53 protein-coding genes, 2 tRNA genes and 1 other annotated feature (1 of these 56 only partly in view) are annotated in these 52,912 nt (G+C 61.7%); of the genes, 3 read left to right on the top strand and 52 right to left on the bottom strand.

Going from position 1 to position 52,912, the window contains the following annotated elements; all coding sequences use genetic code 11:
- Positions 1-1,093: the 5' portion of a glycine cleavage system aminomethyltransferase GcvT gene (gcvT, locus tag J3481_RS06375; RefSeq protein ID WP_236011329.1), read on the bottom strand. The gene continues 11 nt to the left of window position 1, outside the view; only the first 1,093 of its 1,104 coding nucleotides appear in the window; the start codon lies at positions 1,091-1,093; its stop codon lies beyond the left edge, outside the window.
- Positions 1,094-1,177: 84 nt separating this feature from the next.
- Between gcvT and J3481_RS06380 the strand changes: the two genes are divergently transcribed.
- Together J3481_RS06380 and J3481_RS06385 are read left to right on the top strand one after the other, a co-directional pair.
- The gene (locus tag J3481_RS06380; RefSeq protein WP_236011301.1) at positions 1,178-2,902 is read left to right on the top strand and encodes a DEAD/DEAH box helicase; all 1,725 of its coding nucleotides are present in this window, start codon (positions 1,178-1,180) and stop codon (positions 2,900-2,902) included.
- A complete protein-coding gene (locus J3481_RS06385; protein WP_206831022.1) occupies positions 2,899-3,798 on the top strand; it encodes a YqhG family protein in 900 nt (299 codons plus the stop codon). Before J3481_RS06380 ends, J3481_RS06385 begins: the two co-directional genes overlap by 4 nt.
- Positions 3,799-3,802: 4 nt before the next feature.
- Here J3481_RS06385 and zapE read toward each other — a convergent pair whose 3' ends face one another.
- The 29 genes from zapE to J3481_RS06530 all read right to left on the bottom strand — a co-directional run bounded on the left by zapE (position 3,803) and on the right by J3481_RS06530 (position 30,527).
- A complete protein-coding gene (gene zapE, locus J3481_RS06390) occupies positions 3,803-4,723 on the bottom strand; it encodes an AFG1/ZapE family ATPase (protein ID WP_206831023.1) in 921 nt (306 codons plus the stop codon).
- A 15-nt stretch (positions 4,724-4,738) separates the two neighbouring features.
- Positions 4,739-5,281 carry a shikimate kinase gene (locus J3481_RS06395; protein ID WP_328702051.1) on the bottom strand — a complete coding sequence of 181 codons (543 nt, stop codon included), beginning with the start codon at positions 5,279-5,281 and terminating at the stop codon, positions 4,739-4,741.
- Positions 5,282-5,680: 399 nt separating this feature from the next.
- Entirely contained in the window at positions 5,681-6,040 is a 360-nt protein-coding gene (locus J3481_RS06400; RefSeq protein WP_236011302.1) for a hypothetical protein, read from the bottom strand.
- Between the two features lie 49 nt (positions 6,041-6,089).
- On the bottom strand, positions 6,090-6,437 hold the full coding sequence (locus tag J3481_RS06405; protein WP_236011304.1) for a hypothetical protein: 348 nt from the start codon (positions 6,435-6,437) through the stop codon (positions 6,090-6,092).
- Complete coding sequence (locus J3481_RS06410) at positions 6,425-6,901, bottom strand: pilus assembly FimT family protein (RefSeq protein WP_236011305.1); 477 nt, start codon at positions 6,899-6,901, stop codon at positions 6,425-6,427. Before J3481_RS06410 ends, J3481_RS06405 begins: the two co-directional genes overlap by 13 nt.
- A gap of 1 nt (position 6,902) precedes the next feature.
- Positions 6,903-7,262 carry a type II secretion system protein gene (locus tag J3481_RS06415; protein WP_206831026.1) on the bottom strand — a complete coding sequence of 120 codons (360 nt, stop codon included), beginning with the start codon at positions 7,260-7,262 and terminating at the stop codon, positions 6,903-6,905.
- 14 nt (positions 7,263-7,276) lie between these two features.
- The gene (locus J3481_RS14660) at positions 7,277-8,260 is read right to left on the bottom strand and encodes a type II secretion system F family protein (RefSeq protein WP_206831027.1); all 984 of its coding nucleotides are present in this window, start codon (positions 8,258-8,260) and stop codon (positions 7,277-7,279) included.
- Positions 8,261-8,309: 49 nt separating this feature from the next.
- Positions 8,310-9,266 carry a GspE/PulE family protein gene (locus J3481_RS06425; RefSeq protein ID WP_206831028.1) on the bottom strand — a complete coding sequence of 319 codons (957 nt, stop codon included), beginning with the start codon at positions 9,264-9,266 and terminating at the stop codon, positions 8,310-8,312.
- Between the two features lie 101 nt (positions 9,267-9,367).
- On the bottom strand, positions 9,368-9,757 hold the full coding sequence (locus J3481_RS06430) for a Mov34/MPN/PAD-1 family protein (RefSeq protein ID WP_206831029.1): 390 nt from the start codon (positions 9,755-9,757) through the stop codon (positions 9,368-9,370).
- Between the two features lie 455 nt (positions 9,758-10,212).
- Positions 10,213-11,490 (bottom strand): GTPase ObgE, encoded by a 1,278-nt coding sequence (obgE, locus tag J3481_RS06435; protein WP_206831030.1) that lies wholly within the window; start codon positions 11,488-11,490, stop codon positions 10,213-10,215.
- A 4-nt stretch (positions 11,491-11,494) separates the two neighbouring features.
- Positions 11,495-11,953: a Spo0B domain-containing protein gene (locus J3481_RS06440; protein WP_206831031.1), complete on the bottom strand. Its 459-nt coding sequence runs from the start codon at positions 11,951-11,953 to the stop codon at positions 11,495-11,497.
- Between the two features lie 73 nt (positions 11,954-12,026).
- Entirely contained in the window at positions 12,027-12,332 is a 306-nt protein-coding gene (rpmA, locus tag J3481_RS06445; RefSeq protein ID WP_206831032.1) for a 50S ribosomal protein L27, read from the bottom strand.
- A gap of 69 nt (positions 12,333-12,401) precedes the next feature.
- On the bottom strand, positions 12,402-12,722 hold the full coding sequence (locus J3481_RS06450; RefSeq protein WP_206831033.1) for a ribosomal-processing cysteine protease Prp: 321 nt from the start codon (positions 12,720-12,722) through the stop codon (positions 12,402-12,404).
- Complete coding sequence (gene rplU / locus J3481_RS06455) at positions 12,719-13,033, bottom strand: 50S ribosomal protein L21 (protein WP_206831034.1); 315 nt, start codon at positions 13,031-13,033, stop codon at positions 12,719-12,721. The genes J3481_RS06450 and rplU overlap by 4 nt, the downstream gene beginning before the upstream one ends.
- Before the next feature lie 10 nt (positions 13,034-13,043).
- Positions 13,044-13,123: a sequence feature (ribosomal protein L21 leader region), on the bottom strand.
- Between the two features lie 15 nt (positions 13,124-13,138).
- Entirely contained in the window at positions 13,139-14,047 is a 909-nt protein-coding gene (locus J3481_RS06460; RefSeq protein ID WP_206831035.1) for a site-2 protease family protein, read from the bottom strand.
- Entirely contained in the window at positions 14,044-14,916 is an 873-nt protein-coding gene (locus tag J3481_RS06465; protein WP_206831036.1) for a murein hydrolase activator EnvC family protein, read from the bottom strand. Before J3481_RS06465 ends, J3481_RS06460 begins: the two co-directional genes overlap by 4 nt.
- Before the next feature lie 59 nt (positions 14,917-14,975).
- Positions 14,976-15,770 carry a septum site-determining protein MinD gene (minD, locus tag J3481_RS06470; RefSeq protein ID WP_206831037.1) on the bottom strand — a complete coding sequence of 265 codons (795 nt, stop codon included), beginning with the start codon at positions 15,768-15,770 and terminating at the stop codon, positions 14,976-14,978.
- Between the two features lie 5 nt (positions 15,771-15,775).
- The gene (locus J3481_RS06475) at positions 15,776-16,468 is read right to left on the bottom strand and encodes a septum site-determining protein MinC (protein WP_206831038.1); all 693 of its coding nucleotides are present in this window, start codon (positions 16,466-16,468) and stop codon (positions 15,776-15,778) included.
- Between the two features lie 91 nt (positions 16,469-16,559).
- A complete protein-coding gene (gene mreD / locus J3481_RS06480; protein ID WP_206831039.1) occupies positions 16,560-17,081 on the bottom strand; it encodes a rod shape-determining protein MreD in 522 nt (173 codons plus the stop codon).
- Positions 17,078-17,944: a rod shape-determining protein MreC gene (mreC, locus tag J3481_RS06485; protein WP_206831040.1), complete on the bottom strand. Its 867-nt coding sequence runs from the start codon at positions 17,942-17,944 to the stop codon at positions 17,078-17,080. The genes mreD and mreC overlap by 4 nt, the downstream gene beginning before the upstream one ends.
- Before the next feature lie 23 nt (positions 17,945-17,967).
- On the bottom strand, positions 17,968-19,002 hold the full coding sequence (locus J3481_RS06490) for a rod shape-determining protein (protein WP_206831041.1): 1,035 nt from the start codon (positions 19,000-19,002) through the stop codon (positions 17,968-17,970).
- A gap of 15 nt (positions 19,003-19,017) precedes the next feature.
- Positions 19,018-19,719 carry a RadC family protein gene (radC, locus tag J3481_RS06495; RefSeq protein WP_206831042.1) on the bottom strand — a complete coding sequence of 234 codons (702 nt, stop codon included), beginning with the start codon at positions 19,717-19,719 and terminating at the stop codon, positions 19,018-19,020.
- 229 nt (positions 19,720-19,948) lie between these two features.
- The gene (locus tag J3481_RS06500) at positions 19,949-20,914 is read right to left on the bottom strand and encodes a hypothetical protein (RefSeq protein WP_206831043.1); all 966 of its coding nucleotides are present in this window, start codon (positions 20,912-20,914) and stop codon (positions 19,949-19,951) included.
- Positions 20,915-21,048: 134 nt separating this feature from the next.
- A complete protein-coding gene (locus J3481_RS06505; RefSeq protein ID WP_206831044.1) occupies positions 21,049-22,872 on the bottom strand; it encodes a phospholipase C in 1,824 nt (607 codons plus the stop codon).
- Positions 22,873-23,065: 193 nt separating this feature from the next.
- Positions 23,066-24,055 (bottom strand): 3D domain-containing protein, encoded by a 990-nt coding sequence (locus J3481_RS06510; RefSeq protein WP_206831045.1) that lies wholly within the window; start codon positions 24,053-24,055, stop codon positions 23,066-23,068.
- A 281-nt stretch (positions 24,056-24,336) separates the two neighbouring features.
- A complete protein-coding gene (gene murC, locus J3481_RS06515) occupies positions 24,337-25,728 on the bottom strand; it encodes a UDP-N-acetylmuramate--L-alanine ligase (protein WP_206831046.1) in 1,392 nt (463 codons plus the stop codon).
- 15 nt (positions 25,729-25,743) lie between these two features.
- A complete protein-coding gene (locus tag J3481_RS06520) occupies positions 25,744-27,042 on the bottom strand; it encodes a bifunctional folylpolyglutamate synthase/dihydrofolate synthase (RefSeq protein ID WP_206831047.1) in 1,299 nt (432 codons plus the stop codon).
- 13 nt (positions 27,043-27,055) lie between these two features.
- Complete coding sequence (locus tag J3481_RS06525; RefSeq protein WP_236011308.1) at positions 27,056-29,701, bottom strand: valine--tRNA ligase; 2,646 nt, start codon at positions 29,699-29,701, stop codon at positions 27,056-27,058.
- A 289-nt stretch (positions 29,702-29,990) separates the two neighbouring features.
- Positions 29,991-30,527, bottom strand: coding sequence for a hypothetical protein (locus tag J3481_RS06530; protein WP_206831048.1), 537 nt, complete (start codon positions 30,525-30,527; stop codon positions 29,991-29,993).
- A 132-nt stretch (positions 30,528-30,659) separates the two neighbouring features.
- Here J3481_RS06530 and J3481_RS06535 point away from each other — a divergent pair, with 132 nt between their 5' ends.
- On the top strand, positions 30,660-30,821 hold the full coding sequence (locus J3481_RS06535; protein WP_206831049.1) for a hypothetical protein: 162 nt from the start codon (positions 30,660-30,662) through the stop codon (positions 30,819-30,821).
- 83 nt (positions 30,822-30,904) lie between these two features.
- On the opposite strand, the gene J3481_RS06540 is transcribed toward J3481_RS06535, so the two are convergent.
- The 22 genes from J3481_RS06540 to J3481_RS06645 form a co-directional block, all read right to left on the bottom strand.
- Positions 30,905-32,338 carry a prolipoprotein diacylglyceryl transferase gene (locus J3481_RS06540; RefSeq protein ID WP_206831050.1) on the bottom strand — a complete coding sequence of 478 codons (1,434 nt, stop codon included), beginning with the start codon at positions 32,336-32,338 and terminating at the stop codon, positions 30,905-30,907.
- Positions 32,339-32,447: 109 nt separating this feature from the next.
- The gene (gene hemL, locus J3481_RS06545; RefSeq protein ID WP_206831051.1) at positions 32,448-33,755 is read right to left on the bottom strand and encodes a glutamate-1-semialdehyde 2,1-aminomutase; all 1,308 of its coding nucleotides are present in this window, start codon (positions 33,753-33,755) and stop codon (positions 32,448-32,450) included.
- A gap of 11 nt (positions 33,756-33,766) precedes the next feature.
- Positions 33,767-34,747: a porphobilinogen synthase gene (gene hemB / locus J3481_RS06550; RefSeq protein ID WP_206831052.1), complete on the bottom strand. Its 981-nt coding sequence runs from the start codon at positions 34,745-34,747 to the stop codon at positions 33,767-33,769.
- A 5-nt stretch (positions 34,748-34,752) separates the two neighbouring features.
- Positions 34,753-35,496 (bottom strand): uroporphyrinogen-III synthase, encoded by a 744-nt coding sequence (locus J3481_RS06555; protein WP_206831053.1) that lies wholly within the window; start codon positions 35,494-35,496, stop codon positions 34,753-34,755.
- Between the two features lies 1 nt (position 35,497).
- Positions 35,498-36,415 carry a hydroxymethylbilane synthase gene (gene hemC, locus J3481_RS06560; RefSeq protein ID WP_206831054.1) on the bottom strand — a complete coding sequence of 306 codons (918 nt, stop codon included), beginning with the start codon at positions 36,413-36,415 and terminating at the stop codon, positions 35,498-35,500.
- An 18-nt stretch (positions 36,416-36,433) separates the two neighbouring features.
- Positions 36,434-37,225: a cytochrome c biogenesis protein CcsA gene (ccsA, locus tag J3481_RS06565; RefSeq protein WP_236011310.1), complete on the bottom strand. Its 792-nt coding sequence runs from the start codon at positions 37,223-37,225 to the stop codon at positions 36,434-36,436.
- 14 nt (positions 37,226-37,239) lie between these two features.
- Positions 37,240-38,595: a glutamyl-tRNA reductase gene (hemA, locus tag J3481_RS06570; RefSeq protein WP_328702052.1), complete on the bottom strand. Its 1,356-nt coding sequence runs from the start codon at positions 38,593-38,595 to the stop codon at positions 37,240-37,242.
- A gap of 127 nt (positions 38,596-38,722) precedes the next feature.
- Positions 38,723-39,385, bottom strand: a complete 663-nt coding sequence (yihA, locus tag J3481_RS06575) for a ribosome biogenesis GTP-binding protein YihA/YsxC (protein WP_206831056.1) — start codon at positions 39,383-39,385, stop codon at positions 38,723-38,725.
- Complete coding sequence (gene lon, locus J3481_RS06580; protein ID WP_206831057.1) at positions 39,382-41,817, bottom strand: endopeptidase La; 2,436 nt, start codon at positions 41,815-41,817, stop codon at positions 39,382-39,384. The genes yihA and lon overlap by 4 nt, the downstream gene beginning before the upstream one ends.
- Before the next feature lie 87 nt (positions 41,818-41,904).
- Positions 41,905-43,581, bottom strand: a complete 1,677-nt coding sequence (lonB, locus tag J3481_RS06585; RefSeq protein WP_206831058.1) for an ATP-dependent protease LonB — start codon at positions 43,579-43,581, stop codon at positions 41,905-41,907.
- 99 nt (positions 43,582-43,680) lie between these two features.
- Complete coding sequence (gene clpX, locus J3481_RS06590) at positions 43,681-44,952, bottom strand: ATP-dependent protease ATP-binding subunit ClpX (RefSeq protein ID WP_008340896.1); 1,272 nt, start codon at positions 44,950-44,952, stop codon at positions 43,681-43,683.
- A 73-nt stretch (positions 44,953-45,025) separates the two neighbouring features.
- Positions 45,026-45,622: an ATP-dependent Clp endopeptidase proteolytic subunit ClpP gene (gene clpP / locus J3481_RS06595; RefSeq protein WP_012811146.1), complete on the bottom strand. Its 597-nt coding sequence runs from the start codon at positions 45,620-45,622 to the stop codon at positions 45,026-45,028.
- A 79-nt stretch (positions 45,623-45,701) separates the two neighbouring features.
- Positions 45,702-47,009 (bottom strand): trigger factor, encoded by a 1,308-nt coding sequence (tig, locus tag J3481_RS06600; RefSeq protein WP_206831059.1) that lies wholly within the window; start codon positions 47,007-47,009, stop codon positions 45,702-45,704.
- 141 nt (positions 47,010-47,150) lie between these two features.
- A tRNA-Arg gene (locus J3481_RS06605) sits at positions 47,151-47,226 on the bottom strand.
- A 4-nt stretch (positions 47,227-47,230) separates the two neighbouring features.
- Positions 47,231-47,304 (bottom strand) — tRNA-Gly (locus tag J3481_RS06610).
- Positions 47,305-47,348: 44 nt separating this feature from the next.
- Complete coding sequence (gene rdgB, locus J3481_RS06615) at positions 47,349-47,972, bottom strand: RdgB/HAM1 family non-canonical purine NTP pyrophosphatase (RefSeq protein WP_206831060.1); 624 nt, start codon at positions 47,970-47,972, stop codon at positions 47,349-47,351.
- A gap of 15 nt (positions 47,973-47,987) precedes the next feature.
- On the bottom strand, positions 47,988-48,833 hold the full coding sequence (murI, locus tag J3481_RS06620; RefSeq protein ID WP_206831061.1) for a glutamate racemase: 846 nt from the start codon (positions 48,831-48,833) through the stop codon (positions 47,988-47,990).
- Between the two features lie 56 nt (positions 48,834-48,889).
- Positions 48,890-49,327: a MarR family winged helix-turn-helix transcriptional regulator gene (locus J3481_RS06625; protein WP_206831062.1), complete on the bottom strand. Its 438-nt coding sequence runs from the start codon at positions 49,325-49,327 to the stop codon at positions 48,890-48,892.
- 130 nt (positions 49,328-49,457) lie between these two features.
- Complete coding sequence (locus tag J3481_RS06630) at positions 49,458-50,651, bottom strand: acyl-CoA dehydrogenase family protein (protein ID WP_206831073.1); 1,194 nt, start codon at positions 50,649-50,651, stop codon at positions 49,458-49,460.
- 44 nt (positions 50,652-50,695) lie between these two features.
- On the bottom strand, positions 50,696-51,919 hold the full coding sequence (locus J3481_RS06635; protein WP_236011311.1) for a CaiB/BaiF CoA transferase family protein: 1,224 nt from the start codon (positions 51,917-51,919) through the stop codon (positions 50,696-50,698).
- Positions 51,920-51,953: 34 nt separating this feature from the next.
- On the bottom strand, positions 51,954-52,319 hold the full coding sequence (locus tag J3481_RS06640) for a hypothetical protein (protein WP_236011312.1): 366 nt from the start codon (positions 52,317-52,319) through the stop codon (positions 51,954-51,956).
- A gap of 154 nt (positions 52,320-52,473) precedes the next feature.
- On the bottom strand, positions 52,474-52,912 hold a 439-nt coding region (locus J3481_RS06645; protein ID WP_236011313.1), incomplete at its 5' end, for a GPR1/FUN34/YaaH family transporter.

A 52,912-nucleotide genomic window follows, 5' to 3' on the forward strand; every position in this document is an offset into this window, starting at 1 on the left:
TGGCGGATGCGGATGCGGCCTTCGGCCGTCGGTAAAAGGGAGTCGACACGGTCTTGGCAACGTGACGTTTGCCGCGGATTTCGACCTCAAGCGCTTCCCCCAACTTCGCCGCCGAAGCATCAACAAGTGCCAGTCCGATGGGCCGCTCAAGCGTTGGCGACAGCGTCCCCGAGGTGATCTCGCCAACCCTTTGCCCTTCCCGGAACACCGGATATCCCGTGCGAGGAATGGCGCGATCGCCCATCAAGAGTCCCACGAGGCTGCGCGGAGGCCCAGCTTTCGCCTGCGCGGCGAGCGCTTCGCGCCCGATAAACTCCCCCTTGTCCAACTTGACAAACGGTACGAGACCCGCTTCGAGCGGCGTGATATCCCGGCGAAGCTCCTGCCCGTACAGGGGCAGACACGCCTCCAAGCGCAGGGTATCCCGGGCCCCGAGGCCGCAAGGGGTGACGCCCAATGATTGAAGCGCCTCAAACAGCCTGCAGGCCGTCTCCCCATCTGTGTACAGCTCGAATCCGTCCTCGCCCGTGTATCCCGTGCGGGAGACCATGATCTCTCCCGTGTGAAAACGAGCGCTCGTAAACGAAAAGGGACGCAAAAATTGGACCTCAAGCCCTAGCTTTTCAAGGTATTCGGCCGAGCGAGGTCCCTGCACGGCGAGGAGCGCCACCTCGTCCGAGCGATCCGCCAACATCACCTTCGCCGACTGTCGATGATCTTGGAGCCAGGCAAGATCGGCCTCTCGATTCGCAGCGTTCACAACCAGCCAGTAACGCTCGCTGTCCAACTGATAGACCAGCAGATCGTCGAGCGTACCGCCGCGCTCGTCCGTCATCAGCGTGTAGAGCGCCCTGCCCGGCCGGAGCCGACCCAGGTCGTTCGTCAGCACGTGCTGCAAAAATGTGAAGCTGTCCGGCCCCGATACCTCGATCTCGCCCATGTGGGATACGTCGAACATTCCCACGCTTGTTCGCACGGCGCGGTGCTCGTCCAAAATGCTCGAATATTGGACTGGCATCTCCCATCCGTGAAACTCCACCATGCGGGCCCCAGCGCGCAGGTGGAGATCGAAGAGCGGCGTTCGCTTCGCCAACATGGCCACCGTCCTTGCGCGCAAGAATCGATATCACCTGTCACATACTACATGACGACGACGAGCAGAACAAGACGAGGAGGGATGTGCGTGCGCGAACTCGCCGATGAGACCATCCGCACCGGAGAGCGCCCCTGGTCATTTTCCGTGCGCGGGTTGGACGTGGAATCCGAGCTCGAGGCGCTCCTGCACATGGGCCGGGAAAGCCGCGATGCGGATTGGGAATTGTTCCGTCTCGCGGCCATCGCCCATCACGCGTGGATGTCGCCGTCCTTCGATCAGCTGCTCGCGCTGGAACACGTCCAGTTCACGCCTCTTCCTCATCAGGTGGAGACGGCCCTGCGCGTCGTACGCGATCTGCGCGGAAGAGCCATCCTTGCGGACGAGGTCGGCCTGGGCAAAACCATCGAGGCAGGACTCGTGCTCAAGGAATACCTCGTGCGCGGACTCGTGCGAAAAGCCCTCGTGCTTGTGCCCGCGTCCCTCGTCTCGCAGTGGACGAAGGAATTGAATCAAAAGTTTCGGATTCAGGCCATCCCCCAACGCGACGAGTGGACATGGACGACGGACGGGGTCATCGTGGCCTCCATCGACACCGCCAAGCGTCCCCCTCATGCCGATCTCGTCCGCGATCAGTGGTGGGACATGGTGATTGTCGACGAAGCCCACAAGCTGAAAAACCCAAGGACGAAGAACTGGCAGATACTGAATCAACTTCAGCACAAATACATGTTGCTTCTCACAGCAACGCCTGTCCAGAATCAGCTGAAGGAACTCCACACGTTGATCACCCTGCTCAAACCCGGACAACTCGGCAACCCCGCAGAGTTCGCCGAGCGATTCGTCGCCAATCCGAGAACACCCAAAGATCCCGCCGCATTGCGCCAGACCATCAGCCGCGTGATGATCCGGAATCGCCGTGAAGACGGAGCGCTCGAATTGCCCAAGCGACACGTTCGCATCGTTCCTGTGGAACTCACCCCGGAAGAACGCGCCTTCTACGATGCTGTTCAGGCGTTCTTACGCAGCGAGTTTGAGCGCTCCCGGATGGCCCGAACATCGATTCTCCCACTCATCACGTTGCAGCGGGAGATCTGCAGCTCAGCGTACGCCGCGCTTCTCTCGCTGGAAAAGATGCTGAAAAAAACGACCGACCCCGATCGCGCCCGGCGACTTCAGTCGCTCATCGAACAAGGAGCTTCCATTCCTTCGTACGCCAAGGTGGAGTCCGTGCTCAAGATGTTGGACGACGCACCGGACAAAATCATCATCTTTACAGAGTACCGCGCCTCCCAGGATTTCCTCATGTACACACTGAAACGCCGCAGTATCAGTGCCGTGCCGTTTCGCGGTGGTTTCCGCCGCGGCAAGAAGGACTGGATGCGCGAGCTGTTTTCGAAGAAAATCCGCGTGCTTGTCGCCACCGAATCTGGAGGAGAAGGAATCAACCTTCAATTTTGCCATCACATGATCAACTACGACCTTCCATGGAACCCGATGCGGCTTGAACAGCGCATCGGTCGAATCCATCGGCTCGGTCAAACCGAAGCGTGCCATATCGCTCATCTCGTGACGAAGGACACCATCGAGGAACATATTATGGAAGTGTTGCAGGACAAAGTCCGCATGTTCGAAGCCGTGATCGGGCGGCTTGATGATATCGTGAGCGACATCCGACTGGACCTGTGGGAACGGCGCATATTTGAGGCGGCGATGACCAGCCGGGATGAACGAGAATTTGTGAACCGCCTGAAGTCCGTGCAGATGGAAGACCTCATGCTGCAAAAGGGAGGTAGGCATCCCCGTTGAACGAACAAAGCCGAGCACCGTTAAGGACAGCCGAAGAGAGACTGGCGTTTTGCGACCGTTACTTCGCGTCCGTCGGAGCCCGCACGCTCGTCGCGAGATCCATGTACCGGGAGTACGAAGTCCCTATCGACGTCGACAAAGAGTTGATTGAGCGCCCATTTTACTGGATGTGGGTCGAAGCCTCCCGACAACCCGTCGAACCCACGGTTCTTCGCCTCGCGTTCGACGATGCGGCACTCTCCCGCGAGGAAGCGCGGCTCAACGCCGAACTGCCCGCCGTGGGAATTCCCGGATTTGCCAAACGGCGCATCGAACGAATCGACTTTGGCAGCCACCTGTTCGACCGCATTCTGGCAAGTGCGGCGCAGCGAGGCCGCGCGGTCTGCGTGCGAGAAGGCGGCGAGGGCAGCGAACTGGTGCCATGGCTGATGGTCAACGGGATTGTTTCTTACTCTGCCGACATCAACCGTGAAGAGTGGTTTTCCTATGCCGTTTGTCTGGAAAATCTCCAAATCGTCGACCGCTTCTACGAACGCATTCGGCACCGGGACCTGTCGGGTGCTCGTGCATCCGAAATCCTGAATCACGGCCGACACACGCTTCGCGAAGCGTGGATCACGCTTCAAGAAGCGCTCAGAAACCACGTTGCAGCGCAAGACGATCGATGGGCTGAAGAAGCGATGATTCGGCTCCGCGACGATCTCGCCCAGTTATCCGCCTACTACGAGAGCTTGTTGGACGATCTCTCGGAAGAAGAGCGCGCATCCCTTGTGCAAGAGAGAGAGCGCAAGCAGGCTGCCCTCATCGAGAAGAGTACCCCTCGGGTGGTATGTCACATCCACCAGACGGCGTTGGTAGGCCTTCGACTTCAACGAGGCCGCCTGGCAGGCACGTGATGCGTCAAAGCAAGGTTCGCAGATTGCGCTGCCGGGCGTCAGGCCCGTCCATTTTCACCAGAATGCACATGCTCATGACGCGGGAACGGAGTGGGGCGACGGTTTCGAGCAGATCCTCACCCCCGCGCCGATATGCGTCAGGAGGACTGAAGTTGCTGGTAAACCAGGTCGACAGCTTGTGATGAAACCGGTAATTGATGATGCGAAAGAGCTTCTCCATGCTGAACTCGTTCGCGCGCTCTTGCGCAAATTCGTCGATCCCAAGCACCGGAACCGTGGACAACGTCTCGAGAAACGGTTCGAGGTCCTCGCCAGCCGCAATCACGTGGCGCATGTGGTCAAACAGCGAATCCGAGCGAACCACGAGCGATGGCACGCCGCGCCGCTGCAACTCGCGAAACACGGCAAACATCAGATGCGTCTTTCCTACGCCGGGAGGCCCGAACAAGTAGAGCCCTGCTCTAGGGGCGTCGTCAGGGTTCCAAGTTCGGGCGAATTCCTGGGCGTAGCGAACAACCTTGGGATACTTTCGAGCCTGTTCCTCGGGGAAATTTTCAAAGCGAAATTCGTCCCCGATTTCCGTGACGCCCGCCAGATGAGCGTACTTCCGGACGCGCTCCTTGATGACATACTCCTTGAACGGCGTACAACGGCGGACGCTTGTCGACAAGCCACGGGGGCTCACTTCAAGCACCTGTTCAAATCCGCGCATATCGCCCGGCTTAGCGCAGCGCTCGAAGCCCGTGCAGCGATCGCACATGCGCTTTTGGCGCAGATACTCGTAGAGCAAAGCCCTGTGGCGCAGAATCGTCTCTTCCGACAGCGATGCTTCCGCGAGCTCGGGAATCTCCTGAAGGAAGAACGAAACATCGTAGCGCTCGGCCGACGCTTTCGAATGCGGGAGAATTCCTCCGATGTGTTGCACGCAGCTCTCGCCCCTTCAGGTCGAATTCAGGCCACAGGCGATTTCTTCAGCAATGGTTTCGGGCGACTTTCCATCCACATCGACAATCTGTGACGCAACTTCATCGTAAAAGGCGCTGCGCTCGCTCATGAGCGAACGAATCCGCTCTTCAAGGGGATGCCCTCGCAACAGAGGTCGATGTTCAGCCTCTTCACGAAGCCGGGCGGCGATCGTTTGCGGCCGCGCCCGTAGGTAGACGGCATGAAACGCGCCTCGCAAAAGGCGCCGGTTTTCTTGCGCGATCACGACGCCTCCTCCCGGGGCCACAACGATCTCAGACAATTGGGCGCATCTTGCCAAGCATTCCGCCTCCATAACGCGAAAAGCTTGTTCACCATCCTGCTCAAAGATCTCGGGAATGGTTCTCCCCGCTGTCCTTTGAATGTCCAAGTCGAGATCGATAAACTCGTAGCCCAAAAGACCCGCAAGGACCGGACCCACGGTCGACTTCCCGCACCCCATGAAACCTATCAAAGCCACTCGCAAGTCTCGCATCACTCCATCACGACCGAGGTCCATTGTCTTGCCACGATGTCACACCGTGCACACTCGTGTCATACACAAAGGACATTGTATCCGACACCGTACCTGCTGTCACTCGGATCGCAACCGTCACTTGTTTGCCCGAGATCGAACTCGTGAGAGAAACAGGGTGGCCAGCGAGATGAGTTTGGTAGAACGCAGGGGGCCGCCCGCCTTGTCCCAAGACATCTTCCGCCGCTCGAGCCACCGAAAAGGCGATCGTCCGGCATTGAAGAAAGGCCAAGTTGCGCAATTCTGAACGCAGCGCGAGTGAACCAGTCGCCATTGTGGCGAGAGCGATGAGCACAAGCCCTGAAGTACAGGCTAAGACGTACCACAAGGCGAAGCCGGCTTCCCTTCGAAGCGCCGGATCGTACCTCTCGTACCTCATCATGCTCAGCCCCCGTTTCCCACGTCCCAGGATAGGGTTTGACCGTCCATCGTCTGTACCCCAACCGTGATGACCCACCCGCTCGAAAGAGACCTGACCGATGTGGAAAAGGACTGCACGCCCGTCGCAACGACGGTCGTGCCGCCTCCCACTTTGACACGGACCAGCTGATGATTCGAATTGAGATAGTAGGTGTAAATGGCACCACTCAACTCCCGAAGCACAAGGCTCCCTCCGGATAGGCTCGCGCTGCTTGCTCCGTGCGCATCTTCAACCGTCACGCGGCGCACGCTGTCGAGGATGGCCCAGTCCTCCACGATCCGACTGACACGGTTGACCCCGCGGAGTGCCGCGACGGTCGCCATGCAACAGACGAGAACTACGAGAGAGGCTACAGCTAAGGAGACGAGCGTTTCAAGAAGCGAAAATCCCCGTGCCACACTTTGGGATGATGATCGACTGCACAGGCTGACCCGCAGCTTGGAGCGCGACCGATTGATCTTGACAAGCCGCGGATTGTGAGTCAGGCCCTTGCGTGAGGTGGACCTCGAACAGTCGTCCCGCTTCCTGGACGGTTTGTGGAATGGCAACGCCATGGGTGACATCCTCCACCACGCGTAGTTCGGCGGCCTCGACCTCCTGCATCCAAGCGGTCTTTGCGAGGACAAGATACGCATGCGTCTGAGACAGCCAAATGGCCGGGATGAGCATGATCAAGAGCAAGACGGAAAACAGATTCTCCCACAAAGTCACGCGATCCATCCCCCTGTCTGCCATCCTGCGCCCATGTACAGGCGAAGGTCGTCCTCATGCACGCCGTCGGTCAAACGGATCACGCCCGCCACTTGGGCGTTCCCGAGGTTATCGTAGGAAATCACGTGCACGGGCAACGAAAGGTACCCGTCGACATAGTTGACGCCGATCGCGAACGCATCGGATTCGAGGGTCTGAGTGCCCTGGATCAGCCGATAGCCCGTATCATAGGGATCTAGCCATACCTCCGCGTACGTGTCACTCGTGGCCGCAAGATTCTGCATTTCTCGCATCTGCGCCAACAGATTCAAGGCAGTGGCTCGCAATGCCATGCCACGCTCCAGGGCAACGAGAGGGACGATGAGCAGCGCCATGGAAACGGACGTGATCGCAACAACCATCATCGTCTCGAGCAGGGAAAATCCCTCTTGACACATAGAAGCGTGCTGTGACCGGCGTACCTCTACACGCATGTCACACGCCTCCGGGAGACAGGCACGTAACGGAGATGTTGTTCGCGTCTGTATCTTGAATCGCGTAATTGCCGGACAAAGCGTCGTTGGAGAGCAATCCATCGGACACGAGGGCCTGAAGCTGCTGAACCGAGTTGCCCGTTGGCAACTGTCCATGGATCAACTGATACTCGGCCAGAGCCGCCGAAATCGTGCGCACATTGCCCGCACAGGCGGTATTTTGGGCTCTTCCAGATGCCCGCAGCAGTTGCGGCGTGATCATGACGATCAGAATGCCCATGATCACGACAGCGATCATGATTTCAAGTAGGCTAAACCCTGACTTTTTAGCGTTTTGGGACCGAACACGCGCCACTTCCATACACCTCCACGCTTTCAGGACAAGCGAGCAATCGCCTGGTATAGGGGTGCCATAAGGCTGTACACCAACACGCCGACCATGGTGCCCATGATGCAGACAGCCACGGGTTCGGCCATTTGCACCATCGCCTCCAATCGATGCGCAATGTCGAGCTGCATGATGCGCTGTCCTTCCCGAAGGCAGTCCGCGACTTCACCGGTGATCTCACCGACTTCGATGAGCGTAAGAAACAGAGGATCAAACGCGCGCCTTTCAGCAGCGAAAGCGCGATGAAGGGACGTCCCCTGCCTAAGCTCTTCATGTACCCGGTGCATGGGGCGAGCAAGCGCTCCCTCTCGCTCCGCAATCCACGCGACCGCTTCCCATGCTCCGATGCCCGCCTCCAGTTGGGACGCCAACTGATCGGCCAGCCGTTCCGTGCGAATTCTACGGAGCAGTCGTTCGAACGGAGGTCGAATCGGCGCGCCTGGCCAGCGCTTCTTCACAAGATGGGATAGCGGGACGGCCGCCAGGGAAGCAGATAGAATGAACAGGCAAGCGCCCGCGATGATCACGGGATTGACAGGTTGATCCGAGGCGGCTCGTCCGGGAGTCAAGCGAGACAATTGATGGATGGTCGGCAAGACAGAGACGACCATAAACGCAAACATTCCGTACGTTCCGCACAGCAAGATCAACGGATATGTCATTTGCTTCAAGAGAGCTTGGCGCCACCGAACGCGATCGAGCATCCGTTGTCCAACGCGGTCCATTCCATCGACGAAGCTGCCCGCGCGCTCAGCGGACTCAAGGGTGAGCCAATCTAACTCTCGAATCCATCCTGAAAAGGCCTGCGCAAGGGGTTGTCCATGTTCGACTTGTACTTCGACAGCTCGAGACAGAACCTCAGTGATTCGGCTCCCGCCAGAACGAAGAGCTGACGTCGCGAGACGAACGTCGACGCCTGAGCGGAGCATGCGCGAAAATTCCATCATCCATAAGGCAATTTCGCGCTCCATGCGGGGGAGTCGAGATAACCGGGCGATCAACGCCCGGCGCCATCGAAGTCTAGTGCGCCGACGCAATGCGGCTTCCCGCCTTTGTCTTCCGAGTCACGCGGGCCGAAACGCTCTGTGACGGTCGTTCAGAGTGAATCAACCGATCTGCGCCGACCGCACGATAGGTTCGTTGTCCCTCATTCCCAGGCTCGACAAACAGCACCCCGCTCAGGACTTCTTCGAGCATCGACATGGGTACACCCAGATCAACAAAGCGAGTTGGGACTCCCATCGGCTTGCGCGCGTGCACCGTGGCAATGACCAGTCGTCCCGTCATGGCGGCGCGACAGGCCGCGGATGCCGAGGCGTGATCACGCACCTCACCGATGAAAATCACGTCGGGATCCTGACGAACCATGGCGCGAAGCGCTACATCAAAGGTGAGTCCGTGCTTTTCCTGGATTTCAATCTGCCGACATCCAGCCAAGCGAACCTCGACAGGGTCTTCGATGGTGAACACCGTCCGGCCCTGTCGAAGAAGGTGATCGAGCATGGCGTAGGCAGCGGTGGACTTTCCGGCACCTGTTCGGCCCGCGAGCGCGATTAACCCGCTTTCTTGCTGCAACCACTCCCGCATCCTCGACATCGATGGTCCGACAAGCCCCAGATCCTCCAGCAGGTGACTTGCGACTCCTGAATGAAACAGTCTTAGCACGAGCGACTCGCCGCCGAAAATCGGCACGCAAGATGCTCGAATGTGCGCCGCTCGGCCGTCGGCCATCCACTCGAAACTGCCTTCTTGAGGTAGGTGCCGAACCGTCACGTCCATACGCCCCAACGCCTTCATACGGCGCACCGTTTCTTCGCCGTGTGCGATGCCCGTCATAAAGGGCACCATACTGCCCCGGACACGAAACGAAACGTGCAATTGACGATTCACGAGGTGCAGATGCACGTCGCTCGCGCCCGTGCGGATGGCGGAGGTGAGAATGGCATCCACGACTTGGGCAGTGACAAATCGGTCCATCGACCATCACGCTCCCTTCGCCTCGAAAATTCGAGAAGGGAACGCGATATCCTGTTTTCTGGAATTCGTTTTTGATATGATTTTGTAAAACTGACGATGCATCAACAGGATGTGTTGTCCAGGCCATCCATCCATTCGTATGGTTCAATGGCGATGCGCTCGCCGCGAGGGACAAGAATGAGGAGTCGCTTGGAGGTCCAACGAAGAGGGTGATCTCGAGTACTCGGATGCGGTCGTCCGCCTGGGTGGCTGTGATAGCTTGCCCAAATATCCATTCGCTCTCGATCTAAGCTCGAAAGGATTTCCACCCAAACGCGAGGTTCGACGGAAAACCCGGTTGAGCTAGCTGCGACAGGCAATGGCATCGCCCACAGATGTCCGCGACGAAGCACGATGAGTCCTGCGCACTCCTGCGGGAACGATTGCTTCGCGTGGACTTCCAGCGCAGTCCGCAATTCTTCCGGAAGGGTGACGTGAACCTTGACCCACAAAGGTCATGAACTCCTTTTCATGCTGATCATGGATTGTCCGATACCCGATGGACTGTCCAGCCATCGGTGAGACTGGTCAAAAGTCCAATTTCCGCACGGTTGCCGTGAGGAAAGCGCGCAAGATGGCTTCCCGGGAGATGGGCTTGGCCCTTGCGGTGTCGAACTTCTCAACCTCGCCTACGGACCCAGATCGACCGCGGAGAAAAACGTCGACGCGGCTGTGAAGCGTCCATTTTCCATCCATTCCCCGAAGGAAAAGAGCGACATGCCTCGCACCTATCGATTGGACTTCGCCCCCGGTGATACCACTCTCCTTCTCTCCAGGGGTGAAGTCCTTCTCGATCGTCGACAAACCCATGCCGCACGAGGGCTCGTGGTTCTGCAAAACGCCCCATCGATGTCAACCATCAGTGCCGCTTTCGCGGGCCGGTGTCAAAGGATGTAGCTCGATTCCCTCACTCCACAAAGTCGAACACCATGTCTCCTATGCGGATGACGTCGCCGTCCTTCGCGCCCTGAGCGCGGAGAGCGTCATCAACGCCCCGCGCCTGCATGATCCGCTGGAATCGCTTGACCGCATCGTATTGGTCAAAGTTCGTCATCCGTACGAGCTTCTCGATTTCAGGGTGTTCGACGACAAACACGCCATCTTCTTTGCGTATTCGTATCGGCTCCTCCGCCTCAAGGCGGTAGACCTTATGCTCCGACTCGTCGCGCGATGTCGACTCCGACGCAGGTACGGGCGTGCTCTGCACCAACTGGTACAGTCGCTCCGCGAAGGGCTGTAGCCCCTGGTGAGTCGCACCGGAGATCGGGAACACCTCAAGTTCAGGATATGCCACCCGAAAGCGCGCCAGATTCTCGCTCGCTTCAGGCAAGTCCATCTTATTGGCCGCTACCACGCGGGGCCTGTCCGCGAGTTCGGCGCGGTACCGCGCAAGCTCGTCCTCGATGATGCGATAATCCTCGACAGGATCGCGCCCGTCGACAGCGGCCATGTCGATCACGTGGACAAGCACCCTTGTCCGCTCGACGTGACGCAAGAACTGGTGGCCAAGCCCTCGCCCCTCGTGCGCGCCTTCGATGAGACCCGGTAAATCGGCCATCACGAACGAGCGACCGTCCGACAGTTCCACAACCCCGAGTTCTGGATGCAGGGTCGTGAACGGATATGCCCCGACTTTTGGCTCGGCGCGCGTCATGGCGCGGAGCAATGTCGATTTTCCGACCGACGGATAGCCGACGAGCCCGACATCGGCCAACACGCGGAGTTCGAGCTCAATGACACGCTCTTCTCCGGGTTCTCCTTTCTCCGCGATCTCGGGGGCCTTTCGCACCGAATTCGCAAAGTGCGCGTTTCCGCGGCCGCCTCGACCTCCCCGGGCCACCACGAGCCGATCCCCAGGATGAACGAGATCGCCCAAAAATTCACCGGTGTCGCGATCGCGCACAAGGGTCCCAGGGGGGACCTTGATCAGGAGGTCCTCTCCATCTGCGCCGTGCCGATTCGCCGGACCTCCCGGTTCGCCGGATTTGGCCTTGAAGTGGCGCTGATACCGAAAGTCCACGAGCGTGCGCAACCCCTCGTCCACGACAAGGACCACATCGCCGCCTCGCCCTCCGTCTCCGCCGGCCGGACCGCCCCGCGGGACGTATTTTTCGCGCCGCCACGCAACAATGCCATTGCCACCGTTGCCGCCTTTGACGTAGATCACTGCGTGATCGACAAACATCGCGTCACCCCCTTGAGAAGCGAATGCGTGGATAACGTATCTGCCAGGCTTCCACATTCAGATGAGCGTCGCCCAGCTCGACCTGAAGCGTATCTCCCGCGAGTACGAGCTTCAGCCGCAGCGATTTGGCATCCAGCGCACATTGCTCTTCAAGCTCCGACAAGAACGAGGCCCACTGCGCGGTCGCTTCTTCTGCAGGTGGTTCCTCCACGCGGATGTCGTCCACCCACACATGGGGACAGCTCGCGAGCGTCCACAGCATGGCCTCGGCGGTTCGGGGCAGAACTTGTTGCACGCGCCCGAGCGACTGGAGCCACTCGGCAAGGCGATCGAGGGCCGCGATCGCTCGATCCGTCCGATTCATTTGAATCAGGGCACGCACAATTTGCAATTGGTTCAGAACATCATGCCGGTGGCGCCGAAATTCCTCCAGGCCGATGCCTCGATCCGAGGCGCTGGACATGGGCCTTCCTCCTCAACATAAAAGAGGCAATCTGGCACGCTGCTGCGCACAGACTGCCTCGTTGCAGACACCCTTACTTGCCGACGACTTCCGCCTCGCTCGCGACTGGATAGACGCTCACGCGCTTCTTGCCTTTGCCGAACCGTTCGAAGCGCACCTGACCCGTGATCTTGGCAAACAGCGTGTCATCCTTACCGATACCCACGTTGCGACCGGGGTGGATCCGAGTACCGCGCTGGCGGACCAGGATGCTGCCCGCGTGCACGACCTTTCCGTCGGGCTCCTTCACGCCCAGCCGCTTCGAGATGCTGTCGCGGCCGTTCCGCGTGGAGGAAGCGCCCTTCTTGTGCGCAAAACGTTGCAAGTCGAGTCGCAACATCATCGATCATCCTTTCCGTCGTCCTGATGTCTCATGCGGCAATCGTGCGAGCGCCGTCAACCGTCGCGGTCAGTGCCCACGCACGCGCCGGATTTGCACGTGTTCCGGATACTGCTCTGCGACCTGCTCGATGCCGAACAGCATGCTGTCAAACAACAGCCTTGCACGAGCATTCAACGCGGCCGGAAAGCGGCAGGACAACTCGTCGCCGCGATCTCGCACGTCGAACACCGTATCCGCAAACCGTTCCGCTGAGTTGATAAAATTGTAAACCAATACACTCACAGCCGCACAGACGATATCGCGCCCAGCCTCCGCGTAGCCCGCGTGTCCTTGAACGCGAAAGCCAACCGCCTGGTCTCCGCGCTGGAAGACCGTGAACTCGATCATGCGAGCTGAATCGACTCCACGGTCAGCTTCGTGTACGGCTGCCGATGACCCTGCTTTTTGTGATAGTTCTTCTTCGGCTTGTACTTGAACACGACGATCTTTTTGCCCCGGCCGTGCTCAACGACTTTAGCGACGACTTTGGCTCCCGCGAGATAGGGAGAGCCCACCTGAACCTTGCCCTCATTCTGCACGAGAAGCACTTTGTCCAGGACGATATCCGTTCCGACCTCACCGTCGAGTTTTTCCACGACGATGGTGTCTCCTTGACTTACCTTGTACTGCTTACCACCGGTTTCGATAATCGCGTACATCCTGCAACGCTCCTTCACTCAGACTCGCTGCGCCGGCAGGCCACACAACAGCGGCCTTTGAAAGCCGGTGACATGCGGTTACAGTGATACACTCGTGGCATTCTATCACAAGTGAGCGGTCTCGGCAACTGCAGGTTCCGACAGCTTCCCCACCGGAACGTCCCACTTCCCAGAAAACACGGCGTCTACGATCTCACGCTCTTCGACAATATCGACGACCCGCCCGTGCCCATCGAGGACATACACGAGATGGACGCGATCCGGCGCGAACTCGCGGACGACATCGCGCACCCGCGTGTCGACGTTGGCCACGAGCGAGCGAGCGCGGACGACCTGATGGGACCGCCGGCGTTTCCCATCCAAAAAACGCACCGTGTCGACCGAGAGTTCCCGCAGACCTTGCCACGCCCCGACAGCGAGGAACAGCCCCAGAACGAGCGCCCCCACGTGCGGCCTTCCCGCCAAGAAAGCGAGGATGCCAAGGGCCATCAACAGCGCCGAGATCGCAAAGCCCATCCTGTACGCTCCTTCCGTGGCGCGCACGTAACCAACGCCGCGGCTCCGGCTCGATCGCCATAACCGGCCGCCGTCCAAGGGCAGGCAGGGAAGAAGATTGAATACCGCGAGCCACAAATTCAGAGTCACCCACGTCCGATAGGCGTCGGAAGACGCCACACCGCCAGCGGCAAGCGCCAACCCCGCCCAGCCGAGCACCAGATTCACCACCGGGCCTGCGATCGCGACGAGCGCTTCGTGGCGCGGAACACAGCCGAGATCGCCACTCGCCAGTTTCGCCACGCCGCCGAAGGGAAGAAGCTCCACCTCTTTCACCTGGTACCCCAGGCGGCGGGCCATGATGGCGTGTCCCAGTTCGTGCAGGAGGACACACGCGAACAGCACCGCCACCTGCAGGGCCATATGCAGGAAGCACGCGACCGCAGCGGACACCAAGAACAAGGGATGGAGCTTCACCCGCACCCCGGCGAGCCCCGCGCGTGCCCTCCGCCCATTCATGCCTTACCCCCGGCGAACGACAAGAATTGCTCAGGATTTTCGTATTTTCCGTCTTTCTCTACGGCAAATCGGAACACCGGGTGCGCGGGACGAGTAGGCAAGGTCCCGATTTCTTGCCCCGACAATACCACTTCGTCAGGATGAACAGAAACCGTCCCGAGACCGCCGTACAGGGCGATCCCGTCGGAGCCGTGATCGATCTTGACCAGATACGTGCTGCCTGTCCGATACACGCCCAGCACGGTTCCCCCAGCCGCAGCCTGAACCGTGTCCCCGGCATCTCCCTCCACCCACACTTCCGGGTGTTGAGGGCCATAGCCTTGCAACACGCGACCGAAGACGGGTGCCCGCAGCGTTCCTGCCTGCACCACACCGAGGGAGATCGAGCGGACGTGCCAGGAAGTCAACAGGCGATTCAGAGCTGGTTGCAACCGGGAGGTATAATCCTCGTCGAACGCGCCGACGGCATGCGCGGCGATGGGCGAAGGAATGCGCGGATCGTGTTCCACAGCGTAACCTGAAGCCACAAGCACGAGCGCGCCAAACAACTGCCAGGTAAGCCGGGAAGCGTTGCGCGCAGTCTCTCGCCTCGCTCCGGAACGAGGCTGAAACCGGCGGGGCGACGGCTTAACGCGCGACGGAACCGGGCGAAGCCAGGCCGCGCTCTCGACCTGCCGAATGCCCCCATCGTCATCCGCATACCCATACGGCGACAGCGGCGACTCCGGCGTCCATTCAGCCTCCGGCGGTTCATCGCCGGACGTCCACCGGCTTGGCGCCTCACGCGCGTCGGGCGACGCATCGCTCGCTCCGTCGGAAGCACGCGACTCCTGTCGTTTCCATGGCCAGGCTCGGAGATTTCTAGGCATACCCGTCCTCCTCTCCACCACATCTCTACGCCATGAGGAGGACAGGTATGCAAAGGAACCTAGCGGCCTCCCACCCACTTGCGAAGCCGCCCCCAGAGCCCGGCTTTCTCTTCGAGATGCATGAGAGGAACGGACTCACCCAGAATGCGGCGCGCGATATTTCGGTACGCGGTCGCGGCGGGAACCGACGTATCGAGCACGACCGGCTCGCCTCGATTGCTGTTGCCGATCACCCGCTCGTCATCCGGGATGACCCCGAGGAGATCACAACCTAACACCTGCACGATCTCGTCGATGTCCAACATGTCTCCGCGCTTCACCATGTCAGGCCGGATACGGTTGACGACGAGCCTGGGTTCTCCCACCTTGTCCCGCTCCAAGAGCCCAAGGACGCGATCGGCATCTCGCACTGCCGTATGTTCCGGCGTGGTGACGACGATAGCCATATCCGCTGGCGCAACCGCCACCCGAAAGCCTTCTTCAATGCCGGCAGGGCAATCGATCATCACAAAATCGAACGAGTGCTTGAGTTCGCCCACCAATTCAACCATCTTTTCCGCAGAAAGCGCCCGCTTGTCCTTGGTCTGCGCAGCAGGCAACAGGACAAGATGTTCAAACCGCTTGTCGCGAATGAGCGCCTGTTCGAGCCGGCAGTCGCCGTTGGCCACGTCCACGATGTCATAGATGATGCGGTTCTCGAGCCCCATGACCACGTCGAGGTTCCGCAGCCCGATGTCCGCGTCGACCATACAAACCTTTTTGCCAAGCAGGGCGAGCGCCGTCGACACGTTCGCAGTGGTCGTCGTCTTACCGACCCCGCCCTTGCCGGATGTCATCACGATTGCGGTGCCCACTCACATCACCTTCGTTCCTCACGCCCGGAGCGTTTCCGGAGTTTGTGCCATGGGAGGAAGTACTTCATTTCGGCCACTCGCATCTCTCGCCCCTCGAGATACGCGTACTCCATCGTCGCGCGCATTTGCGGAGCGCGGCTCACCACGTCCGCGATTCGGATTTGCATCGGGGCGAACTCTGCCGCTGCGACGACGGCCGTCTCATCGCCATCCACGCCGGCGTGCGCAATGCCAAGGAGGCGGCCAAACACGTAGATGTCACCCGTTGCCTCCACCACAGCGCTCGGATTCACGTCTCCGATGATCACGACGTCCCCGTCAAAGGACAGAGGTTGTCCTGAGCGCACCAAGCCGTGATAGATATGTTGAGGGCGCATCCCGTGAGGACGGCGGGCCATCTCCCGCGCCTCGGGGGCGCTACCCCAAGCCCTCACCAGAAAATTGTCTCGCTTTCGAAAAACGTCGAGGATGCGCCACGTCTCCTGGGGTGTCAGTGCTCGCTTGCCGTAGTCGACATACACATCCACAGTGGGGCCTTCGAAAAGCTTGCCGGTTTCACCCGTGATGAGGGTTTCCAGATACCCGCACACGCGCTCCACATCCGCGCGTTCGTCCAGCAAGAAGGTCAGTCCCTCACGCGTTCCCTTCACGGTCACCGGAGGCCTATGGTCCATCAGCGGCTCACTCTCTAAAATCAACGGCTGCTCCCTCCAGGGTGGCGCGATCGCCCAACAGGCAATATTCGCCCTGAACTCGCCGATTTCCTTCCGTGCGGCGAAATCAGCGAGTTCAGGGCGAATCGGCGTTGTGCAGAGAATGGTACCGACGCCTTCGGGGGCGATTGAATAAGGCACGGTAAACGGGATACAACGCGAGCGCCACGACACCGTTGACGATCATCGACTGAAGCGACGCAGACAGCGCGTATTGAACGGAATCGCTGGTCACTTCAAACAGGCGCATAAAACCGTACGTCAACCATGAATGCACGAAACTGAGACCCATCGTCGTCAAAAAGGCGATGGCGAGGTTCTTCTGCATGAACTGGCCGAAGACAGCCGCCGCGACATAAGCCGTCACGCCATACGCGAACGCATTGAGCCCAATGAAAGGGCCGTAGCAGACGTCCTGGATCAGGCCGATGGCGATGCCAAACATCATTGCGAGGTTCGCCCCTCGAAAGAGCGCGAGAAGGACCAGGATCACGAGCACAAAGTCCGGATGGATGGCGTCCATCGGCGGAATTTCGAAGAGCGTTGCCTGTAAGATCAATCCCATCCAGAGCGACGCGAACGCAATCGACGCCTTCACGATGAACTCCCCTGTTCGCGCACGACGAACACATCCTGCAAAAAATCCATCTGCGCAGCAGGCTGGACAATCGCCGACTTGGCGGTATTGTGCGCTCCGTACACCACCTTGGTGATGGTGCCGATGACCAGCCCGCGAGGAAACACGTCACCAAGGCCCGACGTGACGACTTCGTCGCCCACGAGTTGCGAAGAAGGCAACTGAATGATCTGGCCAAGAAAATCCAGATTCAACTGACCCGGATTCGTCGTGGAACCCGTGACGACGCCAAACGGCTGCATGTGACTCGCCTCCACCAGAGCGGACACGCCGTCACCCAGCTCGGTGTCGGTGATGAGAACAACGCGGGCGCTATGCCCACTCACGGTATCCACGCGCCCAACGAGACTTCCATCCGGGGCCACGACCGCCATGTTCGGCTGCACGCCGTCCGCACTGCCCACATTGATGGTGAGCGCCGAATTCCACTCCGACGGCTCTCGCCCAACCACCATGGCCGGAATCTCGTGCAGCTGATTGACCGTGCGATTGTAAAAGTGAAGCATCGTCTCCAGGCGCTGATTCGCCGCCTGCGCATCCGCGAGCTGAGCGCGAAGCGCCTGATAATTCTCCATCTCCTGCTTGAGCGCGGCATTCTCCTCATACATCTGACGGAGGTTGGACAGACCCGCGAAAAATCCCGTCAGTTTGCTGACCGGTTTGTATACGATCCCCGAGACGACGCTCTGCACGTCCATCAAAATGCGCTCGGGAAACGTCGCTCGGCGGCCGGTCTGAGACAGCGTCAGGCCTGCGATGATCATGAGGACGATGAGGCTGCCGAGAAAGAGAAACAGCCGGCGACTCGTCAAATACCGGGACACGGGTATCCCTCTTCTCCGGCCGCTTACGCCCGGCCTTGGGCACGCCGCATGGCGGCCGAGCGCTTGCGGTACACGTCGTAGTTATCGAGCGCCTTCCCCGTCCCAATGGCCACGCAATCGAGCGGATTCTCGGCCACAAGGACGGGCATTCCGGTCTCTCTTGCCAAACGCTTGTCGAGATTGCGCAACAACGCTCCTCCGCCCGTCAAAACGATGCCGCGATCCATGATGTCGGCGGCCAATTCGGGAGGCGACTTCTCCAACGTAACCTTCACGGCGTCCACAATGGCGAGGACCGTGTCCGACAGCGCTTCGCTGATCTCCTTCGAGGTAATGGTCACGTTGCGCGGGAGACCGGTCAGGAGGTCGCGCCCGCGGATCTCCATGGAACGTTCTTCGTCGAGATCGTCCGCCGCCCCAATTTGAATTTTGAGGTCTTCGGCTGTTCGCTCGCCGATCATGAGATTGTACGTTTTCTTCACGTACTGGATGATGGCTTCGTCCATCTCGTCGCCCGCCACGCGAATCGACCGCGATGTGACGATCCCGCCGAGCGAAATGATGGCCACTTCGGTCGTGCCGCCGCCGATATCGACGACCATGGAACCCGTCGGCTCACCGACCGGCAGACCTGCACCGATGGCGGCCGCCATCGGCTCTTCGATCACCTGCGCGTCCTTGGCGCCGGCCTCCAGGGCCGCATCCTCGACAGCGCGGCGCTCCACGGCGGTGATGCCTGACGGGACGCTGATCATCACCCGCGGCTTCCCGGACCACGACGACTTGGTCTTCATCGCCTGGCGGATAAAGTGGCGCAACATCGCGGATGTGGTCTGAAAGTCGGCGATCACGCCGTCCTTCATCGGGCGCACGGCGACAATGTTGCCGGGGGTGCGCCCGATCATCTGCTTCGCCTCGGCGCCGACCGCCTCAATGCTCCCCGTGTCCGTGCGAATCGCGACGACCGAAGGCTCCCGGACGACAATGCCTTTCCCCTTCACGTAGACCAGCGTGTTCGCCGTACCCAAATCAACACCCATGTCCCTGACGGAAAACATTCACTGTGACTCCTCTCATGAAATAGAATCGAAATACCCTTCCGCGCGCAAGCTGACAAACCGCCCGTCGCCAATCACAATATGGTCCAGCACCTCAATGCCGAGCACCCGCCCCGCCTCAACGAGGCGCCTTGTGACCGCGATATCTTCCGGACTAGGAGATGGGTCGCCACTGGGGTGATTATGTATGCACAAGATGCTCGAAGCGCTGATGCGGATCGCGCGGCGAAAGATCTCGCGCGGATGAACGATGGAAGCGTCCAGGCTCCCTACAGACGACGTGTCCTCAGCGAGCACACGATGCTTCGTGTCCAAGAGAAGGGTTACAAAATGTTCCTTTTTAAGATACCTCAGTCGGTCCATCACATACTTGGCCGCGTCTTCGGCCGTGCGGATCTGCCGTTTATCTCCCGGCGGCTTGCGAACGACACGGCGTCCCAGTTCGACGGCGGCCGCAATCTGGACCGCCTTCGCCGGTCCAATTCCCGGCACGCTCAGCAACTCCGCCACTTCGAGATCCGCGAGCCGGTCGAGATCGCCCAAATGACGGCAAAGCGACTGCGCGATCTCGTACACGTTCTGCTTCCCGTTGCCTGACTGCATGATGCACGCCAAAAGCTCGTCCATGCGCAACGCGCTGGGCCCAAGGCGCATCAAGCGCTCGCGCGGCCCATCCTCGAGCTCCGACGCCAGGCAGACATCCCATTCCATGACCATCCCACCCTCGTCTCCGGCTGATGCCCTGAGCATACGGAAACGAGCGGGATGCGACAAACGGATGCAGGAAAAATCGTTATACGGGTGACGAATGACCAAAAAAAGGGTCCGGTGCATCCGGACGGATCTCAACTACAACAACACCTTGCGGCCAACTCGCCACATGCCATTGGCCTCGCGAATGAGCATATCGCGACGGTACTATTGTGAACATGTTCGACACCATTCGTCAATGGCTCATTTTCGACAACTCGATCACGTCCGGGAGCCCGCACAACCGCAGCCAGTCGTTCAGGGCCCGCACCGCCGACGTCTCCGAGCTTCGCGCTTGACCTGCTTCTATCGAGCGAAGCAGAGTTTCCATCGCTTCGTGAAGATCCACGGCGACCTTCGCGTCGCCATTCGGCCAACTGGACCACGTGCTTGGGGCTACGGCGAGCGCATTCCGCACCGCTTGCTCCGCATCTGTTCGCCTCCCCCCATCGGCCGCCCACGATATGGCCGCCAACAGCGCGCTTTCCGCCAGTGCGAGGGCGTTTTCCTGCTGAGCCAGCGAGCGCTGGGACACGACGCCCGGGATCAGGGTGTTGCCCGCTCGCACCCGGATGGCGCGGACATCGTAGTCGGCGGCACGGAGACGGGCCTCTTGGAACCAGTGCCGCATGCCGATGGGCGTGAGCGCAAGCCAGGGTACCATCCCGCTGGATTCGCGAGGCACCGCGACTTCAAGGGATAGCCCAGGATACGAAAGCGCGGCGGACGGACTCTGGGTCATTCGCACCGGGGCTGAACGGGCGCCCGACGCGACAGATGTGACAGGGTCGACAGGCGCGGCGAGCTGATGAAATAAAGCCAGCGCAAGACAACCGAACATCATGCCGCTTGCCAGGCCCGTCTTCAGCCCTGCGCGAAACCGGCCCTCGCCAACCGGCAGGATCCAATCGCGAATCGCCCGGACCGCTTGATTCCACCGCGAGTCGCGGGCAGACGGCGAGCGAGCCTGTTCGATGCGGGCCCGCATGGCATTGAGGGTCACGTGCGAGCGGCGGCGCTCGATGCGCAACACCGGCTCCTCGGCGTTCAGCGGCACCCCGGAAGGGGGAATCGTCCAGCTTTCCGTCCCCATCCGGACGCGCACCGTGTGCGTCGGCGGTTTGCGATTTTCAGGGCTGTCAGCCGGATTCGATGCGTTCAAGATGACCGCCTCCTGGTTCGCGTCGTCATCACGCCTAGTCTATGAACCGGAGGCGGGGCGTATGCAAGGGTTGATAGAACGCAGCCCCTCGCGTAACCGCTCGATTGAAGAGACGCGCGCGAGGGGCAAGCGGTTCACTCTGCATCTTGGGGCGAGAAGAGGTAGAACGTGAGGTTCCCTGAAGTATACGTGTGCAGATCCGCACCGATCAGCCGGTCGATCTCGTCCACCGGGATCATCCACACACCGTTTGAGCGAATGAGCGGCGCCTTCAGCTGAACCTGTTGACCATCCAGGTAGATGCGGCCGGACCGCTCGTCGATCATCACGTCGTGGCCCTGATACGAGAACCGGGCGAGCCCCTGACTGACGCGGAGCATGACGTCCAGGTCTTGCGCGTAGTGGTTCAGGCTCAAGTACGTCACTCCGCGAATGACCTCGGGCTGTTGGTCCGGGGTGACTGGTTCGCCGGTCGTCGGATCGAGAAAGACGGGCGGATTGTTCAGATGCCAGTCGAACATGTTCATGATCGAACCTGCCAACGTGTCGTAGGAGGCCGGGCCCAGTGAACCAAGGTCCCAGTTGTCCTCGATGAACTTGAGCACCGACGTCTGATCGATCAGGGTGTGGTCCACGAAATTGTGCTTCGCGTAGGGCGAAATGAGCAGGAACGGCACGCGAGGACCGTACCCAGCGCGATCCGTCCCGTTTTGCAACACGGGCTTGCCGCCGATCACGTCCACGGCCGGATCGTTCGAACCGTTCACGAGCGGAGGCATCACGTGATCGTACCAGCCGTCGGAATCGTCGTAGGTGATGACAATCGCGGTGGAAGACCACTCAGGCGACGCCTCGATCTGATTGATGGTCTGGACCAGCCAGCGCTGTTCGTCGAGCGGATCGGAATAACCCGCGTGACCGTCCTCATATTCCGGCGCTTTCAGAAAGCTGACGGCCGGCATGTTTCCGTTGTGAAGCGCCGTGAAGAAGTCCGTGATGTCATACTGGTGATTCGCCTGATCGGTCCGGCCAATCATCGAGGGGCTCGACGGAGGCAGGTGGTTGGGATTAGCTGTCGATGCGTAATATTGGAACGGCTCGTGGTGCGCGCTGTAATCGGTCGTCTCGTCGGTGCCCGCGATGTTGTTGTCCTTTGCATTGGGATTGGCGAACCCGCCTTGGAACCAGCCCCAGGTGATTCCCTTGGCGTTCAACAAGTCGCCGATGTTCTTGCCCGACATGGCCAAGGTCACGCCCTTGGAGGCGCTGTCATAGTACGGGTCGAGATCGCCGATGTCCACGCCGTTTTGGGTCACGGCGCTCGGGAAGTTTTTGCTGCCGGGCTGTAACACCTGGGCGTTCCCCGACGTCACATTGGATGAGTAGACCGTGGCCCCGGCCGTGTCACCGGAAATCAGGTTGAGGGCGCCCGGCGTGGACGGGCCGTATTGGGTGCAATAGGCGTTGTCGTTCAACGCGAAATGTTGCGCGTAATACCACAGCGCAGTGACGGTGTTGCCGTCGTAATAGTCGAGATCGATAGGATTGCCGCGGCCAACCGTGTTGATAAAATTGTCCATGCGGCCTCCGTCCACCGACTGTTGCTCGGGGGTGTAGTTGTGGTTCATGTCCGGCGTCACGGCCTGGCTGCGATCCAATCGCTCGGGATTCGCGCCATTCGGGTTGTGGGTCAGCAAACTGCCTGAGAGCCCGTTCACGGTGGGCGTGTCAGGCGCCGCGTAGAAAGGCGGCTCTCCGGAAGGATTGGCGGCTTTGGGGTACGTGGCGAAATAGTGGTCGAAGGAGACGTTTTCGTCGAAGATCACGACCAAGTGGTGAATGGGCGTCGCCGTGCTCACAGATGCATTGGCGGAGTCGCCGGCAAGCGCCTGCGGCGCGAGCGCCGTCATCATGGCGATGGCCGTCGCCAAGACTGAAGACCATCGACTGGATTTCATCGCGGTAACCCTCCCCTTTTGGTTCTACGAGGAGAAGGTAACCAGCTATTGTTGAACTCTTGTGAATTCGCGGTGAAGGCGGAGATAAGATTTTGTATCCCGAGCGGATGAGCGAGGCTGTGCATCAGAGCCTGTGCATAAAAGAGGGGGCCAGAAGCCCCCTTGCCACCCTTACCCCTATACCGCTTGTGGTTTATCCAAGCACGTAAATCGTGATGGTGCGAGCTCCCCACGCATCCGCCTGCGAGAGCGAGCCCATGCAGATGTCGATCCGATCGCCAACGATGGCCGATCCCGTGTCCGCGGCGATGCAAACGCCGATGCCAGGAATGTACACGCGCGAGCCGAGTGGAATGACACGCGGATCAACCGCGATCACGCCCGGTTCAGCGGGCACGCCCGTGGCGGTGGTCCCGCCGGCCACGTATGCGGTGGCCACGACCGTCAACGACTCGCGGATGAGCCCTGGATTCGGATTCGCGGATCTCGTGGCGAGCGCCGTCTGCACCGGCTTTGGTTCAGCCGTGCCAACCTCGACCACCGCATCGACGGGTTCCCTGACGACCCGCTTCACCACCCGTGTCGAAATGCACTTGCCATCCCGATAGACGCGCGTCGTCTGAACTTGCAGCAACCCTTTCACACCGTGCGTCACGTACTGGACATGCCCTCGAAGAAGTTCACTGGTGGTGCGACGTATGGTCTGAAACGGTATTTCCTGCGCCTCGGTGATGGTTTCCGTCACGTAGCGGTGGATCTCGATGGTCTCGCCTTGTCGAATCGCGTCGGTCGCCTTGACGTTCATCCGATCGTGCGGCGTGAGTTCGATGTGCTGGCCCTTCAACAACGCTCCTACCGTTTTCGCGAAGGTCCACACCGTCTCCGTCTTGCCCTCGAAATCCAAGGTCACTTCCTTGGGGCTCTCGATGGTCACGATCTCGCCATTGACGACAGAGCTATCGAGTGCCGGGCTCACGCGGTCCCGCTTGCCTACGTGGACTCCGTGCTGCTCCAGGAATTCGTCCAGTGTTCCGGTCGAAAACCCACGCAACACTTTGCGCTGCCCATTGTCTGACACCGTGATGGTCTTGTAGGTGCTTGCGACTGCGGTTCCCGCTCCGCCAAAGCCCACCGCCGCCGCCGTCACCGCCGCCACCACGGCTTTCGACTTAGGTAGACGCACTCCCTCACCTCTTTCCGTATTTTCCCTTACGGATAGGGGGTCGGGCTGCGGACAGTATAACGGGATCGCGGCGGGATTGCAAACCACGTTTTGTAAGCGCATTCGCCGCCGCTCACCCGGCAGCCTGAATGGGTTTTCTCTGATTCTATAGGAAAGGGTATGGCAGATGAACGGGAAACATGTCGAGCGAGCCTGAGAGATTTTCGAGCATGTTCGACACACGGCGGGCGGCGCGATCGGTTCCTCCCGACCCCGCCGCCCGTTTCGCAAGAGCGCCACGGTTATACGAGCGCCTGTCGCTCCGGTACCTGCAGGATGTCCGCCAGCCCTCTGGCCACTTTCCACACATCTCCTGCGCCCATCGTCAACACGAGATCTCCCGGGCGAACACGCTGAACCAGGTAGTCGATCACGTCGTCATGCGTCGGGATGTACAGCGTGTGGGGATTGCTCAGCCGCGCAATTTCGTTCGCCAGACTCGCTGCGGACACGCCGTCGATCTTGCGTTCCCCCGCGGGCGAGTAGATATCGCACAGGATGACCTCGTCCGCCTCGCCAAACGCCTTCGCGAATTCTTCAAACAGGAAAAAGGTGCGCGTGTACCGCTGTGGCTGAAACACCGCGAGAATGCGCCTGCCCGTCGACTTCGCCGCAGCGATGGTGGCGCGGATTTCCGTCGGGTGATGAGCGTAGTCGTCGACGATCAGCACGTCGTCCACCTCCGCCACCACCTGAAAGCGGCGCTTGGCCCCGTGGAAGCGAGACAGCGCTTCAGCGGCGGCGTCGAACGAGAGTCCCGCTTCCATGCAGACCGCGATGGCCGCAAGGGCGTTTAACACGTTGTGTTTGCCCGGCAAGGCGAGACAGAGCGTGCCAACGAACTCGCCGTTCACATACACATCGGACCGTGAGGCGCGATCGCGAAGCTCCACACGGCGCGCGGTCAGATCCGCGTCCTCCGCAAACCCGTACGTCACGACGCGGCAGCGTGCGGCGGAGCGAAGTTCACGAAGGTTGGGATCGTCGGCGGACATCACCAGGAGCCCCTCCGGCGGGATCTGGCGGATGAACGTCGCATATGCGCGCTTCAGATTCTCGAACTTCCCGTCGTAATGCTCGAGATGATCCGCTTCCACATTGGTCACCACCGCGATGGCGGGCCGATAGTGAAGAAACGATCCGTCCGACTCATCGGCCTCGGCGACCAGAAACCGCCCCTTTCCGGCCTTCGCATTGTCCCCGAGATCCGCGACGACGCCCCCGACGACGAAGGTCGGATCCAGGCCGTTTTGCTCCATGGCGAACGCGATCATCGAAGTCGTAGTCGTCTTGCCGTGCGCTCCCGTCACCGCAATGCCCATGCGATCGTCCATCAATCGCGCCAGCATTTCGCTCCGGTGAATCACGGGAATGTTGCGGGCCCTCGCAGCTTCCAGTTCCACGTTATCCGGCTTGACCGCAGTGCTGTGGACGACAAGATCCGCTCCTTCCACATGTTCCGGCCGATGCCCGTAATAGACCGTGGCCCCGCGCGCCGCCAACTTTTCCGTCAACTCGTGCCGGGAAACATCCGATCCCGACACTCGATATCCCAGGTCCAACATCACCCTCGCGATGGCGCTCATTCCATAGCCGCCGATCCCGACGAAGTGCACATGTTCCGAACCGCGCACGCGCCTCACCGTCCTTTACTGCCATTCCTCTGCTCCAAGTGCAATGATAGTGTTCCGCGCCAACTCCGCCATATACAAATTTCCCCAAATGACGATCGGTTCGGGGTGTTCCAGAGCCTCTTGAACCGCGGCCTCGACGGATGGCATCACGCGGATCGAAAGATCAGGCCGGATCTCGCGAGCCGCCTCCGCCAACGATTCCGGATCCGCCCCGCGCGGATGGGGAGAACGTAACACCAAAACGTCGCGCGCCAAGGGAAGCATCTGCGCGAGCATCCCCCGCACGTCTTTGTCGGCGAACGCCCCAAACACCATGTGCCACCCGCTCGCCCCAAGCGCCTTCCCCAGGCGCCGAAGGGTCCGGGCGAGGGCGCGCGCGCCCTCTTCGTTGTGTGCCCCGTCGATCACGGCAAGGCGACCGCGAACGCGAAACACCTCGCACCGAAGCGGCCAACGCACACCCTCGAGCGCCTTCAGGGCGCGCTCCCAGTTCGCTTCGGACAATCGTCCCTCCCCTAGCTCCACCATCGCGAGGCTGACGGCGGCGTTCTGCGCCTGATGCTCACCGCGCAAGCCAAGGCGAACACAAGGCGCATCTCGGAAGAGTCCCCGGTACGCGCCCCGGAGCCAGAAGCTCGAACTGGTGGGCGTGAACTGCACGTCGCGCCCGACGCGCACGAGCCTCGATCCGCGTTCCGCCGCCGTGCGCCCTATGACACGGTACGCGCCATCGGCACACGCGGTGACTACGGGCACGCCGGGCTTCACGATCCCGGCCTTCTCCCGGGCGATGTCGACGAGCGTCGGACCGAGGATCTCGACGTGATCGTAGGACACGTTCGTGATGGCCGTCACGCGCGGCACCACGACGTTCGTCGCGTCGAGACGGCCGCCGAGGCCCGTCTCCCAGACCACGCGCTCCACGCCCGCTGACCGAAACGCGAGCAGTGCGACCGCCGTCAGGACCTCGAACTCTGTCGGCGGATCGGAGGGGCTTGAGGCGCGGCGCACGGCCTCCACGTGATCCGCGAACGACGGCTCTGGGATGGGCAGCCCGTCGATGACAACGCGCCCGTTGAAGCCGCCAAGGCCAGGCGACGTGTACAGACCCGTGCGGTACCCTAGGGCTTTCAGCATCGCCGCCAGCATCGCGCAAACCGAGCCTTTCCCGTTGGTTCCCGCGACGTGATAAAACCACAAACCTTCCTCAGGGTGGCCCAAATTCGACAAAATCCGACGCATCCGGTCGAGACCGGGCTTCATCCCGAACCGCCGGAGCGAACTGATGTAGCGGACCGCTTCCTCGTATTGCATGGTTCCCCGCCTTCTAGCCTTCGAGCGACGCCAGCCGCTCCTCGACGGCGAGGAGCTTCGCGCGGTAGTCCGCGAGTTTCTCCCGCTCCTGGGCCACGACCTCCTGCGGCGCGCGGCGAACGAAGTTGTCATTCGCGAGTTTCTTCTCCAGTCGCTCGACCTCGGCCTTCAGGCGATTCACTTCCTTCTTCAGGCGCTCGCGCTCGGCATCCATATCGATGAGGCCGGCGAGCGGGATGTAGATCTTCGCCCCTGTCACCACCTGCACCGCCGCCTGTTTCGGAGCTTCGATTCCTGCCCCCACTTCCACCCGCTCCGCGTTGCAGAAGCGCACAATCATATCCCGGACGCGATGGACCACGTCGCGGACGCGCTCTGAATCACACGCGATCACGACCGGTACAGCAGTTCTCGGCGGAATCTGAAGCTCCGAGCGCACATTCCGCACGGCACGGATGACGTCCATAGCCAGGCGCATCTGCTCCACGGCGGCCTCGTCCTGCGGCAGATCTGCCGCCTCGGGCCACTCGGCGTCGATCAACATACCTGTAGTGTTCGGCAGCGCCTGCCAGATCTCCTCCGTCACAAACGGAATGTACGGATGGAGTAGCGCGAGCACGCGCGAGAGCACCGTGAGAAGGACCGCCTGCGTCTGCCGCTTCTTGTCCTCGCGATCGCCATACAGGTTGATCTTGGCGAATTCGATGTACCAGTCGCAGAACTCGTCCCAAGTGAACTCGTACACCGCGCGGGCCGCCTCGCCCACATCGTACACCTCGAGCGCCGACGTGACCCGGCGGATGGTCTCGCCCAGCCGATGTAGAATGAATCGGTCGGCGAGATCGAGCGATTGCGGGTCGAGCGCCTGAGGCGAAGATTCCTCGTCCACATTCATCAGCACGAACCGAGCCGCATTCCAGAGTTTGTTCAGGAAGTTCCGGGCGCCCTCGACCTTCTCCCAGGAGAACCTCAGGTCATTGCCGAGCACGGTGTTCGACGCGAGCATGAACCGGAGCGCGTCCGCGCCGTACTTGTCGATCACGTCCATCGGATCGATGCCGTTGCCCTTCGACTTGGACATCTTTTGGCCCTTCGCGTCGCGCAGGAGGCCGTGCAACAGCACCGTTCCAAATGGCATCCTCCCCGTGAAGTGCACGCCCATGAACACCATGCGGGCCACCCAGAAAAACAGGATGTCATAGCCGGTGACCAAGAGACTCGTCGGATAAAAACGGGCGAGATCGGGCGTATCCTCCGGCCACCCCATCGTCGAGAACGGCCAGAGCGCGGAAGAGAACCAGGTGTCGAGCACGTCCTCGTCCTGTGTCACGTCCGCCGATCCGCAGTGGAGGCAGTGATCGAGATCGTCCCGGGACACGGACACTTGACCGCACGATGCGCAGTACCACGCCGGAATCCGATGGCCCCACCACAGTTGGCGCGAGATACACCAATCGCGCACGTTCGTGAGCCACTGTTCGAACACTTTCATGAACCGATCCGGCAAAAAGCGAAGTTCTCCTCTGCGCGCACGCTCCAGCGCGTCTCGCGCCAACGGCTCCATTCGAACAAACCACTGCTCGGACAGATACGGCTCGATGACGGTGCCACAGCGCTCGCAATGGCCGACGGCGTGATCGAGCGGCTCTTCCTTCACCAGAAAGCCCTCTTCGCGTAGCGCCGCGACCACCCGCTCGCGCGCCTCCTCGCGGGAGAGACCGGCGAAGCGCCCCGCGAGATCGGTGAGGCGGCCCTCTTGATCGAGGCAGACGAGTGCAGGAAGCCCGTGGCGCTCGCCGACCTCGAAGTCGTTCGGATCGTGCGCAGGGGTGATCTTGAGGCATCCGGTTCCGAAATCCCGCTCGACGTAGCTGTCCGCGATGACGGGAATGGCGCGGTTCGCGAGCGGCAGCCGGAGGGTCTTCCCGACCATCGCGGCGTAACGGTGATCGTCCGGATGTACGGCGACGGCCACGTCGGCGAACATGGTCTCCGGCCGGGTGGTGGCGATGACGAGGTGGCCGGAGCCGTCCTCGAGCGGATACCGGACGTGATACAGCACGCCAGGCTCTTCGATGTGTTCCACTTCGATATCGGACAGCGCGGTGCGGCAGCGGGGGCACCAATTGATGATGCGATTGCCGCGGTAGATGAGACCCTCTTCGTACAGGCGCACAAACACCTCGCGCACGGCGCGCGACAGGCCGGGATCCATCGTGAACCGCTCCCGCGACCAGTCGCAGGAGGCGCCGAGCGAACGGATCTGACTCGTGATGGTGCCGCCGTACTGCGCCTTCCAGGCCCAGACGCGCTGCACGAACGCGTCCCGGCCGAGATCGTACCGCGACTTTCCCTCCTCCTCGCGCAGAGCCTGTTCCACGCGCGCCTGGGTCGCGATGCCTGCGTGATCTGTGCCTGGGATCCAGAGCGTCGAATATCCTTGCATCCGGCGGAAACGGGTGGCGATGTCCTGCAACGTGGTGTCGAGCGCGTGGCCGAGGTGGAGAACGCCCGTCACGTTCGGCGGAGGCATGACGATGGAAAACGTCCCGCGACCGCCGTCGCGAGGCGCAAAATGGCCGCCCCGCTCCCACACCTCGTAGATACGCGATTCGACGGATTTGGGATCATACACCGTGGACAGCGTTCGTTGCGACATGTGAATCCTCCTCGTCTCATGGAAAAGAGCCCTCAGTCCTTCAGGACGGAGGGCTCCGCGATACCACCTGAATTCCCCAGGGCGCCATGAAGCGGCGCGGGGCACTCGAACATCGATAACGGGATGACCGGCACGGCTCCAGGACGACCTTCAAGCGACCGGAAGGGGCGCGGTTTCAGCACTAGCCCGCCCTCTCTGGACAACCGGCGACGCCCTACTCCTTCCCTTCTTCGCCTTCGCGTATCCGATTGGATCTGGTACGTATAGTACGCAACCCGGGAATTGGTTGTCAAGATTTTGGCCGCCTGCCGCGACCGCGGCGCTTCTTCTTGCGGTGAATGCGCACGCGCGGCCTTTCATCCCCGGCCGCTCGCCGCTCCTCGGCCTCCTTCCGCGCACGCTCGGCCATGACCTGAGCTCTCCGGCGCTCCGACCAGTCCGTGCTCCAGCCGTACACCCAGGCGAACACCAGGGCGATGACGAACGTCATCGCATTTTGCAGCAAGAGCGCCCGCTCGCCCCCGTGAACGATGATCTCACGGGTCTCGGCGTACCCAAGCGTGTACTGAAATAAAAAGCCGAGCAGATAGCTCACCGCGGCGACCGCGAGTCCGTTCAGGCTCCGCCTCTCTTTGGCGCGCTGAACCACCATCACCACGGCGATGAGCGTGCCGAGTTCTGCGGAGAAGAAGAACGAGTACTTGCCTCCGGACGCGTAGTACACGATGCACTCCAACGCGGCCACGGCAGCCACCGTCAACAAGTCGAACCGCCAGTACCAGCCGCGCCACACGCCCGTCTTCCAAGCGTTTGTTGTGGACTCCAACCGACTTCCTCCAGACCTGCCGCAAGTGTGGACGACCCTATGTTATCAGATCCAGCGGCGTCTGCATACTCGAAGACCACTCCGTCCAACGGACGCATATACATGTATCGGCTCAGTGAGGAGGTCGGCCCCGTGGGGTTGTTTCAAAACTTGCTCAGGTTCGTCAAGTTGTTGCTCGCACTCGCCATCCTGCTGCTGTTTTTTCGCGCCATCTTCTGGCCAAGCGCGCTCGATCTGCTCATCCTCATGCTGCTGTTTCTTGTCTTCTTCCTCATGTTCCTCGGCGCCCCTTGACGGCAAAGGCGCGCACAAAAATGCGGGAACCGCGACTTCGGCCACGATTCCCGCCGATTCCTGTTTTTCTTTCGGCCGTCTGGTCAGTTGAGCGTCACGACCTTCTGGATGGTGACGCGCCGCTCAGGGACCAAAAGCGCCGTACCGGGCTCAGGTTGACCTTGGAGCCAGGGATTCGCGCGCTCGAGCTCGCTCGGCAGACAGCCACAGCGCTCCGCCACGGCCTCCAAAGTCTCGTGTTCCAGAACAATGACGAATCGCAAGGTGTGGCGCGGTTCCGGCGCGTTGAAATCGACAAACGACCAGAGCTTCTTGTTCTGCGGCTTCGGCGCTTCGCTCTCGTGTCGCGCTGCGTCTTCGTCTCGCGGCGAAGCGGGAACCTCGTCCAGCGCCTGCTCCTCGACCTTCGATTCCTGCTGGACAACGGCCTCGGTTCGCTCATCCGCACCGGACGCGAAAAACGAGATCTTGGGCTCCGCGCTGTTGGGCTCCGCGCTGTTGGGCTCCGCGCTGTTGGGCTCCGCGCTGTTGGGCTCCGCGCTGTTGGGCTCCGCGCTGTTGGGCTCCGCGACGATACTCGATTCCTCTTCCACAACGCCCTCGTCCTGCGCCTCGGCGCGCACCTGCTCGACGATTTCGGGCTCTTCCACGGCTCTCGGCGCTTCGTCAGAGGACCCAGGCGCCCCCGCGCGATCCTCGGCATCGAAGACCACATCGTCCGCCTGATGCACGAATTCAAACGACGCCACGGGCACCACGTGCGATCCGGCCACAGAAGCCCAATTCGACCCATCCACTGCCGGACTCGTCGTCTCTGCTTCAACTGGCGTGTCCGCGGGCGTCGTGTCCGGCAGGAGCCGATCGAAGGCGGCGAGATCGCGCTGAAGCGAGGAGGGCCCCTCCTCCTCACCCTCGCCCGACGGCTGCAAAGGTTCGGCCCCGCCGCGCGCCTCACTCACCGCCTCGAGCGCAGACTTAGGAGGCGTCGTCTCCCCGGAGACCTCCGCTTCCTCTCCGCGAAGCGCGGCCTCGAATGCAGCCTCGGTCTCCACCGTGTCAACCGGAAGGCCCGCCGAGCCCAATCCGGCCTCTGAGCCGTAAGCCTCCTGAACCTCCTGGCCGCCGCAGCGGAACAGGTACCCCTTCGACCCGTTCAGCCCGTGCACCTCCAGCCAACCGCCCAGATGGAGCCAAGCGTCGCCCGAGACGGTCAGTTCCACCCCGGCAAGGCGGCTCTTCACGTTCAGCACGCCGGCCTGCTGTGCGGATGTGGGCACCCGCAGCAAAAACGGCAGCCGTTGATGAACATGTACCACCTCACCGCTTGACGCCTTCTGCACGTAGGCTGCGAAGACGATCGCGCCCTCGAGTTGGTAGGTGTCCCGGTCCTGATCGAACGCGACGATTTCCGTCGCGACGGTCGCATCTTGAACCACATCGCCGGAGGCGACTTGTTCGGCGTAGACTTCTTGATCGACCGGCAGCCGAATCAAGAGTTCGCGCGAAACTTCGGACATTCGAGCCCCTCCTCAAAACCGCAGGATTCCACCACCAATCTATGTCCCGCCATCGCGAGATATGTCGATGGAGCCGCGGTTTGAGGGCGGATCTCCTTGTGGCAGCGCCTCACTTCCTGGCCTTCGCGATCCGCCGGAAGGCGCGATCCATGGCCTCGATGGTCTTGTCGATCTCGGCCTCGCCGTGAACCATCGACATGAAGCCGCTCTCCAACTGCGCGGGCGCGAACGCGACGCCTTCGTCCAACATGGCGTGGAAGAACTCGGCATAGAGCGCCTGATCGCAGGCCTTGGCCGTCTCAAAGTCGACGATGGGACCTTCGTGGAAAAACAAGCCGAACATGCCGCCGATGGCGTGCCCCGTTGCGGGGAGGCCGTATTGGGCGGCAAACTGGCAGAAGGCCTCCGCCAATCGCCGGCCATAGGACTCCAACCGCTCGTACGCGCCCTCGGCAGCTGCGCGCTTCAACATGCGCAGCGACGTCAACCCCGCGGCCATGGCGAGCGGATTTCCGGAGAGCGTGCCCGCCTGGTACACCGGCCCTTCGGGTGCCACGAGGGCCATGAGATCGCGCCGCCCGCCGTAAGCGCCGACGGGCAGACCTGCGCCGATGACCTTGCCGAACGTCGTGAGATCCGGCATGACGCCAAATCGCGCCTGCGCGCCGCCGATTCCGACGCGAAAGCCCGTAATGACCTCGTCGAAGATGAGGAGCGCACCATGGCGGCGGGTGATCTCGCGCACGGCCTCCAAATACCCAGGCCGAGGCAGAATACATCCCATGTTGCCCGCCACCGGCTCGAGGATCACCGCCGCGATCTCGTCGCCGCGATCGGCAAACAGCTTCTCCATGGCCTCCGCGTCGTTGTATGGCACCGTGAGCGTCCGCTCAGCCACCGTGGCCGGAACGCCCGGAGAGTCCGGCAGGCCGAGGGCCGCCACGCCCGATCCGGCCTTGACGAGAAAGGAGTCGGCATGCCCGTGATAACACCCAATGCACTTGACGATCGCCGTTCGGCCCGTGGCGGCGCGGGCCAGGCGGATCGCGCTCATCGTCGCCTCCGTGCCGCTCGAGACCATCCTCACCTTTTCGACGGAGGGCACGAGCTCCACAATCGCCTCCGCCATCTCCGTCTCCAATTCGGTGGGCACGCCAAAGCTCGTACCGCGCGCGGCCGTTTCCGCAATCGCTCGCACGATCTCCGGGTGCGCATGCCCCCAGATGAGCGGCCCCCAGCTCATCAGATAGTCGATGTAACGGTGCCCGTCGATGTCGTAAAGATAGGGCCCTTCGCCTCGATCGGCGAAATAGGGCGTGCCTCCGACCGCGCGAAATGCCCGCACGGGAGAATTCACGCCGCCCACCAGCACCCTCTGCGCTCTGGCGAACGCCTGCTTGGATCGCTCCCCGATCATGTTCAACCTCCTCAGCGCTCTTCTTCCCGCAGCCACCGAAGCACGTCCGGCGCGTGATAGGTGAGAATGAGATCCGCCCCTGCCCGCTTGAACGAGGTCATCATTTCCATCACGACCGCTCGCTCGTCGATCCATCCCTGCAAAGCCGCGGCCTTGACCATGCTGTATTCGCCGCTCACGTTGTACGTCGCGATGGGCACGTCGAACGAGGCGCGCAGGCGGGCGGTGACGTCCATGTAGGCGAGCGCGGGTTTCACCATCAGCATGTCGGCCCCTTCTTCGAGGTCCGATCTCGCCTCTCGCATCGCTTCGCGGCCGTTGGCAGGATCCATCTGATAGCTCTTCCGATCGCCAAACTGCGGCGCCGAGTCGGCGGCCTCCCGGAACGGGCCGTAGAACGACGACGCGTATTTGACCGCGTACGACAGGACGATCACGTCCTCATACCCGTGCGCATCGAGCGCCTCGCGAATGGCCGCGACGCGGCCGTCCATCATGTCGGAGGGCGCCACGACGTCCGCGCCGGCCTGCGCGTGCGACACAGCGGTTTTCGCCAACAGTTCCAGGGTCGGATCGTTGACGATCTTGCCGTCCCTCACAAGGCCGCACTGGCCCAGGGGGTTGTACTCGCACAGGCACACGTCCGTCATCACGACGAGATCCGGGTTCTCGGCTTTGATGGCGCGAATGGCCTCCTGCACGACGCCGTGCTCGTGATACGCGGAGGACGAGAGTTCGTCCTTCTCGCGCGGGATGCCGAAGAGGATGACCGACTTCAGCCCCAACTCCGACAGCGAGGCGATCTCCTTGCGCAGCGCGTCCAGCCCGTAGCGGGACACGCCGGGCATGGAGGAGATGGGAGATATCCCTTGCAGTCCCTCTTCGACGAACATGGGGTACACGAGATCGTCCGCGTGGACGCGATGTTCGCGGACGAGATCGCGCAGATAGGGTGTGCGGCGAAGGCGACGATGGCGGCGGAACTGGCTCATGTCGATCACGCTCCCGAAGGGTACAAAGTTTCAAGGTATTGGATCAAGGCGCCGTGTGAGGGCTCGGGCGGGGGAGCGAGATGCCTCACGCCCCGCGCTTCGAGCGCGCTGGCGGTGGTGGTGCCGAAAGGCAACCATGTGAATCTCCCAGGCGCGAACAAGTCGCCGCTCGACGGATGGGCGGCAAGGGCGGAGACGGCGGATGGGCTGAAAAGCGCGACAACATCGCCCTCGCGCGCCGCCAATCGATCCGCCGCCTCCGGCCGGAGGACGGTGTCGTACACGGTCCACTCCGTGACGTGCCGACCCGCGCGGCGCAGCACCTCCGGCAGCACCTCGAGCGCCAGCCGTCCGCGCGGAAAGAGGAAGCTCTTCGGAGCCGGGCACACCTCGACGAGGCGCCGAGCAAATTCTTCCGCGCCGCGCACGCCCGGAAAGTGAACGGCTCGAGGCGCTAGAGCGCGAAGTTCCCGCCAGGTCGCAGCTCCCAGCGCGAACACGGCAGGCGCCGCCCGGAGCCGATCGACGACTTGCTGGTGTTGCGACACCGCGCGCACCGCGGCCATGGAGGTGAAAACCCACGCCTCGTGCCCTTCCACGGCTTTTGCGAGCTCCGATACGGCGTCCGCAAGCACCACCGTATCCACGAGGGGCACGTGTTCGGCGACAAAGCCTCGGTCGCGGAGGGCTAAGGTGAGGGCGAGGCCGCGATCGCCGGACTGAGTCACCATCACGGCCGGTCGGGACATGTCAATCACCTCGCGCTGCGGAAAGCCAGTCCTCGGCACCCTGGCGCAGCGCCTCTTCGGCGGCGGCGGCGCCGAGCGCCCGCGCGTCAGGCCCTGTCCGTTCCAGTCGAACATGACCGTCGCCTGCCGGATGGGCGACAAACGCAAGCAGGCGCAAGTCGCGACCCGCGGGCTCGGCGTAGGCGCCGATTGGAACCTGACAGCTGCCCTGAAGCCTTGAGAGAAATGCCCGCTCCGCCTCCACCGCGCGCGTGGTCTCGGCATCTGCGATGGCAGACAGGTACCGCAACACCTCCGCGTCGTCGGCGCGGCACTCGACGGCCAGAGCGCCCTGTCCGACGGCCGGAATAAACTGCTCGACCGGGAGATACTCCGTGATCCTCGCGGCCAGCCCCAAACGCTTGAGCCCGCTCGCCGCGAGGACGATGGCGTCGAATTGCCCCTCCTCGAGCCGTCTCAAGCGCGTGTCCACGTTGCCGCGAAGCGTGTCCACGCGGAGATCCGGCCTGAGGTGGCGGATGGCCGCCTGTCGACGCAGGCTGCTCGTTCCTACGCGGGCCCCGGCGGGAAGCTCGAAAAGCCCTTGGCCCGTTCGGCTGACGAGCGCGTCGCGCGGGTCCTCTCGGCGCGGGACAGCGCCGATGACCAGGCCATCGCGCAGTTCGAACGGAACGTCCTTGAGGCTGTGCACCGCGAGATCGGCCTGTCCGCTGGCGAGGGCGTCCTCGATGTCGGCGACAAAGAGCCCCTTCCCCCCCACCTCGGACAGCGCGCGATCGACGATCTCGTCCCCGCGCGTCCGGATGGGCACAATCTCAAAGGCCGCATCGCGCGCCACCTGGCGCAAAAGATCCACGACGTATTGGGTTTGGGTGAGCGCAAGCGCGCTCCGCCTCGTGGCGACTCGTAGGGTGCGCAACCTTCATCCTCCCTTGGGTCACGGCACTCTCCCGCCGACGAACAGGAGGTTCGTCAGCACCGCGACAAAACAAATGACCTGAAACACCATCATGGCGCGCGTCGCAGCCTTCCGGCTCACGCGCCAAATCAGGTAACTGATGTACAGCATGAGACAAAAGGCTGTCACCATAAACTTCGGCCATGTGAGCAGCCAGTGGTGCAGCACGATTTCGCCCCACCAACACCCGGTGACAATGGCCAAAAACAGCAAACCTGCCCCCGTCGCGCTCGTGAACAGCGCCAGGCTGTCGAGCGTGGCGAGCGAAGGCAGGTGCAAGTACCATCGATCGAACAGGCGCCGGCGCAGGCGCGCCTCAAGCACCAGGTGCATCAGCGCGAACGAAAAACTGAAGGCGAACGCCGCGTCGCCAAGCACAGCCAGGGCGACGTGAAGCGCGAGAAGGCTGGACGCAGGGAGAAACGGGGCACTGGCCTGCGCCTGCAAGCCACCCGCGACGAGCGCGAGGCCGAATCCCACGGCGTTCAGCAACAAGACCACGGGGCTTGAGACAAAGCCGCGCCCCATCGCCACCGTGATGACGATCATCAGCCAGGCGATAAACAGGGCGAGATCGCCCCGAGAATAGTCGGCCGCTTCATGCAGCGAAGCCAGCCGAGCGAGGAACACGACCGTGACCAGCGCACATGCGGCGACAAACAGCCCATACCCCGTCCGCGACGACCCCGGCCGCGCGTGCGCGAATGACCAACCGGACCACACGAGCGCCAGCGCATACGCGACCATGCTCAGGACATACCACGCACCCATGACAATCTCGCACCTCAGGAGAGCGCCGGTTGCCGACCCGCATCGGCGACGCTCGCAGAGCCTCGCCTCCACTCGATGCGGACCCGGTCGTGAAGCTCACCCGCCTCCAGGCCGAACAACGCGGCGAGCGTCTCCGCATAGCCAGGATCGCCCGACTGCAGCGCCAGCTCCTTGACATTTCGCACCGGTTCCCGCAACAACTGATGGACGATGCTCATCATGTGCTTGTGAATCACCTTTTGCTCGCGCTCAGTCAAATGAGGCAACTTTCGCAGGAGGCTCGCCATCACCTCTCGCTCAATGGCCTCTCCCCGCTGATGCAGCGCGGCAATGACGGGGACGACCTCCTGCTCTGCCAACCACTGCGAGAAGGCGCGCACGCCGTCGTCGATCACGGCCTCCACCAGCGACTCCTGGCGAGCCCGCTCCTCCAGGTTGGCCGCCACCACGCCCTCGAGATCGTCCACATCGTAAAGATACACGGACGCGGACTTTGCCGCCTCGGGCTCGACGTCGCGCGGAACGGCGATATCCAGGATGACAAGGGGGCGACCGCGACGCGCGGCAAGGGCCTGCGCGACCATCTCCGCAGTCAAGACGTACGATCCGCGGCCGATGGCACTGAGCACCACATCCGCTTCCCGCAAAGCCCGAATGAGCCCCGCCCGTTCGAGGGGGAAGGCATCTCCTCCGACTTCCTTGGCGAGGGCCCGCGCCCGCTCAAGCGTTCGGTTGACGATGACAAGCGACTGTGGCTGTTGTGAAGCGAAATGGCGAGCCGCCAGCCCAGCCATGTGACCGGCGCCGATCACGACGACACGCTTGTCGCGAAGTTCCCCAAGCACCTTGCGCGCCAACTGAACGGCCGCATAGCTGACGGACACCGCCTCTCGACCAATCGACGTCTCCGTCTGCGCCCGTTTGCCCACGTGGATGATTTCCCGGAACATCCGGTTGAACACGGAGCCCGTGGCGCCTTCTTCCAAAGCCAACTGATACGCATCCCGCATTTGACCGAGGATCTGCGTCTCGCCGAACACCACCGAGTCCATTCCGCACGCCACTCGCATGGCATGGCGAACCGCATCCTCGCCCTCGCGCACGTAGGCGTAGTGCCAGAGCACATCGCGCTCCACACCGGTCGTTTTCGCCACAACGGCCAGCGCAAAATCCGAACCCGCGCGCGCGCTCGGGCCGAGCCCATAGACTTCGAGGCGGTTGCACGTCGAGACCACGACGCTCTCCAGCACCGTCCGCGATTCGCGGAGCTGCGTCAATACGTGACGAACCTCGGCTTCGCCGAGGCTCACGCGCTCACGCAGTTCCACGGGCGCCGTCTTGTGGCTCAAACCCACGACGAAGATGTTCACGCGCCTCACCCCCATGTCCTATCACATTATATAGCAGGGGGAGCGCCAACCCAAGCGCTGAAGCGAAAGCCGTGTGACGCTCCCTTGAACGTTTGGAGATCGCACGAACCGGCGAGCATCCCACGCTTCATGCCTCGCCTTCCGTTTGCCCCGTCCGCGTGGGGGACGTGTCGGCCGCCTCCAGGGACGCATCCGCGTTCGCTGAACTGGGCGATGCCAGGTCCTCTTCGATGATCCGCCAGATGTCCTCGAGCCCCACCCGCTTCTCGGCCGACACGGGCCAAACGTGGGCGGAAGTCCGAAGTGTCTCGCGGATCACCTTGACATGCTTCGGGATGTGGCTTCGTCCAATTTTATCCGCCTTGGTGGCCACGACGGTCACCGGCACGCCGAGATCAAGGAGCGCCTCGTGCACCGCCACGTCGTCCTTGGTTGGCTCGTGCCGAATGTCGATGAGATGAAAGATGCGCATCAGATCTTCGCGGTCATTCAAATACCGGTCGATCATCGCCGCAAAACGCTGCCGCTCCTGCTTACTCACCGCCGCGTATCCGTATCCCGGCAGATCGACAAAGCGAAAGACCTGATTGATGAGGTAGAAGTTGATCTGGCGCGTCTTGCCCGGTTGAGCGGAGACGCGAGCGAGTTGTTTTCGGTTCAACAGACGGTTGAGCAACGTGGACTTGCCCACGTTGCTCCGACCGAGAAAGGCAAATTCGGGCAACCTCTCTTTCGGCCACTGATCGGGCCGAACCGCGGTCGCCTCCAGTTCCGCACTCCGAATGATCACTGGTGCGCTTCGCCTCCTCCGAATCGACTGTCGGACCAGATGTCGGTCCACCATGGTTCGTCGGCCAACGAACCTGCGGCGTGATCGAGCGGATTGTCGACCAACGCGAGGCGCAGGACCTCGTCCATGTGCGAGACGGGGACGAACTCGACCTCCGCTTTGACGAGATCCGGCACGTCGTCGAGGTCCTTGACGTTGCCCTTGGGAATGAGGATGGTTCGAATGCCCGCGCGATGCGCCGCAAGACTTTTTTCCTTCAGTCCTCCAATCGGCAACACCCTCCCCCGCAGCGTCACCTCGCCGGTCATGGCCACGTCGTGGCGGACCTTGACGTTGGTGAGCGCGGAGACGAGCGCGGTGGCCATCGTGATGCCGGCCGAAGGCCCGTCCTTCGGAATGGCGCCTTCCGGAACGTGAATGTGAATGTCAACCTTTTCGTGGAAGTCGGGCGGCAGCCGAAGCGCGCGGCTGCGGGATCGCACGTACGACAGGGCCGTCTGCGCGCTTTCCTTCATGACATCGCCGAGCTGACCCGTGAGCACGAGCTTGCCGGAGCCTGGTACAATGGAGACCTCGACGAGCAGCAGATCTCCGCCCATTTCGGTCCACGCGAGTCCCGCGACGACGCCGACCTGATCCTCCTTCTCCATCTCCCCGAACTCGTACTTGTGAGGACCCAGATACGAACGCAGCACGGAGCTCGTCACCGTCACGCGCTTCGCCTCGCCCGCCGCCACCGCGCGAGCGGCCTTGCGGCAAATGGCCGCCAACTGACGATCGAGCTGGCGAACGCCCGCCTCGCGCGTGTAGTGCCGAATGACCTCCAGCAACACCTCGTCGGAGATGCGCAGGCGGTCACCCTTGAGCGCATGCGCCGCCCTCTGCTTCGGCAACAGATGGTCTCTCGCGATGTGAAGCTTCTCGAGCTCCGTGTAGCCGGAAAGTTGAATGACCTCCATGCGATCTCGGAGTGGCGCAGGGATCTGGTACACGTTGTTGGCGGTTGTGATGAACAGGACGTTCGACAGGTCATACGGGATCTCGATGTAGTGATCCGAAAAGGCGTGGTTCTGCTCCGGATCGAGCACCTCCAGCATGGCTGAGGCCGGATCGCCGCGAAAATCGCTTGCCATTTTGTCGATCTCGTCGAGCAGAAACACGGGATTCACCACGCCTGCCTGGCGCATGCCCTGCAGGATTCGCCCCGGCATCGACCCAATGTACGTCCGGCGATGACCGCGGATCTCGGCCTCATCGCGGACCCCGCCGAGCGAAACCCGCACGAACGGCCGTTTGAGCGATTTGGCGATGGATCGCGCGAGTGAAGTCTTGCCCACGCCCGGCGGCCCTGCCAAACAGATGATGGGGCCGGTCTGCTTGTCGGTGAGCGCCTGCACCGCAATGAATTCCAAAATGCGCTCCTTGACTTTCTCCAGCCCGTAGTGCTCCTCGTTGAGGATGCGCTCTGCCCGCGCTACGTCGGCCGTGGATTTCGCCGTTTCCATCCAGGGCAAAGCGAGCAGCCAGTCGATATAATTGCGAACCACGGTACCCTCGGCCGAAGCCGGCGGAATCCGCTCGAGCCGGGCGATTTCCTTTTCTACCCGATCCCGCACGTCCTCCGGCATCCGCTTGGCCGCGAGTTTCTCTCGCAGTTCGTCGACCTCCGCCTGCCGGCCCTCCTTGTCGCCGAGTTCGCGCTGAATGGCCTTCATCTGCTCGCGCAGATAGTACTCCTTCTGGGTCCGCTCCATCTGCTTGCGCACGCGCTGGTGGATCTTGCGCTCAAGCTCGAGGACCTCTCGTTCATCCGAGAGGATCTGCAGCAGGCGTTCGAGGCGCTTTTCGATGTCGAACGCCTCAAGAATGTCCTGCTTCTCGCGAACCTTGAGCGGCAGGTGAGAGGCCACTGCGTCCGCAAACTGCCCTGGATGCGACATGTCCACGACCGTCGCGTAGGTGTCGAGATCGAGCTTGCGCGACAGGCGCACGTACTGCTCGAACTGCTGCGTGACGGACCGCCGCATCGCCTCGATGGCCGGCGTCGACGGCACATCCTCGGGTTCGTCATACGTCTCGATGCGCACGGTGAAGGATTCGTCTTCCGAAATGAACTCGCGCACGACCGCCCGCTTCAATCCTTCGACGAGGACGCGAATGGTCCCGTTCGGAAGTTTGAGCATCTGCTTGACCCGCGCTAGCGTCCCGACGGTGTACAGGTCGTCCGACGACGGGTCGTCCACCTGGCCATCCTCCTGCGAGGCGAGCACAATGAGGTGGTCACTCGAAACCGCCTGCTCGAGGGCGCGCACCGATTTGGGGCGGCCGACGTCAAAATGCAAGACCATGCCAGGGAACACGAGCAATCCCCGAAGCGGCAACAACGGATAGACGTCCTTGGTCTTTGGCACCGAATGCTCCTCGGTCGCCATGCCCCCACCTCCGAACTCTCTCCCGTGGCGATGCCCTTCATTGTATCCAAACGCGATGGCAAAGTCGATCGCGCCCGAGGCCCGCGCTCACTGCGCCAAAGGCTTCTGGATCATGGCCGCCGGCACCTCTGGACGGGCGCGATCGCCGTCGAGCCCTCCCACGATGGACAGGCGCAGCACGTCCTCCAGCCGCTCGACAGGAACCACCTGGATGTCCGTGCGGTGGCGGAACGATTCCTGCCAATTGGCTTTGGGAATCAGCACCACTTTGGCCCCAGCTTCCGCCGCGGCCGCGATCTTCGCCGTCACGCCGCCCACCGGCCGGACCAAACCCAGAATGGAGAGTTCCCCCGTCATGGCGACCGTATGCAGCACAGGTTCCATGCGGATGGCCGAATAGATGGCAACTGCCATCGCCACCCCGGCGCTAGGCCCATCCACGGGGATCCCGCCTGGAAAGTTGACGTGCAGATGATAGTCGGAAGCCCGAATGCCATACAGGCGCTCCAGGGTCGTGAGCACGTTTTCGAGCGATGACTTGGCCATGCTCTTCCGCCGGATGGAGCGATCCCGCCCGCCAATCGTCTCCTCTTCAACCAGGCCCGTGATGGTCAGCCTGCCGTCTCCGTCCGGCGCGGGCGTCGCCGTCACCTCGATCTCAAGCAACATCCCCAGTTGAGGTCCATAGACCGCGAGGCCATTCACCACGCCCACCTGGGGCTTGTCGGCCACCTTGCGATCGGGTCGCGGGGTCAGGCGGCTGAACTCGACCACCCACTCGACATCTTCGCGCCGAATGGACGTCCGCTTCTCAATCATCGCGAGGCTGCCAGCCATTTGGACGAGGTTGACCGCGTCGCGGCCGTTCGTCGCGTAGTCCGCGACGGTTTCGACCACGCCCTCCTCCAGGGGCATCCCGAGTTTGTCCGCCGCACCTTCTGCCACCTGGCGAATCTCCTCCCTCGTGAGCGCGCGGAAGAAGATTTCCACGCAGCGGGAACGAAGGGCCGGCGGCAGTTCTTCCGGCGATCGCGTCGTCGCCCCGACGAGCCTGAAGTCGGCAGGCAATCCGTTTTGAAAGATATCGTGAATGTGCACGGGGATGTTGGTGTCCTCGCTGCTGTAATACGCGCTCTCCAGAAACACCTTGCGATCCTCAAGCACCTTCAGCAACTTGTTCATCTGAATCGGATGCAACTCCCCGATTTCGTCGATGAACAGCACTCCGCCGTGCGCCTTTGTGACGGCCCCCTGCTTCGGCTGCGGAATCCCCGCGATCCCCATCGCCCCCGCGCCTTGATAGATGGGATCGTGGACAGAGCCGATCAACGGATCGGCGATTCCCCGTTCATCGAAGCGCGCCGTGGTCGCGTCCATTTCAATGAATTTGGCATCCGACTTGAAAGGCGATCCCGGCGTGCGCTTCGCCTCTTCGAGAATCAGGCGCGCAGCGGCCGTCTTGCCGACGCCAGGCGGGCCATAGATGATCACGTGCTGCGGGTTTGGGCCACAAAGCGCGGCTCGAAGCGCCCGCACCCCGTCCTGCTGGCCGATGATATCCTCGATTCGCTGGGGACGCGTGCGCTCGGCCAACGGCTCCGTCAGCGAGATGGCGCGCATCCGGCGCAACTTCTCGAGTTCCTTCTTTGACTCGCGCTCGATGGCGTGGCGACTCTGACTCTGCGTGCGAAGCAGGTTCCAAAAATACATCCCAATGACGAGCGCGAAGAACAGTTGAACGGCTGCCAGGATACTTGCCGTCATCGCGGTCCCTCCCTCTTCCTGCTGCGCTATGCAGTATTGCCTTCAGGAGAGGGGGATAAACGAAAGGCCAGCCCTCGCGGGGCTGGCCCAGGACCGCCATCAGGCTGTCTCTTCTCGCTGGAACGGGATGACCGTGCCGTCCTTGCGCAGGACAATCGGCGGACCCTCGCGCAACACGGCGGCCTTCGTAATGATGCACTTCTGGACGTCGTCCCGGGACGGCAACTCGTACATGACGTCGAGCATGATGGACTCGATAATGGCCCTGAGCCCGCGGGCGCCTGTGCCGCGCCGAATCGCCTCTTTGGCGATGGTCTCGAGCGCGTCCTCGTGGAATTCGAGCACGACGTTGTCCATGTCCAACAGCTTCTGGAATTGCTTTACAATGGCGTTTTTGGGCTCCGTGAGAATCCGCTTCAAGGCTTCCTCGTCCAGAGCGTCGAGCGTCGCGATCACGGGCAGGCGGCCGATGAACTCCGGAATCAGCCCAAACTTCAGCAGGTCCTCCGGCAACACATGCTGAAGGATGGCGGAATCCTTGGTCTCGCTCGACGCCGATCCCGCCGCGCCAAAACCGATCACCTTGCTGCCCAAACGGCGCTTGATGATGGTCTCCAAGCCGTCGAATGCGCCGCCGCAGATGAACAGGATGTTCGTGGTATCAATCTGGATGAACTCCTGATGCGGGTGTTTGCGCCCTCCTTGCGGCGGCACGCTGGCAATCGTCCCCTCCAGGATCTTGAGCAACGCCTGTTGCACGCCCTCGCCCGACACATCGCGCGTAATGGACGGGTTTTCCGACTTGCGCGCGATCTTGTCGATCTCGTCGATGTAAATGATCCCGCGCTCCGCCTTTTCGATGTCGTAATCGGCCGCTTGAATCAGCTTGAGCAGGATATTCTCCACGTCTTCGCCGACGTATCCGGCCTCCGTCAGCGAAGTCGCGTCCGCGATGGCAAACGGCACGTTCAGCGTGCGGGCCAATGTCTGCGCCAAGAGCGTCTTGCCACTGCCCGTGGGACCGATGAGCAGAATGTTGCTCTTCGACAGCTCCACGTCATCGTTCTTCTGCGATCCCGCGTTGATGCGCTTGTAGTGATTGTACACGGCCACCGACAGCGCCCGCTTCGCGTGCTCCTGGCCAATCACATACTGATCCAAGACCGCTTTAATCTCCGTCGGCTTCGGGACATCCTTCAACTCAAACTCGTCGTCTTCACCGAGCTGCTCCTCCACGATCTCATTGCACAGCTCGATACACTCATCGCAGATATATACGCCAGGGCCAGCAACCAACTTCCGCACTTGCTCCTGCGTCTTGCCGCAGAAGGAGCACTTCAGTTGGCCCTTCTCCTCGTTAAATTTGAACATGGTTCGTTCCCCTCCTCATACGAGGTTACCACACCGGCCGCATCAGGCAAAGCCATCCCATTCCCAGCGGGCGTCAACGAACCGGGTGCAGCGGATGCAACACCTCATCGATCAGGCCGTAGGCCTTCGCCTCCTCGGCCGTCATGAAGTGGTCGCGATCCGTATCCCTCTCGATCACCTCGAGCGGCTGCCCCGTCCGCTCAGAAAGCAAGCGATTCAGCTTATCCTTCGTTTTCAGAATCCACTCGGCGTGAATCTTGATGTCCGAAGCTTGACCTTCGACCCCGCCCAGCGGCTGGTGAATCATGATCTCTGCATTCGGCAGCGCGTACCGTTTTCCCTTCTCACCCGCGGCCAGGAGGAACGCACCCATGCTCGCGGCCATACCGATACAAAGCGTGGACACCGCCGGACGGATGTGCTGCATGGTATCGTATATGGCCATGCCGGCTGTCACAGAACCGCCCGGGCTGTTGATGTACATCTGAATGTCCTTTTCAGGATCGTCGGCCGCCAGGAACAGAAGCTGTGCGACGATCGAGTTGGCCACCTGATCGTCGATCGGCGTTCCCAGGATCACGATCCGATCCTTCAGCAACCGAGAATAGATGTCGTACGTCCGCTCGCCACGGCTCGTCTGTTCGATTACGTACGGAATCGGATAATACATGCAACAGCCTCCCTCTCCCTGCGGCCATGTAGAGGACAAGACAAGGCTGTGGCCTTGTCTTGTCCTTCAATCGCCTCGATCAGTTGTCGGTCGGCGGCACGATCTTCGCGTGATCCACCAACAGGCGCACTGTCTTGCGCGTCTTGAGATCCGCCCGCAAGCTCGCGAGCTCTGGGTCGCGGAAACTCAGGAGCTGACGCACTCGATCCGCCTCCAGGCCGGTTTGCTCGGCCATGCGCGCGATCTCCTGTTCCACGTCTTCCTCGGTGACCTCCACCTTCTCGGCGTCTGCGATGGCTTCGAGCACAAGGCTCGTGCGGACGTTTTGCTCCGCCAGCTCGCGGTACTGGTCGCGCAACTCCTCCATCGTCAACCCCGTGAACTCAAGGTACGCGTCGAGTGGAATCTGCTGCATTTGCAACTGTTGCGCGAAATGGCCGATCTGGTGGTCGATCTCCCGCTCAATCATGACCGGCGGAATCTCGATGGTCGCGCGCTCAGCCGCCTTTCTCACGACTTCATTCTCAATATATCGCTCATGCTCGAGTTTTGCCCGCTCTTCGAGTTTCTTGCGAAGATCGGCCACGTATTCGTCGACCGTCTGGAATTCGCTGATCTCCTGCACGAACTCGTCGTTCAGTTCGCGCAACACGGGTCGACGGATCTCATGCAGCTTGACGTGGAAGCGCGCCACCTTGCCGCGCAAGGACTTCACGTGGTAGTCCTCCGGGAAGGTCACCTCGATGTCGCGCTCTTCGCCGGGCTTCATGCCAATCAACTGATCTTCAAAGCCCGCGACGAGCGCTCCGCTGCCGATCTCCAGGCGGAAGCCCTCGGCCTCTCCGCCTTCGAAAGGCTCGCCATCGACCGTCCCCTCGAAGTCGATGGTCACGACGTCGCCCTTTTCGACGGCGCCGTCCTCCACGGTCTCGATCTGTGCATGGCTCCGCAGGACGTTCTGAATCTCCTGTTCGACGTCCTGGTCGGTGACCTCAAACACCCTGTCCTGAACCTCGAGACCTTTGTACTCCCCGAGTTGGACCTCCGGTTTCACCGTCACGGTGGCCTTAAAAATGAACGGCTTTCCGCTCTCCACCTGGACGACATCGACGGACGGCTGATCCACCGGCTCGATGCCCGTCTCCATGACGGCCTCCTGATAAGCCTGCGGCAAGAGGATGTTCACCGCGTCCTCGTACAGCGATTCCACGCCAAACCGCTTTTCGAACAGTTTGCGCGGAACCTTGCCCTTCCGGAAGCCCGGAATCACCACGCGCTTCACCACGCGTTTAAATGCTTCATCCAGCGCATGGGCAAATCGCTCGCTGTCAACCTCCACTTCGAGCACACCCACGTTCGCGCCAGTCTTCTCCCACTTCGCTGCCATTCAACCGATCCTCCTAACTGTGTCCCACGAACCATCCGACGAACCCGCGTGTTGCGCGTTCGCGGTCACCGCTCTCGCTTGAATCGCGTGCGAGGCCCATGTGAATTGAGCACCCCGGTGGGTGCTCTCGGCTAGCCCGCGTGGCGTCTCAGGAGGGATTTGAACCCCCGACCCGCGGTTTAGAAGACCGCTGCTCTATCCCCTGAGCTACTGAGACGTGATGGAGCGGGTGAGGGGAGTCGAACCCCCGCCGCCAGCTTGGAAGGCTGGAGTTCTACCGTTGAACTACACCCGCATATCATATCACCTTCGATAGTTTAGTCGATCAGGCAAGGGATATCAAGATAGCGCGTTTTCGCCCGTGGAGGAGCGCCCCTCGCGGTCGATCACGAACGGCAACCGCTCGACGAGCTCGCGCACAGCCCGCGCCCGATGCGAGAAGCGATGCTTCTCCTCCGACGACATCTCCGCGAACCTACGCGCTTCCCCATGCGGCGAGAAAAGCGGATCGTACCCGAACCCGCGGTCGCCGCGCGGTGCATCGTGCACCATGCCGTCCACCCGCGCCTCGACCTCGACGAGCACCTGGTCCTTATGCGCGACGACCAAGGCGCAAGCGAACCATGCGTCTGCAGCGCGAAGACCTTTCGCCCGCAGCGCTCGGATGAGCTTGTCGTTGTTGGCGCGATCGTCCGCACCTTCTCCAGCGTAGCGCGCCGAGTGCACGCCCGGTTCGCCACCGAGCGCGGGCACGACGAGCCCCGAGTCATCCGCCAACACAGGATCTTCGACGTATCGGGCATAGAACAACGCCTTTTGCCGCGCGTTGTCAAGAAACGTTTCGCCCGTCTCAGGCGCCTTCGGGAGGTCCGAAGGCAACAGGACGAGATCGACCCGCGACCCGAGGAGTTGCGCAAACTCCCGCACCTTGTTCGCATTCTGCGTGGCCATGACGATGCGCATCTCCGCCCACACTCCTTAGGGCGCCGTCCGCTGCAGCGGCTGATCCGAAATTGGCAGGGACACGTGCCGCACGGCGCGCTCGCCAGGAACCTCGCCGAACCAGGTCGCCAAGGCCATGCGGAGACTCGCGGTATCCCCCGTCGTCAGGAAGCAGGCGTCTCCCTCGTGACCTCGCGGCGCCTCGAGCCCGCGCTCGGCAAGCAGTTCCGCGACCCGCGCTGCGGTCGCATCCGCAGATGAAATCACGCGAATGGCAGGCCCAAGCACCCGGCGGATCACGGGCATGAGCAGCGGGTAATGCGTGCATCCCAACACCAGCGTGTCGATGCGCTCCTGGAGGAGCGGCCGAAGCGAATCGCGCACGACCGCTTCCACCGCTTCGCCGTCGACGTGCCCCTGTTCAACGAGCGGGACAAACAAGGGGCATGCCACCTCGGTGACACAAACGTCCGGGCGGAGCGACCGCAGCGCATCCGCGTACGCGTGGCTCGCGACCGTCACCGAGGTGCCGATGACACCAATGCGCCCGGTCTCGGACGCCTGGACAGCCTGCGACGCGCCGGGCTCGATCACGCCCACCACGTCGATGGCAAGTTCCTCCCTCAGGCGAGGCAGCGCGACCGCCGTCGCCGTGTTGCAGGCGACCACGAGCAATTTGACGCCGAGCCGTTCCAGGTAACGGCCAATTTCCAGCGCGAAACGCGCCACTTCCCTGGGATCCCGATCTCCGTACGGACAACGGGCACGATCGCCAAAATACACCATCGATTCATGGGGCAAGCGGCGTTTCAACGCGTGAAAGACCGTCAAACCCCCGACGCCGGAATCAAACACGCCTATCGGGCGATGCGCCAGCTCCATCCTCTACACCCCTCTGTGTCCACGCGCCCGTTTGCCTCGGTTCACTGCCGCGAGGCTTACGAATTACCCATATTCGTCAAAAGAAGATCCAGTGCTTGCAGAATGGCGCGGCGCTGTTCGATGGACACGTGCTTCAAGATGGAATCGAGGTAGGCTCGGCGCGCGCTTAGCACCGCCTCAATGACCTGTGAGCCCTTGTCTCGAAGCTGCACGCGGACCACCCGCCGATCCACCAGATCGCGTTGCCGAGCCACGTAACCGGCGCGCTCCAGCCTGTCCACGAGATCCGTCGTGGTGCTGTACGCGAGGTACAATTTGGCTGACAGTTCCCCAATGGTCAGTTCGCCTTCGTTGTACAGCGTGATGAGCGCATCGAACTGAGGCGACGTCAGATCGTAGTCCTTCAAGAGCACACGTCCGCGCCGACGCACGGTCGCGGCAACATGGCGCAGCGCCTTCTCGATTTCCTCCACATAAGGACTGTAGTCTGCCAAAGGATACCCACATCCTGTCCTGGCCCAGAGTCCAATAAATCGTACCATTGCCCTCTTTTTTCGGTCAACGGGATCGCACGGTCCGCGAAATGAAGAAGGGGCGCACGAGGCGCCCCGGGAATCGGATCCTTTATTCCTCGAACGGCCACGCCGGCAGTCGGCGCGACAGGGGTTTGTCCCGCCGATAGCCGAGCGCGTACTCCGCCTGCAGAATGGTGTGAATTTCGCGCGTTCCTTCATAAATCACGGGCGCCTTCGCGTTGCGCAGGTATCGCTCCACGGGATACTCATTGGAGTAACCATAGGCCCCGTGAATCTGCACCGCGTCCGACGCAGCCTCCCAGGCCGCATCGCACGCTACCCATTTCGCGAGCGAGGTCTCGCGCGTGTTCGGCAGCCCTTGGTTCTTCAACCATCCGGCTCGATACACCAACAACCTGGAAATGTCGAGATTCGCGGCCATCTTCGCGATCATCTGCTGCACGAGCTGGTGCCTGCCGATGGGCTGACCGAACGTCTCCCGCTCGTGACAGTATTTCACCGAGGCCTCGAGGCAAGCAGCGATACATCCACAGGCTCCGGCCGCCACCGTGAATCGGCCGTTGTCGAGCGCGGACATGGCGATTTTGAACCCTTCTCCTTCCTCTCCGAGCCGATTCTCGACAGGGACCCGGACGTGATCAAAGAACAGTTCTCCCGTGTTGCCCGCGCGAATGCCGAGCTTTCCCTTGATGGATCGCGTCGAGAACCCTTCCCATCCTCGTTCCACGATGAACGCCGTGATCCCGTGGTGCTTCTTTGAGCGGTCGGTGTACGCGAACACCAGGAAATGGTCCGCGACGTCGGCGAGCGAGATCCAGATCTTTGAGCCGTTCAAAATGTACGAGTCTCCGTCCCGCACCGCCGTGGTACGCATCGCAGCCACGTCAGAACCCGCGTTCGGCTCGGTGAGCCCGAACGCCCCGATCTTCTCTCCGCGGGCTTGGGGCACCAGGTACTTTTGCTTCTGTTCCTCCGTGCCCCACTGCAAAAGCGTAAGAGAATTCAGGCCCGTGTGTACCGACACAGCCGTCCTGAACGCGATGTCGCCGCGTTCGAGCTCTTCGCACACAATCGCGAGGGTGTTGTAGTCCATCCCCGCGCCGCCGTACTTTTCCGGGATGCACACGCCCATCAGCCCAAGTTCCGCGAGGCGCTTGAGCACCCGCGGTTCAAAGTGTTGCTTTTCATCCCACTCCCGAATGTGTGGCAGGATCTCCTCGTCCACAAACTTGCGCACGACATCGCGAACGGCCAACTGTTCCTGCGACAGGCTGAAATCCATCTCCCACACGCCTCCCCTTGATCTCCCGCCAGCCATGGGTCCCCTTACGCGGACGGTTCCGCCTCCGACGGCGGACAGGTCCTGACCACGCCTGACGCCTTCAGCGCCTCGATTTGCTCAGGACGGTATCCAACCTCTTTCAGAATCGCTTCCGTGTGTTCGCCAAGCCTCGGAGGTCTGCGGCGCAGGCGCACATCCCAGCCATCCCCAAAGAATGGCGATCGCGTCACAAAAAACGAGCCCACGCCCGGATACTCGGTCTCCCACAACATTCCACGAGCCGCCACCTGCTCCAGATGAAGCACGTCTTCAATGGTGTTCACCGCGGAACACGGTACGCCCGCGTCGGTCAGAATCGCTTCCCATGCTTGTACGCTTCGCTCGGCAAGCCTCGCTTCGAGTTCGGCCGCCAACTCCTCACGGTGGCGCACTCGGAGTCCATTCGTTTGAAAGCGCGGGTCCTCCGCGAGTTCAGGACTTCCTAGCGCTTCGCACAGTTTGCGAAACAGCCCGTCGTTGCCCACCGCAACGACCATCCATCCATCCGCGGCAGATAGAGCCTGGTACGGAGTAAGGCTGAAATGAGCCGATCCGAGCCTCTGTCCGACGTGCCCCGTGAGAAAGTAGGACGTGGCGTAATACGTCATGAGGGCAACCTGGCCTTCAAACAGACTGGTCTCCACATAGGTGCCACGCCCGGACTTTTGGCGGGCAAACAGCGCCGCACAGATGCTCAACGCCGCCCAGAGCCCTGCCGTGAGGTCGGCGATGGACCAGCCCGCCCTGACCGGTGCCCGCCCTTCTTCACCCGTGACGGACATCAGGCCGCTTGCCGCTTGGATGGCGAGATCGTACCCAGGCCGATCCTTCCATGGCCCGGTACGGCCATACCCGCTGACGGCGGCGTACACGAGACGCGGATTGGCGGATTGAAGTGAGGCATAGTCGAGCCCCCACTTCTCCATCGTCCCCGTGCGAAAATTCTCCACCAACACGTCCGCCTCCTGCGCCAACCTGCGCACGATCTCGCGCCCCGCTTCCGTCTTCAAATCGACAGCAATGCTTCGCTTGTTGCGGTTGAACGCGAGAAAATAGCTGCTGACGCCGTCCTTGGTGGGTTCGTAACGCCGCGTCTCGTCGCCCTCCGGGCTTTCGACTTTGATCACGTCGGCGCCGAGATCGCCCAAAATTTGTGTGCAGAACGGGCCGGCCAGCACTCGACTGAGATCCAGGACGCGAATTCCTGCAAGCGGTTGCATGGCGGTCATGGGGTCACCTTCTCCTCTTCCGGCCGGTTGTGCGTCAGCGCCATGCGGCGCGTTCCGCGCGATCTTCCCTGTGCCCGTCGCCTTGAAGCCCGATGACACAAGGACCGTCGATGTCCGACGTGCGCACCTCGACCATCAGGGCGCCCTCGGGCACGCGCTCACCCTCCAGTGCGGAGAACAGACGACCGAGCGCGGCTTCATACCGCTCCTCTGTCAACTGCCACACCTCGCGAGCGGACCATAGGGCATCGCGGATGGCCGCAAACAGAGCATCCTCCAGAGCGGGCACTTGACACCGGACGTACACGGGCCTTCCCTCAACCAATGCATACGCCAATTGCCGCGCCGCATGAGCATCCACGCCCGAGCCTGACCGGTAAGCCTCTGTCCAGACGCGCAATGCGTTCACCCCTGTTGTAGTTTCAAATCCTAAACCATGGTTCACAAAAGAAATAACATCTGTTCTCATGGTAGATCACAAAGCGTGCCGCGGCAAGACGTGAGCAACAAAAAAAAGGCCAGCCATGACGGCCAGCCAGCAGAGCTCCTCGGATTCATGCTTCGGAGCGAGCGCCAAGTTCCGCCACGCCTGCCGCCGCGGGCTGCGGCACATGCGCCGAAACGCTTTTCATGAGTGCTTCCGCCATGATGACGAGGCCGATGGCAGCCGAGATGAGCCCGGAGTAACCGCCGAACGCGCTGTTTACGCCTGCGAGATTCGCCATCGTGCCACCCAGGAAGGCGAAGAAGACGAACAAGAAGAGCAGGCCAAACAGGAGTTGGGCTCGAAACGCGGCTACGACAAAGGGCACCGTGACGATGGTCCAGATGAGCAGAAACACACCCAACGCCTCGTTGGCCTGCGTGCCGAACTGGAGCACACCCTTCAATTCCAAGTAGACCCTCATGTCGATTTTCGACGCCACGGGATCATGAAAATGGCGATGTTGCGCGCTACGATGGTGATAAGCAACCACCAGAGCTCGATCCCTC

This window comes from Alicyclobacillus fructus (assembly GCF_017329605.1).
Taxonomy (GTDB): domain Bacteria; phylum Bacillota; class Bacilli; order Alicyclobacillales; family Alicyclobacillaceae; genus Alicyclobacillus; species Alicyclobacillus fructus.

Coding starts and splice junctions, on each gene's coding strand:
- J3481_RS06635 (WP_236011311.1), bottom strand. CDS start 51,919: ATGACCGCCATGCAACCGCTTGCAGGAATTCGCGTCCTGGATCTCAGT.
- clpX (WP_008340896.1), bottom strand. CDS start 44,952: ATGTTCAAATTTAACGAGGAGAAGGGCCAACTGAAGTGCTCCTTCTGC.
- J3481_RS06440 (WP_206831031.1), bottom strand. CDS start 11,953: ATGTCCAGCGCCTCGGATCGAGGCATCGGCCTGGAGGAATTTCGGCGC.
- rpmA (WP_206831032.1), bottom strand. CDS start 12,332: ATGTTGCGACTCGACTTGCAACGTTTTGCGCACAAGAAGGGCGCTTCC.
- lonB (WP_206831058.1), bottom strand. CDS start 43,581: ATGACGGCAAGTATCCTGGCAGCCGTTCAACTGTTCTTCGCGCTCGTC.
- J3481_RS06425 (WP_206831028.1), bottom strand. CDS start 9,266: ATGGACCGATTTGTCACTGCCCAAGTCGTGGATGCCATTCTCACCTCC.
- J3481_RS06525 (WP_236011308.1), bottom strand. CDS start 29,701: ATGTCGCAACGAACGCTGTCCACGGTGTATGATCCCAAATCCGTCGAA.
- J3481_RS06490 (WP_206831041.1), bottom strand. CDS start 19,002: ATGTTTTCCGTCAGGGACATGGGTGTTGATTTGGGTACGGCGAACACG.
- ccsA (WP_236011310.1), bottom strand. CDS start 37,225: ATGGGTGCGTGGTATGTCCTGAGCATGGTCGCGTATGCGCTGGCGCTC.
- J3481_RS06630 (WP_206831073.1), bottom strand. CDS start 50,651: ATGGATTTCAGCCTGTCGCAGGAACAGTTGGCCGTTCGCGATGTCGTG.
- J3481_RS06395 (WP_328702051.1), bottom strand. CDS start 5,281: ATGGACCTCGGTCGTGATGGAGTGATGCGAGACTTGCGAGTGGCTTTG.
- hemB (WP_206831052.1), bottom strand. CDS start 34,747: ATGAGCCAGTTCCGCCGCCATCGTCGCCTTCGCCGCACACCCTATCTG.
- hemL (WP_206831051.1), bottom strand. CDS start 33,755: ATGATCGGGGAGCGATCCAAGCAGGCGTTCGCCAGAGCGCAGAGGGTG.
- J3481_RS06415 (WP_206831026.1), bottom strand. CDS start 7,262: ATGGAAGTGGCGCGTGTTCGGTCCCAAAACGCTAAAAAGTCAGGGTTT.
- J3481_RS06540 (WP_206831050.1), bottom strand. CDS start 32,338: ATGTCCGAAGTTTCGCGCGAACTCTTGATTCGGCTGCCGGTCGATCAA.
- clpP (WP_012811146.1), bottom strand. CDS start 45,622: ATGTATTATCCGATTCCGTACGTAATCGAACAGACGAGCCGTGGCGAG.
- J3481_RS06405 (WP_236011304.1), bottom strand. CDS start 6,437: ATGGATCGCGTGACTTTGTGGGAGAATCTGTTTTCCGTCTTGCTCTTG.
- rplU (WP_206831034.1), bottom strand. CDS start 13,033: ATGTACGCGATTATCGAAACCGGTGGTAAGCAGTACAAGGTAAGTCAA.
- murI (WP_206831061.1), bottom strand. CDS start 48,833: ATGGAGCTGGCGCATCGCCCGATAGGCGTGTTTGATTCCGGCGTCGGG.
- J3481_RS06450 (WP_206831033.1), bottom strand. CDS start 12,722: ATGATCGAGTTCACGGTCTTCCAGCGCGGAGACCAGGCGGTTGGCTTT.
- J3481_RS06400 (WP_236011302.1), bottom strand. CDS start 6,040: ATGGCGACCGTCGCGGCACTCCGCGGGGTCAACCGTGTCAGTCGGATC.
- tig (WP_206831059.1), bottom strand. CDS start 47,009: ATGGCAGCGAAGTGGGAGAAGACTGGCGCGAACGTGGGTGTGCTCGAA.
- J3481_RS06410 (WP_236011305.1), bottom strand. CDS start 6,901: ATGCGTGTAGAGGTACGCCGGTCACAGCACGCTTCTATGTGTCAAGAG.
- J3481_RS06505 (WP_206831044.1), bottom strand. CDS start 22,872: ATGAAATCCAGTCGATGGTCTTCAGTCTTGGCGACGGCCATCGCCATG.
- rdgB (WP_206831060.1), bottom strand. CDS start 47,972: ATGCGCATCGTCATGGCCACGCAGAATGCGAACAAGGTGCGGGAGTTT.
- J3481_RS06380 (WP_236011301.1), top strand. CDS start 1,178: ATGTGCGTGCGCGAACTCGCCGATGAGACCATCCGCACCGGAGAGCGC.
- J3481_RS06465 (WP_206831036.1), bottom strand. CDS start 14,916: ATGCCTAGAAATCTCCGAGCCTGGCCATGGAAACGACAGGAGTCGCGT.
- radC (WP_206831042.1), bottom strand. CDS start 19,719: ATGGTCATGGAATGGGATGTCTGCCTGGCGTCGGAGCTCGAGGATGGG.
- J3481_RS06555 (WP_206831053.1), bottom strand. CDS start 35,496: ATGTCCCGACCGGCCGTGATGGTGACTCAGTCCGGCGATCGCGGCCTC.
- J3481_RS14660 (WP_206831027.1), bottom strand. CDS start 8,260: ATGGAGCGCGAAATTGCCTTATGGATGATGGAATTTTCGCGCATGCTC.
- lon (WP_206831057.1), bottom strand. CDS start 41,817: ATGGCGACCGAGGAGCATTCGGTGCCAAAGACCAAGGACGTCTATCCG.
- obgE (WP_206831030.1), bottom strand. CDS start 11,490: ATGTTTGTCGATCACGCAGTGATCTACGTCAAAGGCGGCAACGGTGGC.
- J3481_RS06460 (WP_206831035.1), bottom strand. CDS start 14,047: ATGAATGGGCGGAGGGCACGCGCGGGGCTCGCCGGGGTGCGGGTGAAG.
- J3481_RS06520 (WP_206831047.1), bottom strand. CDS start 27,042: ATGCAATACGAGGAAGCGGTCCGCTACATCAGTTCGCTCCGGCGGTTC.